The organism is Neisseria sp. HMSC055H02 (genome assembly GCF_001813335.1).
Classification (GTDB): domain Bacteria; phylum Pseudomonadota; class Gammaproteobacteria; order Burkholderiales; family Neisseriaceae; genus Neisseria; species Neisseria sicca_C.
Genome location: NZ_KV812076.1, coordinates 1 through 47357, shown reverse-complemented (window position 1 = coordinate 47357; position 47357 = coordinate 1). Strand labels below are relative to the sequence as shown.

Sequence of the window (47357 nt, the reverse complement as noted above, 5' to 3'; positions counted from 1 at the left end):
AATGTCTTGATGGGAATTTAGGGGATTTTGAGGAATTTTGCAAAGGTCTCAATTCGTTTTAAGTGGTATAATATAAATAAAAAAGGAGGTTGCACTATGACTGCACATGATATTTTAAACAATCCTTTCCTTAATAAGGGAACTGCCTTTACCTTAGAGGAGCGAAAGGAACTAGGCCTTATTGGTTTACTGCCACCTTATGTTCAAACGATTGAGGAACAAGCAGCACAAACCTATGCACAAATGCAAACAAAGGTCAATGATCTGGAAAAACGTTTGTTCTTAATGGAAATCTTTAACACAAACCGGACTCTTTTCTATTACCTCTTTTCTCAACATTTGGAAGAATTTAATCCAATTGTGTATGACCCAACCATTGCAGATACCATTGAAGGCTATAGTGACCTTTTTGTAGATCCACAATATGCGGGATATCTTGATATTAATCATCCTGAAAATATTGAAGCCACTTTGAAAAATGCTGCTGGGGACCGTGAGATTCGACTCATTGTAGTGACAGATGCAGAAGGTATTCTTGGTATTGGAGACTGGGGGACAAATGGTGTCGATATTTCTGTTGGGAAATTGATGGTCTATACGGGTGCTGCAGGAATCGATCCTTCTATGGTTCTTCCTTTAGTCATTGATGCAGGAACTAACCGTGAAGAACTTCGTAACAATCCTAATTACTTAGGAAATCGTCACGAACGGGTCCGAGGGGATCGTTACTACGACTTCATTGACCAATTTGTTCAAACAGCAGAACGACTCTTTCCTAAACTCTACCTTCACTGGGAAGACTTTGGTCGCTTGAATGCTGCCAATATTCTTGAAAAATACCGGAAACAAATTCCGACCTTTAATGATGATATTCAAGGTACAGGAATCGTTACCTTAGGTGGAATCTTTGGTTCGCTGGATATTAGTGGTGAAAAATTAACCGATCAAGTTTATCTCTGCTATGGTGGTGGTACTGCGGGTGCAGGAATTGCCTCTCGTGTTCTCCGTGAAATGGTGAGTAAAGGTCTTTCCGAAGAAGAAGCCTATAAACGTTTCTTTATGGTTGATAAACAAGGTCTTCTCTTTGATGATATGGATGACTTGACACCAGAGCAAAAACCATTTGCTAAGAAACGTGCTGATTTTAGCAACGCAGACAAGTTGACTGACCTACTTGAAGTAGTGAAGACTGTGAAACCAACCATTCTTGTAGGAACTTCAACTCAACCTAATACCTTCACTAAAGAAATTGTAGAAGCTATGTGCGAAAATACTGAACGTCCAATGATCTTCCCATTATCAAATCCAACCGAGCTAGCCGAAGCTAGTGCTAAAGATTTGATCGAATGGTCAGATGGCAAGGCTTTTGTCGCAACAGGAATTCCTGCTGATACGGTTTCTTATAAAGGTGTAGACTATGTGATTGGTCAAGCCAATAATGCCTTGATTTACCCAGGTCTTGGTTTAGGTATGCTGGCTTCTGAAGCAAGTCTTTTGACAGATGAAATGATTGGAGCAGCGGCTCATTCATTGAGTGGTATTGTCAATCCAGGCCAACCAGGAGCTCCTGTCTTGCCACCATTCAAGTATGTAGCAGATGTTTCTATTAAGGTAGCAGAAGCAGTCGCTAAAAAAGCGCAAGAACAAGGTCTTGCCCGTGCTAAAGAAACTGATATGGCTAAAGCAGTTCGTGATTTGAAATGGTATCCAACCTATAAATAAGTAAATGGAAATGGGGTGTACGAGTGCGACTGGATGCTTCGTACGCCCTAAACTATACGCTATGACATATAAAAAGGGAGACTATGGAAATCTTTTTAACTTCAATTCAGAGTATTGTACCTATTATTGTCATTATCATTTTAGGTTACTTCTTACAAGTCCGTGGTTGGTTTCAAGAGAGTTTTGGAAATGATTTATCAAAACTCATTATGAATGTGGCCATGCCAGTGGCAATTTTTACCTCTGTTCTTAAATATTTAACGTTAGATAAATTGATTAGCTTGTCTGGCGGCTTATTGTATACGTTTATCGCCTTCGTTCTCGGTTACCTAATGGCCTTTATAGCAGTGAAACTTTTTAGAGTGCGCCCGGGCCGTCGAGGAACCATGATTAATACCTTCGTGAATGCCAATACCATTTTTATTGGTTTGCCTTTAAACATAGCTCTGTTTGGAGATCAAGCCCTTCCCTACTTCTTGGTGTATTATATTACAAATACGGTATCTACTTGGACATTAGGTGTCTACCTAATGACCTCGGATAGCAAAGAAGGGGCTTCAAAACAAGCTCAAAAATTCAATTGGAAGAAGCTCTTCCCAGCCCCTTTATTGGGATTTCTCGTAGCCCTCGTATTTTTAGTGCTCCGTCTTCCTGTTCCAAGTTTTGCAGAAAGCACCTTGACTTATATTGGTAGTTTAACAACGCCACTATCTCTTGTCTATATCGGTATTGTTCTTGCTAAGGCTGGCTTGAATACGATTACTTTTGATAAAGATACAATTGTCACTTTGGTTGGACGCTTTATCCTAGCTCCTCTGACCATGCTTCTTGTATTGAAATTTTTTGCCCCAAATATGGCGACAGTAGAATTGAAGACCTTTATGATTCAGTCCGCTACACCAGCTCTAGCGGTTCTCCCAATCCTTGCTAATCAAGGAAAAGGAGATGTGGAATTTTCGACGAATGTGGTGACTCTAAGTACGGTTCTATTTATCGTTGTTATTCCAATATTAGAAACTTTGTTAAGATAAGAAGGAAGAGAATAGGATTGAGACCTTTGCAAAATTCCCCAAAATCCCCTAAATGTCTTGGATGGGAATTTAGGGGATTTTGGGGAATTTTGCAAAGGTCTCAAACAGATAAAAAAGGTCGTCTGAAACTTTTCAAACGACCTTTTTCAACTTTAAAACCCTTGTTTTACAAAACAGCCAAAGCCGCGTCGTAATCAGGCTCGTTGGCGATTTCGGCAACCAGTTCGCTGTGCAGGACTTTGTCGTTTTCGTCCAAAACCACAACGGCACGCGCAGTCAGTCCGCGCAACGGGCTATCGGTCAGGGCGACGCCGTAATCGGCGGCAAAGCTGCTGCGGAACGTAGACAGGTTGATAACATTGTCCAAACCTTCCGCGCCGCAGAAACGTGCTTGGGCAAACGGCAGGTCGGCTGAAATGCACAGAACGACCGCGTTATCCAAAGAAGACGCGCGTTGGTTAAACGTACGTACGGATTGGGCGCATACGCCGGTATCGACGCTTGGGAAAATGTTCAACACTTTGCGTTTGCCCGCAAAATCCGCCAAAGTTTTGTCGGATAGATCGCCAGCGGTCAGGCTGAATGCAGGCGCGGTTTGACCGACGGCTGGCAGGTCGCCGGAAGTGTGGACAGGGTTGTCGTGGAAGGTAATTTGAGCCATAAGAGTTTCCTTTTTTAGGTTGACGAAAAATATTGACGAGGATAGAAGGTTTTTATCTATTTGCCAAGTGATACATAATTAAGGGCAATATGCTCAAATCAGGTCGTCTGAAAAATTTCAGACGACCTGTTTTATATGCGCCTTATGCCCGCTCACACCCACAGCCAAGCCCAAACGCTGCGTCCTTCACCTTGCAGCAACACCAGCGTTCGGCAGGCGGAGGCTGTGTTCATACATTCCAACCCGATGCCGTGTGCGGCAAGTTCGGCGGCGATTTTCGGATGGAGGAACTGCTGCTTCTCCCCTGTGCCGATAATGATGACTTCGGGCAAGCCGTCCGACTCGGAGGTCGTCTGAAACAGGTCGGCGGCGGTCAGTTCGGACGGCGTTTGCACGTTCATTGCTTCGATTTTACCGTTGCGCCAGATGATGGGCGCGGTGTAGGTTTTGCCGCCTGCCTCGATTGCGCCCGCCCGATAAGCGGTCAGGCTTAGGGTTTCATCGGTTTTGTTTTCTTCTATCAGCATTTTTCTTCCGTTTCCTTCTCGGCTTCATCCATCTATTGCAAACAGGCTTGCCGCCCTTTCGCCGCGTTCCGTAAAAAAGGTGCAAAATCAGGCAATTTCAGGTAGGATGGGCGACTTTAGCCTGCGTCTTCCGCCCTTGCAAAATCAGCATTATAGTGGATTAAACTTTAAACCAGTACGGCGTTGCCTCGCCTTGCCGTACTATCTGTACTGTCTTCGGCTTCGTCGCCTTGTCCTGATTTAAATTTAATCCACTATATCAATCCCCTGCGGCGGCGTCACGTTTCGGGCTTTCTGAATTTCTGTTTTTACTTTTTGATTTAAGAGAATCGGCTCACAAGGAGGCACAATGAAGCCAGTAAACATCGGTCTTTTAGGTTTAGGTACGGTCGGCGGCGGTACGGCTGCCGTGTTGCAGGACAATGCGGCGGAAATCAGCCGCCGTTTGGGACGCGAAGTGCGCATCAGTGCCGTATGCGACTTGAGCGAAGAAAAAGCCCGCCAAATCTGCCCGTCCGCAGCCTTCGTCAAAGACCCGTTCGAACTGGTCGCGCGTGAAGACGTCGATGTCGTCGTCGAATTGTTCGGCGGTACCGGCATCGCCAAAGATGCGGTATTGAAAGCCATTGAAAACGGCAAACACATCGTTACCGCCAACAAAAAACTGCTCGCCGAATACGGCAACGAAATCTTCCCGCTGGCGGAAGAAAAAAATGTCATGGTGCAATTTGAAGCGGCTGTGGCGGGTGGCATCCCGATTATCAAAGCCCTGCGCGAAGGCCTCGCCGCCAACCGCATCCGCAGCATCGCCGGCATCATCAACGGCACCAGCAACTTCATCCTCTCCGAAATGCGCGAAAAAGGCAGCGCTTTTGCCGACGTATTGAAAGAAGCACAAGCATTGGGCTATGCCGAAGCCGACCCGACCTTCGACATCGAAGGCAACGATGCAGGCCATAAAATCACCATCATGAGCGCGCTGGCATTCGGTACGCCGATGAACTTCCCCGCCTGCTACCTCGAAGGCATCAGCAAACTCGACAGCCGCGACATCAAATACGCCGAAGAACTCGGCTACCGCATCAAACTTCTGGGCATCACCCGCAAAACCGACAAAGGCATCGAATTGCGCGTCCACCCGACCCTGATTCCCGAAAGCCGTCTCTTGGCAAACGTCAACGGCGTGATGAATGCCGTGCGCGTCAATGCCGATATGGTTGGCGAAACCTTATATTACGGCGCGGGCGCAGGCGCATTGCCGACTGCTTCCGCCGTGGTTGCCGACATCATCGACATCGCCCGCCTGATTGAAGCGAATACCGACCACCGCGTACCGCATCTGGCGTTCCAACCCGCGCAAGTCCAAGCGCAAACCATCCTGCCTATGGACGAAATCACCAGCAGCTACTACCTGCGCGTCCAAGCCAAAGACGAACCGGGTACGCTGGGACAAATCGCCGCGCTTTTGGCAAAAGAAAACGTGTCCATCGAGGCCTTAATCCAAAAAGGTGTAATCGACCAAACCACCGCCGAAATCGTGATTCTGACCCACAGCACAGTCGAGAAACACATCAAACGCGCGATTGCCGCCATTGAAGCATTAAACTGCGTGGAAAAACCGATCACCATGATCCGTATGGAAAGCCTGCATGACTGAGCCGAAAAACGAAATGTCCGCTGAAGAGCAAGCCGCGGCGCGTAAAAAAGCGAAAGCCAAAATCCGCACCATCCGCATTTGGGCGTGGGTCATTTTGGCACTGCTCGCCGCGACTGCCCTGCTCTCGCAATGCGCCATGTCCAAACCGCAGGCTAAGCAGAACATCTTTGAATCTTGCGTGAAAAACATCCCCTTTGCCGAAAAATGGCAAAACGATTTGAAAGCAAGAGGCTTGGATTCAAACAACAGCAAACTCGCCGCCGATTACTGCACCTGTATGTGGGACAAGCCTTTGGACAAACTTTCCGAAGAGCAAATCCGTTCATTGGGCAAACTCAGCTCGCAAGAGCAGCTCGACCTGCTCGGCGGCGCGCAAGCGTTTGAAGATCGCGACAGGCAGTGTGTGGCAGGTTTGAAGGCGGAATAATCCGGTTTTGACATGGCAAAAAGGTTGTCTGAAAAAACTCCGTTTGGTGTTTTCAGACGACCTTTTCTCATATAGGCGGACATCACTCTACCGCTTCACGGTATAATCCGCCCCATATCACTTCACAACAAGGAACACACAAGATGGATTGGAAAGGACGCGAACAGAGTCAAAACGTAGAAGACCGACGCGGCAACGGCGGCGGCGGCGGCGGTAGAACGCCCGGCATCCTCGGCATCATCGTCGTTTTGATCGGCGCTTATTACGGCGTCGATTTGAGCGGCTTGGTCGGCACGCCTTCCATGGGTACGGGTTCAACCCAAACCTCCCAACTCAAACCTCAGGAAGAAGCCGAGCTGAACGAACTCGCCCGCGTCGTCCTCGCCGATACGGAAAAAGCTTGGGGCAGCTATTTCAAACAAATCGGACGGACCTACACCCCGACCACGCTGGTGTTATACAACGGAGGTACATCCACCGCCTGCGGCATGGGCCAATCGGCAATGGGGCCGTTTTACTGCCCGGGCGACAAAAAAGTCTATCTCGACTTAGATTTTTATAGGGATATGCAGACCAAACTCAATTCCGCCAGCGATGCCGCGTTTGCCTACGTTATCGCACACGAAGTCGGGCACCACGTCCAAAACCTGCTCGGTATCCTGCCCAAAGTCCACAGAATGCAGCAGCAGGTCGGCAAAAAAGAAGCCAATGCCCTTTCCGTCAAACTCGAATTGCAGGCAGACTGCTACGCGGGCATTTGGGGGCATTACGCCGTCAACAATAATATCTTCAAACCCGAAGACATCCCCAAAGCCATGCTGGCTGCCGAATCCGTCGGCGACGACCGCCTGCAGAAAGACGGGCAGGGCTACGTCGTTCCCGACAGCTTTACACACGGCTCGTCCGAACAGCGCATGGCATGGCTCAAACGCGGTTTGGACAGCGGCGACATCAATCAATGCAACACATTCGGCAATTGATTGAAACCGCAGTAAATGGTTATTTGATATAACCCCCAAAGGTCGTCTGAAAGCCTTCAGACGACCTTTGCCTATGTTAGAATAAGCCCGTTTTCCATTCACAATCACAAAGGAAACCATCATGGCAAACATTGCCCGCGACATCTTCAAAGCCTACGACATCCGAGGCATTGTCGGCAAAACCCTGACCAACGAAGCCGCCTACCTCATCGGCAAAGCCATCGCCACCCGAGCCGCCGAAAAAGGCATTACCCGCATCGCACTCGGACGCGACGGACGCTTGAGCGGTCCCGAACTGATGGAACACATCCAGCGCGGCTTTACCGACAGCGGCATCGACGTCCTCAATGTCGGCATGGTCGCCACCCCCATGCTTTATTTCGCCGCCATCAACGAATGCGGCGGCAGCGGCGTGATGATTACCGGCAGCCACAACCCCCCCGATTACAACGGCTTCAAAATGATGCTCGGCGGCGACACCCTCGCAGGCGAAGCCATCCAAGGACTGCTCGCCCTGATCGAAGCCGACAAACTGACCGCTTCCGACAAAAAAGGCAGCGTAACCGAAAAAGACATCTCCGGCGAATACCACAACCACATCGTCGGCCACGTCAAACTCAAACGCCCCATGAAAATCGCCATCGACGCGGGCAACGGCGTAGGCGGCGCATTCGCAGGCAAACTCTACAGAGGTTTGGGCAACGAAGTGACCGAACTTTTCTGCGAAGTGGACGGCAATTTCCCCAACCACCATCCCGACCCTTCCAAACCGAAAAACCTGCAAGATTTGATTGCCGCACTGAAAAACAGCGATGCCGAAATCGGCTTGGCTTTTGACGGCGATGCCGACCGCTTGGGCGTCGTCACCAAAGACGGCAACATCATCTATCCCGACCGCCAGCTCATGCTGTTCGCCCAAGACGTTTTGAGCCGCAACCCCGGCGCGAAAGTCATCTTCGACGTCAAATCCACCCGCCTGCTCGCACCGTGGATTAAAGAACACGGCGGCGAAGCCGTCATGGAGAAAACCGGCCACAGCTTCATCAAGTCCACCATGAAAAAAACCGGCGCGCTGGTTGCCGGCGAAATGAGCGGACACATCTTCTTCAAAGAACGCTGGTTCGGCTTCGACGACGGCATGTACGCCGGCGCGCGCCTCTTGGAAATCCTGTCTGCCTTCGACAATCCGTCCGAAGTGTTGAACAGCCTACCGCAAAGCATTTCCACGCCCGAACTCAACATCGACCTGCCCGAAGGCAGCAACGGCCATCAGGTTATCGACGAACTTGCCGCCAAAGCCAAATTCGAAGGCGCGACCGAAATCATCACCATCGACGGTCTGCGCGTGGAATTCCCCGACGGCTTCGGCCTGATGCGCGCTTCCAATACCACGCCGATTTTGGTGTTGCGCTTCGAGGCAGATTCCGACGAAGCCATCGAGCGGATTCAAAATCAGTTTAAAGCCGTCATCGAAAGCAATCCCGCGCTGAAATGGCCGCTGTAAACGGTTAACGCTTTAAAGCTCGAAAGGTCGTCTGAAAACAGAAATGCAGATACTGCCAAACTGTTTTCAGACGACCTTTTGCTGTTTTCTGAATTTAATATCCCTTCCCCTAGAGACGAATTCAATTTCATGTCAGTCATGGCTGGCACTTATTACAATCGCAACTCTTCAAAATGGTTACTTACCGTAACATTTGAAACAGTAGGAAAATCCATCAGTTCTGGGTTGATTATGTAATTTGTCAAACTATCAGAAGGATTCAAATGGTAAATAGTCGTCAAAACATTAACAAAAAACCTTTCCCCTTTTACCATTATTTTTTCATCGACATCCGTTATAAAATAAATTTCCCTATCTTTCAGATATATGATTTGATTTCTCTTCAAATCTACCGTCCATTCCTCAATCGATTTATTCATGCGTGCATTTTGAATATACAGTTCAAACTGATGGCCATAAGAAAAATCTATTCCTACTTTAATAAATAAATCATCTCCAAAAAATTTGGATTCAAAATCAGCCCATAGCTCATCTTGAAATTTTTTATTTACTTCTTTTATGAAATCATTAAATTCAATCATCTGATTACCTCCGACGGCAGCTTTATATAAGCTGCTTGATTAGTTGTCCGATGGACATCTGCGCTTTTGCTGCCCCTTAAAAATCTCAAAAGATTATAGTCGGGTCGTCTGAAAACCGATATCAACCCTCTCCCCCTCTCCCAATCCAGAATATAACGAAATCGCATTAAATTAAAACCAAGCATTCTTTCCGTTTTTCAGACGACCTGTTTACAGTATCGCCACTGTTTTCAGAAAAATCACCATTCAACCAAACAATTAAAGCCGCGCAGGCAAACGCTCTGCCTCAAGCAGCCGTCCGCACAAAGGAACCGACATGACTCCAGCCAATCCGCTTCCCGCCGAACTTTCCGCACAACTCGCCGCCCTCTCGCCTACACAGCTCGCTTGGCTTTCCGGCTACTGCTGGGCGCAAAGTCAGGGGGCGGAGGGCGGTTTGGGTGTTTCCGTAGCCCCTGCCGTTGTCGCCCCCGCGCGACGCGTGTTGGTCTTATCCGCCTCGCAAACGGGCAATGCGCGCGGCGTTGCCGAATCTTTACATGCCAAACTCAAAAACGCCGGCGTAGAAGCCGTATTGAGCAGCACGGGGGACTTCAAAAGCAAAACCCTGCCCGATGAAGACATCGTGTTATTGGTAACATCCACGCAAGGCGAGGGCGAGCCGCCCGAAGAAGCCCTGCCGCTGTATAAATTCGTCTTCGGCAAAAAAGCCCCCGATTTGGGCAAACTCACTTTTGCCGTCTTGGGTTTGGGCGATTCTTCCTATCCCAATTTCTGCCAAGCGGGCAAAGACTTTGACGCCAAATTTGCCGAACTGGGCGCACGTCGTCTGAACGACTTGGGCATCTGCGATTTAGAGTTCCAAAGCGCCGCCGATGCTTGGATAGAAGCTGTCGTCCCCCAAGTTGCCGAGCTTGCCGCGCAAACCGCCGCAGCATCCGTTGCAACCCCTGTCGCCCCTCAAACCGCAGGTACTGTCTATACCAAAGACAAACCCTATACCGCCACCCTGTCCGTCCGCCAAAAAATCACGTCCCGCTCCGCCGAGAAAGACGTAGAACACATCGAAATCGACCTGTCCGGTTCCGGACTGCACTATCAGGCAGGCGACGCATTGGGTGTACTCCCGCTCAACGATTCGGCTTTGGTTCAAGAAATCCTCGATTTGCACCAATTAAGCGGCGAAGAAAAAATCCGCCTTTCAGACGACCTCGAAACCGACATCCGCACCGCCCTGACCGAGTCCGCCGACATCACGCAAAACACGCCGGCACTCGTGCAGCAATACGCCGAATTGTCCGGTAGCGAAGAACTCAAAACCACAGCCGCCGACAAAACCCGATTGGACGCCTACCTCGCCGCTACCCCGCCCGTCGGCGTCTTCGCCGCCCACCCCCATCCGCTGGACGCGCAAACCTTGTTCCAACTGTTCCGCCCCCAAACCCCGCGCCTTTACTCCATCGCCTCCGCGCAAGACGAAGTCGGCGAAGAAGTCCACCTGACCGTCGGCGTCGTCCGCTTCGAACACCACGGCAACACCTACACCGGCGCAGCCTCAGGCTATCTGGGCGAACGCCTTGAAGAAGGCGGCGAAGTACGCGTCTTCGTCGAACCCAACCCCAATTTCCGCCTGCCCGCCGACGGCAACACCCCCGTCATCATGATAGGCGCAGGCACAGGCATCGCTCCCTTCCGCGCCTTCATGCAGCAACGCGCCGCCAACGGCGACAACGGCAAAAACTGGCTCATCTTCGGCAACCAACGCCTCGCCGACGACTTCCTGTACCAGCTTGAATGGAGCGATTACCGCAAAGACGGCATCCTTACCCGTGCCGACTTGGCATGGAGCAGGCAGGGCGAACACAAAGTCTATGTCCAACACAAAATTGCCGAACACGCCGCCGAAGTTTGGAACTGGCTGCAACAAGGCGCACACCTCTACGTCTGCGGCGACGCCACCCGCATGGCGCGCGACGTAGAAACCGCCCTGATCGACGTCATCGAAACCCAAGGCAAACTCAGCCGCGACGATGCCGAAGACTATCTCAACGAAATGCGCGAAGACAAACGCTACCAACGCGACGTCTATTGATACCGCTCCAAACAAAAGGTCGTCTGAAAAGCCCAAATCGGGTTTTCAGACGACGGCGAATTCGTATTTGAAGTACATCAATTACAGAAACGGCAGCATACGGTCTTTCCTGCAAGAAAGATTGATATGGGCTCTACACACAACTGACCTAGACGATAAAATTAAAAGTCAGAACAGTTGAGGAATATTGCAGGACATGTCATCCAAAACACAAAACCATTTTCAGACGACTTTTTATGTTGAGAAATATGAACAGACACACGATAAATTCCGCCTTCTGCGCAATCTATGAGCTACCCTACCAGTTGCGGGAAAATGGATTTCAATCCGGCAACGATGATTTCTACGGAGACGGCGGCAAGCATCATGCCCATGATACGGTTAAGGATGGTCAGTCCTGTTGTACCCAGTTTTTTGCTGATTCGTCCTGCAACAACGAGAATAGCGTAGCAAATCAGGCTGACGAGGAAGCCTGCGGCGAGGATCAAAGCAATATCGCTGTAATTTTTGGCAGCTGAGGCATAGATAATGACGGTAGAAATACCGCCCGGTCCGATGGTGATGGGAATAGCGACGGGAACGACGGCGATGGCTTTGGCGTTTTTTTGGATGTGTGGTACAACACCCTCTTCCTTGTCGCCACCGATATTTTGTTTGGCGGGGTTATCGTTGCCGTTCATCATGGAGATGGCGATAAGCAATACCAAAATACCGCCGCCGACTTGGAAAGAGCCGACGCTGATGCCTAAGATTTTCAACAACATCCCGCCCGTCAAGGTGAAGACGGCAATGACGATGAAGACGGCGAGCGCGGCGGTGCGGGCGATGCGGCGTTTTTCTTTGGTGCTGTGATCCTGCGTCAAATCGAGGTAAATCGAAAGCGCGCTGAACGGGTTGATCAGTACAAGGAAGGCAACCAAAAGTTTGCCGATTTCTACACCTAATTCCATTTTTTATTCCCTTATTGGTTTTTTGTAGAGACGTTTACGTCCGCTTTGTCATTGAATTCGTAGCGGCGTTTGGTTTTGTGCTCGCTGGAAATACCCATGAGCAGCGCAAGTACGGTCATGATGGAGAGCGTTGCAGTGCCGCCATAGCTGACCAACGGCAGGGGAACACCAACAACGGGCAAAATGCCGCTCACCATACCCATGTTCACAAAGGCGTAGCAGAAAAAGGTCATGGTCAATGCGCCGGCAAGCGTGCGGCTGTAAAGCGATTGGGCTTTGGCGGCAATCAGCAGTCCGCGCGTCAGGATAACGAGGTAAACCAGCAGCAGCAAGATGTTGCCGATCAAACCGAATTCTTCGCCATATACGGCAAAAATGAAGTCGGTCGTGGACTCTGGAATGTAATCCAAATGCGTTTGTGTGCCGTTGAGCCAGCCTTTCCCCCAGACACCGCCCGAACCGATGGCAATCATGGACTGGATGATGTGGTAGCCTGCGCCCAAAGGGTCCTGCGTCGGGTCAAACAGTGTCAGGACGCGGGTTTTCTGATAGTCGTGCATCCCGTAGTTCCATAAAAGCGGCAATGCGGCAACGAAGGCGACGATGGCGGCAAAGATGACTTTCCACGGCAGACCTGCGAAAAAGACGATGAAAATACCCGATGCCATAATCAAAACCGCCGTACCCAAGTCGGGCTGTTTCAAAATCAGCGCAACGGGGATGAGGATTAAAAGCATGGCGATGACGTAGTGAAACCATTTCAGACGACCTTCGTGCCGCTGGAAGTACCAAGCGACGGTCATGGGCAGGACGATTTTCATGATTTCGGACGGCTGGATGCGCGTGAAACCCAGCTCTAGCCAGCGTGTAGAGCCATTGACGGTCACGCCTGCGACTTCGACGGCGACAAGCAGCAACACGCCAATCAGGTACATCGGCAGCGCAACCTTTGCGGCATCACGCGGCTTGAACGAGGCGACAAACCACAGCAGTGCAAAGCCGACGACCGTATGCAGGGTTTTGTGTTCAAGCTGGCCGAAATCCTGCCCGTCCGCCGAATAGAGCAAAAACAGGCTCATGATGTAGATGGCGAGCATGGGGAAAAACAGCCACGGGTCTATCGGAGCAGATACGGTGCGTTTGATTTTTGCCCACATTCCGACCGTTTCATTCATGATTTGCTTCCTCCTGTTTCAGACCGTAGGCTTTTTGGAATATGGTCGGCGGTTGGGGTTGTGTGCGGTGTTGTTGCGGTTCGGGCATTCCGCCTGCGTCGGGGTCGTCTGAAAATTGCTGCGGCTTGACATTGAGCATATAAAAATCGGTCAGGCTGCGGGCAAGCGGTGCGGCGTAGGCACCCCAGCCGCCGTTTTCCAGAATTACGGCAATGGCGATTTCAGGCTTCTCCAAGGGGGCGAACGAAATAAACCACGCATGGTCGCGGTGTTGCTCGCGCAAAGCTGCGGCGTTGTAACGACCGCCCTGCTTGATTTGCACAACCTGCGCCGTGCCCGTTTTGCCGCCCATGCTGTAAGCCAATCCGCCGCCGATGCGGTGTGCCGTACCGCCCGGTTTCAAGACTTTCTCCATCGCCTGTTTGACGTATTCGAAGTTATCTTGTTTGAACGGGATTTTGTATTCAGGATTGGGATTGATACGCGTGATTTTGCGTTTGTCGAAATCCAACAATTCTTTCACCAAATGCGGCTGATAAACCACGCCGTTATTGGCGAGCGAAGCGGTGGCGTGTGCCATTTGCAGCGGGGTGTAAGCGTTGTAACCCTGCCCGATGCTGACCGAGACCATCTCGCCTGCGCGCCATTCTTTGGCGGTAGGATCGGACGATTTGGCAAAGCGTTTCGCCTTCCATTCGCGGCTAGGCAAAACACCCGTATATTCGCTGGGCAGGTCGATGCCGGTTTTTTTGCCGAAACCGAATTGCGCTAAATACGGCGATGCTTTGTCTATGCCCATTTCGTAGCCCAAGCGGTAGAAAAAGGTATCAGACGACACCTGTATCGCCTTGCTCAAATTCGCCGAGCCGTGACCGCTGCGTACGGAATCTCGGAAGACGTGGCGGCTGCCGGGAATGCTCCATGCGCCGGGCGCGGGAACGACCGTCGTTTGGGTAATTTTGCCGCTTTCCAGCAAAGCCATGCCCATAAACGGCTTAAACGTCGAGCCCGGCGGATACAGACCTTGCGTTACGCGGTTGACCAACGGTTTTTTCCAGTCATCATTCAAGGCTTTCCAAGTTTCGCTGTCGATGCCGTCGATAAAGAGGTTGGGATCGAAAGAAGGCTTGGAAACGAAAGCCAACACCGTACCGTCTTGCGGATTGATGGCGACAATCGCCCCGCGCCTGTCTCCCAATATTTTATCCGCCTCTTGTTGCATCCGGATGTCCATGCCCAAGCGCAAAGTTTGCCCCATGCGCGACGGCACGTTTTTCAAGACGCGCACAATATTGCCGTAAGCGTCTTTTTCCACTTCTTGATAGCCGGGCGCGCCATGAAGCTGCGGTTCGTAATATTTTTCCAGCCCCGATTTGCCGATGTGCGTGCTGCCGCGATAGAGTGCAGTCAAGCCCTCTTCTTCCAAAATTTCCTGATCTTTGTCGCTGATGCGACCGATGTAGCCTAAAAAGTGTGAAGTCAGTTTGCCATAAGGATACTCGCGGAAAGTGCGCGAATTGACTTCTACACCTTTAAATTCATTAAGATGCACGGACAATTTCGCCGCTTCTTCATCTGTCAGGCGCAGCTTGAGCGGGATGTTTTCAAATTTGCGGTAGCTTTCGCGGTATTTGTGGAAACGCTTCAAATCAGTAGGCGTAATATCGACATACTTCCGCAGGGCTTCGATCACATCCTCCATCTTACCCTCAATGCGGCTGGGGATGACTTCCAACGAAAATACAGGATAGTTTTTTGCCAACGGTACGCCGTTGACATCTACGATTTCGCCGCGGACAGGCGGAGTCGGAATTAATGTGATGCGGTTGCTGGATGCCTGCCCGGAAAAATCGTCATGCCGGAACACTTGCAAATAGACAAACCGCGCCACCAATGCGGCAAACAAAACCACAATCAGGATAAACGCTACCAGCAGACGCAATAAAGAATCGGCTTGCGCCGCCTTTGCAGTCTGTGTTTTACCGCTACCGCCATTTTTCAGACGACGTTTCATAGTATTCAGTATGGACATGGTTTCACGTTATCTGTTGGCGCGATAGAAATTGGTCAGCATCAGCATCAACTGGCTCAAGAAAGGCCAAAGCAGCGCGCCTGCCAAAGGCGCGATGAAACTTTGCCAAGTAATGATTTGGTTGTTGAGGAACAGGCGCGCCGCCACCAAGACCGCCTGATGGCAGAACAATGCTGCCAATACCGCCCCGATCTGCATGATGTGGCCGTAGAGCATGATTTGACGGCGCGTGTTCAAGACGAAATACACCATGACCATATAAGACAATGCGTGCAGCCCCAAAGTTGCTGCTGTTGCGGCATCGACTATCAAGCCAAGCAAAAATGCAATGCCCATGCCGACGCGTTGGGGATGGTGCATAGACCAATAAAGCAGCATCAGCGCGGTCAGTTCGGGCAGCCAAAAAAACGCATCAAAGGGGAAAGGCATGAAATCGACAAGCATGGTTACGGCAAAACTTGCCGCAATCACACCGACGGGCATGGCACGGTAGGAATCGTCAAAATCGTTCATGAATGATTTATTGGGAAGAATGGGAAGAAGACAGAACCAAAACAAAGCGGCTGCGGCGCAAGGCGGCAAACGGGGTCAGTTCTGTGTCGTAATAAGGCGTACCGGAAGCGCGGACGACTTTATCCACACGGGCTACGGGAATACCTGCCGGATAAATGCCGTCCAAACCGGAGGTAATCAAAACATCCTGCGGCTTCAAATCCGATCCTGTCGGAAAATAGCGTAAATCCAAACCCACACCGTTGCCGTAGGCGAGATTGCGTTCGCCCGTACGCTCAACGGCAACAGGGACGATACTTTGCGCAGCCGCCATCAGCTCGACTTCCGCGCTGTTTGCGTGAACCAATGTAATCCGCCCGATTAAGCCGTTTTGGTCGATAACGGCATCGCCTGCCACCACTCCTTCGCCACTGCCTTTATTGATAATCAAACGTTCGGATAGCGGGTCTTTGCCACTGGACAATACCTCAGCGCCTATGACATTGCTTATGCCTTTTTGCTGCAAGCCGTATAGCTTTTTCAGCTCCTGCAATTCGCTCAGGTTGACCTTATCGCGTTGAAGCTGGATTTTCAGACGACCGTTTTCCTCCAAAAGGAGACGGTTTTGTTCCAACAGCTCGGTTTGTGATTGAGATTGGTTGGAAAAATATTGATAGAGACGGACCGGCTGGTTTGCCAGCCATTGCACCGGATAAAGAATCTCCGCCGCCGCAGTGCGCACGGGCTGCATCAGGTTGAAACGGCCGTCCGCCACCATAATGCCTGCACCCAGTAACAAATACGCAATAAAACGAGGCAACAGCTTTTGACCCTTTGCCTCGTCAAACCGTAAAGAAGAATGTTCCATTTCAGCCTGCCTTATGGGTTATCCACAAAGACGGCATTCCATTTGCCGATATAATCCAAAGCTTTGCCCGCACCATAAGCCACACAGTTCAAAGGCTGGTCGGCAATACCTACAGGCAGCCCCGTCGCATCCGCCAAAACCGTATCCATGCCGTGCAACAGTGCGCCGCCGCCTGTCAACATAATTCCCCTGTCGGCAATATCGCCTGCCAACTCAGGCGGAGCCTGTTCCAACGCAAGGAGAACGGCGCGGATAATCTGATTAACCGTTTCGCTCAAAGCCTCGCGCACCTCTTCTGAAGTAATGGCAAGCGACTTGGGCGTACCTTCCGCCAAATCGCGACCTTTAATCCGCATGGCGGTTTCGGTTGCAAAACCGGAGGCAGAACCGATTGTTTTCTTCAATTCTTCAGCCGTTGCTTCACCAATCAACACGCCGCGATGACGGCGAAGATAATGCACGATGCTCTTATCAAACTCGTCGCCCGCCGCACGGACGGAGGCGGAATAAGCCATACCGCCCAACGACAAAATGCCGATTTCCGTTGTGCCGCCGCCGATATCCACCACCATCGAACCGGCAGTGTCCTCAATCGGCAGCCCCGCACCCAAAGCAGCCGCCATCGGCTCCTCAATCAAATGTACGGAAGATGCACCTGCGGCAAACGCAGAATCCAAAATTGCCTTGCGTTCCACTTGGGTTGCCCCGCCCGGCACGCAAATCACTACACGCGGCGGTACGACCGAATTACCTTGTGTTGCCTTTTTAATCAACATACCCAGCATACGCTCGGCAATCGTAAAATCAGCAATCACCCCGTCCCGCATAGGACGGACGATTTCAATATTGCGCGGCGCGCGCCCCTGCATTTTCTTGGCTTCCGTACCCACGGCAACAATCTTGCTTTTACCGCCCGTACCCGATTGAACCGCCACCACAGACGGCTCGTCCAAAACAATGCCTTTACCGCGCACATAAATCAACGTGTTTGCCGTACCCAAATCAATGGCGATATCGTTGGAGAAAAAACGGGATAAAAAACGAAACATAAAATACCTGAATATCGGCCCAGCACCGATTTTATTTAATTGTTATTCAAAATATTAAAAACATGGAAACAACGCCTTTTCAGACGACCTCCCCACTCCCCGTATGAAACGCATGGCGAAATCACACGCCGTTTGAGTAGTTTTCGGTTATAATTCCTCGTTTCATCGAAGAAGAACGCAATGATACCCCAATAAAGGGGCGTTTGCTATCAGACAAGGATTTTTTATGGCTTTAAGCTTAACCGATGTGGAAAAAATTGCCAAACTCTCACGCCTTTCGCTGACCGAGGAAGAAAAAGGCAAAACCCTCTCAGAATTGAACGACATTTTCGCCATGGTCGAAAAGATGCAGAGCGTGAATACAGACGGTATCGAGCCGATGGCACACCCCCACGAAGCCGCCCTGCGCCTGCGCGAAGATACAGTTACCGAAACCGACCATGCCGCCGAATATCAAGCCGTCGCGCCTGAAGTGCGCAACCGCCTGTATATCGTGCCTCAGGTAATTGAAGAATAAAAGCAGCCTGCGCCCTACTTTAAAAGCATACTTTCATTTACTCCCAAAACGTCCCGTACCATCTACCTGTGAAGTCTGAGGAATACATTATGTGAATCAACAACCCAAACATAACGATAAACATAAAAGCAAGCCATTTGACCCAATTGCCGAACTTGTTGCGCCCGATTTGGCTAAATTATCACAAGAACAACGCGATATTTCGTATATTTTCGTATATTTATGCCATATATGCATTATTTGCACTAGGCATATTCGGCCTTGTACCTGCGATAGGCGGCGTCATCATGGCCTATGTCAAACGCAACGAAATACGCGGCACGATTTATTTCGACCATATCCAGTTTTTGCTAAAAACCTTCTGGATCACACTGATTTTCGGCATTATCGGCTCTTGCACCTTGTTTTTACTAATTGGTTTCCTGATTATTCCACTAACTTGGGGGTGGTATGTCTTCCGCGTTGTGTCTGGCTTCTTGCGCCTGCGTGAAAACCGCGCCATCACGCCCAATGGCTTGTAGATATAGACCTTTTTTCATCCAAGCACTGAGCAATTACCCGTAGGAATCGACAACCATAGTATTACGTTGCAAATAATTTTTAGCCATCCGAAGCGGCTTACGATATCAAGCAGCCGCAAATCAAATGCAGCAGTCGAAAAATTGCCGTTACCGCATTGAAAATTATCCACAGAGAAATCAGGTAGATTCTCTAATGAGCAGTGCAGGCTGTCAAAACATGGGTTGAATACCGGTATCAAAACTGAACGGACGCACAATATTCGTTTTCAGGCAGCCCAAAAAACAAAAAGTAGTCTATACCATTAAACTAAACTTTTTTACATTCCACTTATTTTATTTTCGAGTAAAAGACTTCATGACCCAATACACCCTCAAACAAGCCAGCCAACTGCTGCAATCCAAACAAATCTCCGCCGTCGAACTGGCAACCGAATACCTCGCCGCCATTGCAGCGCAGAACCCAGCTATCAACGGCTACATCACCCTCAACCAAGACAAAACTCTCGCCGAAGCCCGTGCCGCCGACGCGCGCATCGCACAAGGTAACGCTACCGCGCTTACCGGCGTACCCATCGCCTACAAAGATATTTTCTGTCAAACAGGCTGGCGCAGCGCGTGCAGCTCCAAAATGCTGGATAACTTTGTCTCCCCTTACACTGCCACCGTCGTCCAAAACCTGCTCGACGAAGGCATGGTAACGCTCGGTCGTACCAACATGGACGAATTTGCCATGGGTTCGACTAACGAAACCTCGTTCTACGGCGCAACCAAAAATCCGTGGAATCCCGAACACGTTCCAGGCGGTTCGTCCGGCGGTTCCGCAGCAGTCGTTGCCGCACGCCTTGCCCCTGCCGCACTCGGTTCGGACACCGGCGGCTCTATCCGCCAGCCTTCTTCACACTGCGGCATCACCGGCATCAAACCTACCTACGGCACGGTTTCCCGCTTCGGCATGGTTGCCTACGCTTCCAGTTTCGACCAAGCAGGTCCGATGGCGCAAACTGCCGAAGACTGCGCGATTTTGCTCAATGCGATGGCGAGTTTCGACGAGCGTGATTCCACCAGTTTGGAACGCAGCAAAGAAGACTACACCCGCGATTTGGACAAACCGCTTAAAGGCATGAAAATCGGTCTGCCTAAAGAATATTTCGGCGAAGGCGCGGATGCCGATGTGCAGGCTGCTTTGCAAAGCGTCATCGACCTTTTTAAAGCGCAAGGTGCGGAAACCATTGAAGTTTCCCTGCCGCAAACCGCCCTGTCCATCCCCGCTTACTACGTCCTCGCTTCCGCCGAAGCCAGCACCAACCTTTCCCGCTACGACGGCGTGCGCTACGGCCACCGCGCCGCCCAATTCGGCGACCTTGAAGAAATGTACAGCAACACCCGCGCCGAAGGTTTTGGCAGCGAAGTCAAACGCCGCATCATGATCGGTACTTATGTGTTGTCGCACGGCTACTACGATGCCTATTACCTGAAAGCCCAAAAACTGCGCCGCCTCGTTGCCAACGATTTTCAGACGGCCTTTGCGCAATGTGATTTCATCCTCGCGCCAACTGCGCCCACCGCTGCCCCGAAACTCGGCAGCGACATCCACGATCCCGTGCAGATGTACCTTTCCGATATCTACACCATCGCCGTAAATCTGGCAGGATTACCCGCCCTGACCCTGCCCGCAGGTTTCAGCAGCAGCGGACTGCCCATCGGCGTGCAATTTATCGGCAACCACTTCTCCGAAGCCAAAATCCTTGGCGCAGCGCATCAAATACAGTTGGCGAGTGATTGGCATACAAAAAACCCTAATGGAAAAGCATGATGCCGGAGCAGTTCGTTTTTCCTGACTTCAAAACCGTGTATAAAAACGCGCCAAAATTTCAAATCCAACATTTGAAGTTTACCTTGCGCAAGTTGTTTGCACGAAGGCAGATTACGAAGGCAGATTAAGGATTTTGAAACCTTTGTCAACACTTCCGCACTACGTCGTGTTTTTTTCCAAAAGCTGCCACAAGATGCCTATCCTTTGATTCATGCCTTTATTGATAAGCGTTTTGACAGGCAGCGCAGACTGCAAGCTATGAAAGAAGACCTGTTGGCAGCCGAAAAACTGTTCGGACAGGAAACACTTACCGGTATGGAGACTCGCGAATTCCATATCGTCTTAGCACATCTTTCAGACGACCTGACTTTGTGGTTGAACCGGAACGATAATTGCGTGGATGAAGGAATGTGGTCGCTATCCTTGCGCGACAACGAAGGAAAACGTCTCTACATGGCGACCTTCGCTCTAGTTGACGGTAAACTGCTGGCCGCTTCCATCCAGGGCCCCGCAGGGGAAGAAGCTAAAGACCTTGTACGCAGCCTGACCAAACAACTCCACGGTCTGCGCCCGCAGCAACTGATGGTAACCGCCCTGCAATATTTTTCGGCATCACTCAAGTTGAGTGGCGTTATCGGCATTGCCCAAGAGCATCAGGTCAAACTGCGCTGGCGGCTGAAAAAACGGGTCAAAATGAATTACGACCTGTTTTGGCAGGAGAACGGCGCAACGCTCGAAAGCGACGGCTACTGGCATCTGCCGCAAACCTCGCCGCGAAAAGACTTGGCGGAAATCGAAAGCAAAAAACGATCGATGTACCGCAAACGTTACCAAATGCTGGATAACATGGCCGCTGAGATGCAGGCTTGCTTTCAGAAGACTTGATACTGGGCTTTCAGACGACCTGTTGTCTCTACAAACCAAAACAGGTCGTCTGAAAACAGCTGACCACTTTATATTATTGACATCAAAAGAAAGAACCTCTTATGACTTGGGAAACTGTAATCGGCTTGGAAATCCACGTCCAGCTCAACACCCAATCCAAAATCTTCAGCGGCGCATCGACTGCGTTTGGTGCGGAACCCAACGCGCACGCCAGCGTAGTGGAATGCGCGCTGCCGGGCGTACTGCCGGTAATGAACCGCGAAGTCGTTGAAAAAGCCATCAAATTAGGCTTGGCTTTGGATGCGAAAATCAATCAGAAAAACGTGTTCGACCGCAAAAACTACTTTTACCCCGACTTGCCCAAAGGCTATCAAATCAGCCAGTTGGATTTACCGATTGTCGAACACGGCAAATTGGAAATCGTGGTAGGCGACGATGTGAAAACCATCAACGTAACCCGCGCGCACATGGAAGAAGACGCGGGCAAATCCGTGCATGAAGGCTTGAACGGTGCAACCGGCATCGACCTGAACCGCGCAGGCACGCCGCTGTTGGAAGTGGTATCCGAACCTGAAATGCGTTCCGCCGCCGAAGCCGTTGCCTACGCCAAAGCCTTACATAGCTTGGTAACATGGCTGGACATCTGTGACGGTAATATGGCGGAAGGTTCGTTCCGCGTCGATGCCAACGTATCCGTGCGTCCGAAAGGCCAAGCGGAATTCGGCACGCGCCGCGAGATTAAAAACCTCAATTCCTTCCGCTTCTTGGAGCAGGCGATTAATTACGAAGTGGAAGTGCAAATCGAGATTTTGGAAGACGGCGGCAAAGTGCAACAGGCAACCATGCTGTTTGACCCTGAAAAAGGCGAAACCCGCGTGATGCGCTTGAAAGAAGACGCGCACGACTACCGCTACTTCCCCGATCCAGATTTGCTGCCCGTCATCATTTCAGACGACCGGTTGCAAAAAGCCAAAGCAGAAATGCCAGAGCTGCCAAAAGAAATGGCGGTACGTTTCGTGGCGGATTACGGCGTGTCCGAATACGACGCGCGCCTGCTCACCGCCAGCCGCGTGCAGGCTGCCTATTTTGAAGAAGCTGCCAAAGCCAGCGGACAAGGCAAGCTGACTGCCAACTGGATGAACGGCGAACTTGCCGCCACGCTGAACAAAGAAGGCATGGAACTTGCCGACAGCCCGATTACCGCCCCACGCCTCGCTGCGTTGGTGGGCAAAATCGCCGACGGCACTTTAAGCAGCAAACTGGCGAAAAAAGCCTTAGAAGCCATGTGGGCAGAACCCGAAGCCACCATTGCCGAAATCATCGAAAAACACGGCTTGCAGCAGATGACCGATACCGGCGCGATTGAAGCCATGGTGGACGAAGTGCTGGCCAACAACGCCAAAGCCGTGGAACAATTTAAATCCGGTAACGAAAAAGCCCTGAATGCGATTGTGGGACAAGTGATGAAAGCCAGCAAAGGCAAAGCGAATCCCGCGCAGGTTCAAGAACTGATTAAAGCCAAACTGGCTTAATCCGTTATCACACAGGTCGTCTGAAAGCAAAGTTCCAACGAAGGTAAAACGGGAAACAAGCTTTCAGACGACCGTAGATTCCGCTTTCAATACATACTTCCCGAGATATAGTAAACTTACCGTCGGTTTTCCTTTCTCTTTGCCTTCATGTTCCCCATTATCCCCACCGACCGCGCCGCTGCCGAATGGCGCAACGAAAGCACGCAGAAGCCGCCCAAGCAGGCGGTTTATGTGCATGAAAGCAATGCCGCCGATATTCTGAAAAACGCCCACGCCCACACGGCAACCGTTTGGACGGGCGATTTCCACAACGCCAAGCAAGTATTGGCTGCGATGAAAAAGCGCGTCCGCAGGTCGTCTGAAAAAACGAAAAACGCGCCTGCCGATATCCAGATGGCCTTCCACACCCACCGTATGAAACAGGCGCAGCAAAGCCGCGTGTTGAACATGCTTGCCGTCGAAATCGGCGCGGGTTTTCAGTTAAGCAACCCGCGCTCGCCCGACGTCCGCGCCGCCCTTGCCGATGTGTACGCCGAGCCGAACGACGCGCCGTTTTTGCTGCCGCTCAATCAGCTTTTGGGTTTTATCGGCGCACACGAATGGCACAAAAAAGGCATAGACATTCCGCAGCTTGACGGCAAAATCCACGTTCCCTTCGGCGTGTTCTCGCCCCTGCGCGGCGAATATTTGGACTTAATCGCCCAAGCGCCGTTAAATCCGAATATTCAGACGGCGTTCGACATCGGTACAGGCTCCGGCGTCATCGCCGCCATCCTCGCCAAACGCGGTATTCCCGACATCACCGCCACCGACACCAACCCCAAAGCCATCGCCTGCGCAACCGCCAACCTCGCCCGCTTGTGGCTGGACAAACAAGTCGCCGTCCAAGCCGTCGACTTGTTTCCCGAAGGACGCGCCGACCTGATCGTCTGCAACCCGCCGTGGCTGCCCGCCAAACCGACTTCCGCCGTCGAAACCGCCCTCTACGACCCCGACAACGCCATGCTGACCGCCTTCTTAAACGGCGTGCGGCAACATTTAAACCCGCAAGGCGAAGCGTGGTTGATCATTTCCGACTTGGCGGAACATCTGCACCTGCGCGACCGCGATTTTCTGGAACAATGCTTTCAGACGACCTCTTTAGAAGTGGCTGATATTCTGAAAACCAAACCGCGCCACCGCAAAGCCGCCGACGAATCCGACCCGCTCGCCTTCGCCCGCAATCGGGAAACCACTTATCTCTATCGTTTGAAAGCAAAGTCCTGATATACAATTAGGTCGTCTGAAACCCGCTCCCGCCATTCCCATGCAACTGATCAAATACCTCCAATCCCAAGGCATAGGCAGCCGCAAACAATGCCAGTGGCTGATTCAAAACGACTGTGTCGAAATCAACGATACGGTCTGCAACGACGCCAAAGCTGACATCGATCCCGCCGAAGTCCAAACGCTGCGCATAGACGGCGAAGACATCGTCGTCGTACCCATGCCTTATTTTTATATCCTGCTCAACAAACCTGCCGATTACGAAACCTCGCACAAACCGCAGCAATACCCCAGCGTCTTCAGCCTTTTCCCCGACCATATGCGCAATATCGACATGCAGGCGGTCGGCAGGCTGGATGCAGATACGACGGGCGTTTTGCTGATTACCAACGACGGGCAGTTCAACCACCGCGTTACCTCGCCGAAACACAAAGTGCCCAAAATCTACCGTGTTACTCTGAAGCATCCTGCCGACGACAGCCTGTGTGAAACGCTGAAAAACGGCGTCCTGCTGCACGACGACAACGAAACCGTCCGCGCAGCCGAAGCCGTTTTGGAAAATCCGACCACCCTGCTGATGGCCATTACCGAAGGTAAATATCATCAAGTCAAACGCATGGTCGCCGCCGCCGGCAACCGCGTCGAACACCTTCATCGGGACGAATTTAACGGACGAACGGTAGAAAATTTAGCCTCAGGGGAGTGGAAATTCATCACTGTTTGAAAATTTTGAAGTTTTTTCAAAAAAATTTTAACCATTATGATTTTTTTATTTGTTTAAAAACATGATGATATGATTGTTAAGATATCATTAACCAAACTTAACGTCATCATTCGTGAACTATTATATAATTCGCGTGTCTGAGTAACACTTGCTTCGAGAGAAGTGAGTAAGTGAGTAAGACGTTTTCCCCGTAATGTGTTTGGCCATCTATACTTTTCCCCTTAGTATAGATGGTTTTTTTTATCTTTGATTTCAATTCTTTCAGTCAAGTTCTTTCATTCAATCCTACAAACAGGAGATCGTCATGTTACTCAAAAAAGGCTTGCTTTCTACTTTGTCCATTGCACTGATACTGGGTTTTTCCGCCCAAACTGCCGATGCAGACACCCATAAACGCCACCATCCGCGAACTCAAGCCGAACATGGCAAACTGCATCCCGCCTGCAAAAAGTACCTCGACCGCCGCGCTGCATGGTACAAATACAAAGGCAACCGTGCCGAATTGAAAGAAAACCGAAAAGCCCGCAAAGCTTTCCGTCAGCTACCCTATAAAGAACAACGCATCCAATGCCGCGCCGCTTACGAAGCATTTGATGATTTCGATCAAGGCAAATTCCGCCGTTAACAATCATATCGGTAAAGGTCGTCTGAAAACGGGTTTCTATTTGAGAAAACCTGTTTTCAGACGACCTTTTGTTATATTCCTGAAATATAGTTTCCCCTATAATTCCGACTTTCCAGCCCCTATACTACCACCCGCCCCATGACCACGGACTTCGACATCCCCCTATTCCTCAAAAACCTGCCCAACCTGCCCGGCGTATACCGTTTTTCGACGAAGGCGGCAACGTTTTATACGTCGGCAAAGCCGTCAACCTCAAGCGGCGCGTGTCCGGTTATTTCCAGAAAAACGACCATTCCCCGCGCATCGCATTGATGGTGAAACAGGTTCACCACATTGAAACCACCATTACCCGTTCCGAAGCCGAAGCCCTGATTCTCGAAAACAATTTCATCAAAGCCCTGTCGCCCAAATACAATATCCTTTTCCGCGACGACAAAAGCTATCCCTACCTCATGCTCAGCGGACATCAATATCCGCAGATGGCGTATTACCGCGGCACGCTGAAAAAGCCCAACCAATACTTCGGTCCCTATCCCAACAGCAACGCCGTGCGCGACAGCATACAAATCCTGCAAAAAGACTTCATGCTGCGTACCTGCGAAGACAGCGTGTTCGAACACCGCGACCGCCCTTGCCTGCTGTATCAAATCAAGCGCTGCACCGCGCCCTGCGTCGGCCACATCAGCGAAGAAGACTACCGCGACAGCGTGCGCCAAGCGGCCACTTTTCTCAACGGCAAAACCGACGAACTGACCCGCACCCTGCAACACAAAATGCAAACTGCCGCCGCGAATCTGCAATTTGAAGAAGCCGCCCGCTACCGCGACCAAATCCAAGCGCTCGGCATCATGCAGAGCAACCAGTTCATCGACAGCAAAAACCCCAACAACCCCAACGACATCGACCTGCTCGCGCTCGCCGTTTCAGACGGCCTCGTCTGCGTACACTGGGTCAGCATACGCGGCGGGCGGCACGTCGGCGACAAAAGCTTTTTCCCCGACACTAAAAACGACCCCGAACCAAACGGACAAGATTACGCCGAAGCCTTCGTCGCCCAACACTATCTGGGCAAAAGCAAACCCGACATCATCATCAGCAACTTCCCCGTCCCTAACGCATTGAAAGAAGCCTTAGAGGGCGAACACGGCAAACAAATGCAGTTCGTGACCAAAACCATAGGCGAACGCAAAGTCTGGCTGAAAATGGCGGAACAAAACGCACAGATGGCAGTAGCCCAACGCCGCCTGCAACAAAGCAGCCAGCAACACCGCATCGACGAGCTGGCAAAAATCCTGAACATGAATTCAGACGACCTCAACCGCCTCGAATGCTTCGACATCAGCCACACCCAAGGCGAAGCCACCATCGCCTCCTGCGTCGTATACGACGAACAAAACATCCAACCCTCGCAATACCGCCGCTACAACATCACCACCGCCAAACCCGGCGACGACTACGCCGCCATGCGCGAAGTCCTCACCCGCCGCTACGGCAAAATGCAGGAAGCCGAAGCCAACGGCGAGGCCGTCAAATGGCCCGATGTCGTATTGATTGACGGCGGCAAAGGACAAATCGGCGTCGCCGTATCCGTATGGGAAGAACTCGGGCTGCACATCCCCTTGGTCGGCATCGCCAAAGGCCCCGAACGCAAAGCCGGCATGGAAGAACTCATCCTCCCGTTCACCGGCGAAACCTTCCGCCTGCCGCCCAACAGCCCCGCCCTACACCTCCTGCAAACCGTGCGCGACGAATCACACCGCTTCGCCATCACCGGCCACCGCAAAAAACGCGACAAAGCCCGCGTTACCTCTTCCCTCAGCGACATCCCCGGCGTAGGCAGCAAACGCCGCCAAGCCCTGCTCACCCGCTTCGGCGGCCTGCGCGGCGTCGTTGCCGCCAGCAAAGAAGATTTGGAACAAGTCGAAGGCATCAGCAAGGCATTGGCGGAAACCATTTACGAGCATCTGCATTGAAAGATGCACTTCAAATGCGAATCCGCCGACCTTTCTTCTTTCAAAACCTTATTTAAACCACGACTTAATCCTTGCAAACAAAGACATACTCTGTTTCTCAAAATTCTCCGCCTGTGCGGGTACGGGCAGCGTATTGCGGATGACTTTCATACAGGCAAAGGTTTGGGCGACAGGCATGATTTCGATGGAGTTGACGTTCATGTGCGCCGGACGCTGATAGAGCCACAAAGCCGTATCCGCAATGTCTTGCGGCCGGATGGATTCGACGTTCTCATAAACCTTTTCCGCCCGCTCGTCATCGCCCTTAAATCGGACGTTGGAAAACTCGGTACCGCCGCACAAACCCGGCTCGATGTTGGTGACGCGGATGTTTTTATCCGCCAATTCCGCGCGCAGGTTCATGCTGAACTGGCGCACAAACGCCTTGGTCGCGCCGTACACGTTGCTGCCCTCGTAAGCATAGCTGCCGGCAATCGAACCCAGATTCATGATATAGCCTTGTTTGCGCTCCGCCATTTGTGGCAGGATTTGGCGCGTCAGGAAAGTCAGACCGATAATGTTCGTTTGAATCATGGTTTCCCAATCGCCGAAATCTGCTTTGTCCGCCGTTTCCAAACCCAACGCCAATCCGGCGTTGTTGATCAGGCAATCGATTTCGGCAAAATTTTCAGGCAGGCTGTCGAGCGCGTTGCGTATCGACTCGGTACGCGAAACGTCCATTTCCAAAGGATAAAACCGCTCGCCCAATTCGGCCGCCAATGCCTGCAGTTTCTCGCCGCGCCGCGCCGCGCCGATAACGGAATAACCGGCCTGTACAAACGTGCGGCACATCGCCTCGCCGAAACCGGCTGACGCGCCGGTAACCAAAATCGCCATAACTATTTCCTTTCTTTTCTCGTTTTGTAAACCCATTTCAGGTATGATTACGACTTTTCAGACGACCTCTTCGGATGTCGTCTGAAAAATATGAATAACAAAATACTATCACAGGACACAAAAGCCATGAATACCAAACTCTTCTCAGCGGCGCTGCTCGCTGCCCTGACCCTTGCCGCCTGCGGTGGCGGCGCACCCGCGCAACCCAAAGGCCCGATCTCCGAAGACCGTACCACCGCGTTCAAATCCATGATGCCCGAATTCTCCGGCATGGGCAAAATGGTAAAAGGCGAAGAACCTTACGACGTGGAAAAATTCAAGCAGGCTGCGGCAACTTTTGCCGAAACCAGCAAAAAACCTTTCACCTTCTTCCAATCTGACGACAAAGGCAACGGCCGCGCCCTGCCTGCGGTTTGGTCTGATGCGGCCAAATTCAAAGCCGAAGAGGACAAATTCGCTGCTGCCGTTGAGAAACTGAACGCCGCCGCGCAAACCGGCAAGCTGGAAGAAATCAAAGCCGCTTACGGCGAAACCGGCGCAAGCTGCAAATCCTGCCACGACACCTTCCGCGCTCCGGAAGAATAAGCCGCTGCGCAGAAATACAAAAAGGTCGTCTGAAATCCGGTTTCAGACGACCTTTTGATTTTCGATGAACAGGAAAAAAGTCATATCCGAACATTGCGGACAAGTATCCCAAACCGGCTTTTTGTATCGCTGTCATTTCCTTTTTCGCGCAGACGCAAGTTGATATGACGGCATCTATTCCCGATAAGGCGCGCTTATCCCGATTTTTGCGATTTGGCGCGGCGCACGGTAATGCTTTCACCACCGATACCCCAGTTATCCATGTCCACTTCATCAATGACGACGACCGTGGTCTGCGGATTTTTATTCAACACACGGGCAAGCAGCTCGGTAACACCGCGGATAAGCTCGGCTTTCTGTTCGGCACTCGGAGCCTCGCTGCCGCCCGTTACCTTGATATTGACGTAAGGCATCATTGTCCTTTCTGAAAATGTAGTAAATTCAAATAAACCGATTCATAGCGTTTTTCTTGCTCCCGCCTGCGCAGGAAGAGGAATAACGGCTTAGAAACATCCTGTTTTTATTTTATTCCGCCTTAGGCGATGGGTTTAAAGGTCGTCTGAAAACTTTCAGACGACCTCATCATTATCGGGCATTCATCTTGTCTTCAAACGCAGCCAAAATCCGCGCGACTTCTTCCGCGTCTTTGACCGCCCTTACCGCGTCAAACAATTCCTGAGCTTCTCCAAATTCTTTCTTCATCATGCCCAGCCATTGTTTCAGGCGGGCGACGGGGTATTTGTTGTTCGCTTCTTTGGCGAGACACAAATGGAAAAATTGGTTTATCCACACCGAAACTTCGGCGAAATCGGTATCGCGGACGGTTCCGCCGTTTTCGTATTGTTTGATTTGGCGCGCCAAATCGGGGCGGATGACGGCGCCGCGGCCGAGCATGACGCTGTTGCAGCCCGTCATTTCTTTAATACCGATATAGTCTTTGAGGCTGAACACGTCGCCGTTGGCGGTTACGGGAATAGCGACGTGTTCGCGGATTTTGCGTATCCATTCCCAATGCACGGGCGGTTCGTAGCCTTCGACTTTGGTGCGCGCGTGTACGGTCAGGGCGCAGGCTCCGCCTTCGGCAATGGCGGCGGCACATTCGAGCGCAAGGCTTTTGTCTTCGTAACCGAGCCGCATTTTGCCGGTGAGCGGGATATGTTCGGGCAGGCGTTGGCGCAGGGTTTTGACGATATGGTGGATGAGGTCGGGCTCTTTGAGCAGGACGGCGCCGCCTTTGTGTTTGTTGACTGTGGGGGCGGGACAGCCGAAATTGAGGTCGATTTTGTCCGCACCGAAGCGGACGGCTTCCAAGGCGTTGACCGCCATATTTTCGGCATCGCTGCCCAAAAGCTGGACGGTACAGGGCGTGCCGGCGGGGGTCTTGTTGCCGTTGGCGATTTCGGGGGCGTATTTGAGCCAGGTGGAACGGGAATGGATGGTGTGGGTAATGCGGACGAACTCGCTGACGCATTCGTCGTAGCCGCCGATACAGGTCAGCAAATCGCGCATCACATCGTCCACCAGCCCCTGCATGGGCGCAAGGATAAGCTGCATATCGGAGGAGGTCGTCTGAAAAAAGGAAATGCGTATTGTAGCGGTATATCGGTTAAAATACACGCTTTCCACATAGACGGCGCAAGCGATGACGATGAACGAAAAAATCCGTTTGATTATCGATACCGACCCCGGACAGGACGATGCCGCAGCCATTTTGGCGGCACACGGTCTGGCACGGCGCGGCTTGGTCGATTTTTTGGGCATGACCGTCGTCGCCGGCAATGTCGGCATGGCGTTGACGGCAAAAAACGCGCGCATCGTCTGCGATTGGGCGGGCGAGGAAGATTTCCCCGTTTACGCCGGCGCAGCCAAGCCTTTATTGCGCGAGCTGGAGACGGCGGAAGCGGTACACGGCAAAACGGGCTTGGACGGTACGGCGTTGCACGAGCCGCGCTGTCCTTTGCAAAAGCAGCACGCGGTTGCATATTTGGTGGAAACTTTGAGCCGCGCCGAAGACGCTTCGATGACTTTGTGCCCGATAGGTCCGCTGACCAATATCGCGCTGGCGTTGAGCATCGCGCCGGAAGCCGTCCGCGCCATCAAACGCATTGTCTTGATGGGCGGCAATTATTTTGAAGCGGGCAACATGACGCCTGCCGCCGAATTCAATTTCTTCACCGACCCGCACGCGGCGCAAATCGTGCTGCAAAGCGGTGCACCGATTACGGTTTTGCCGCTGGACGTTACCCACAAGGCGCAAATCACTTCCGAACGCATGAACCGCCTACGTCGTCTGAAAAACGCCAACGGCAGCCGTTTGGCGGATATTTTGCAAAGTTACGAACGCTTCGACATTCAACAGTTCGGCTTGGAGGGCGGCCCGCTGCACGACCCTTGCGCCGTTATCTGTGCCGTGTTCCCCGAATTGTTTTCAGGCAGGATGTGCCGCGTGGATGTGGAGACGCAAAGCGGACTGTCCACCGGCGCGTGTGCCGTCGATTGGCACGGCACGACCGGCAAAACGCCCAACGCGCTTTGGATAACCGAAGTCGATGCCGACCGTATGTTTGAAGAACTGACCGCCGCCATTGCCGAACTGCCTTGATTTCCCGATTTTGATTTTTCAGACGACCCCTTTTCAGACGACCTCATCATGAACCCGAAAATTCCCGCCACAGCAGCCATGTTGGTCAAAAACTCGGAACGTTATCTGACCGAAGTATTGACCGCGCTTCAAGACTTCGACGAAGTTTTGCTGCTCGACAACGGCTCGACCGACCGCACCTTTGAAATCGCCGAACGCTTCACCAACGTCAGTTATTACAAATACGACTTCATCGGCTTCGGTCCGATGAAAAACCTCGCCGCCCGCCTCGCGCAAAACAATTGGATATTCAGCATAGACAGCGACGAAGTGGCAGATAGCGAACTGATTGCCGCCATCCGCAAAGCCGTGGCGGAAAACAAAGAACAAAACATCTTCTCGCTCTCGCGCCTGAACCACTACAACGGCCGCCTGATCAAAGCCTGCGGCTGGTATCCCGACATTATCCCGCGCCTTTACCACCGCCGTTTTACCCGTTTTTCCGACCGTCAGGTACATGAATCGCTGATTTTGCCGCCCGATGCAAACGTCCGTCCGCTCGAAGGTCGTCTGAAACACTATTCCTTCGAAAACGCCGAAGGGCTGATTCAAAAAATGCAGCAATACAGCTCGCTCTACGCCGAAGAAAACCGCTACAAAAAAGACAGCTCACCCTTCAAAGCCCTGTTGCACGGCAGCGTATCGTTTGTCAAAAACTACCTGCTCAAACGCGGTTTCGCCTACGGCGCGGACGGCTTGACCATTTCCATCGCCAATGCCCAAGGTTCGTATTACAAATATGTCAAACTTTACGAGCGCAACCGCAATATCAGCGTCGCCCTGATTGTAACCACCTACAACCGTCCCGACGCGCTGGAGCTGGTTTTGAAATCCGCGCTCGCGCAAACCCGCCTGCCCGACGAAATCATCGTCGCGGACGACGGTTCGCGCCAAGACACTGCCGAAGTCGTTGAGTTCATCCGCAGCCACACCGACATCCCCGTCAAACATTCTTGGCGGCCGGACGACGGCTTCCGCGCCGCCGAATCGCGCAACCGCGCGCTGGCGCAGGCAAAAAGCGACTACATCATCCTTATCGACGGCGACATGATACTCGACCCTTCCTTCATCGCCGACCACCTCAAGCTCGCACGCAAAGGCAGGCTGATACAGGGTTCGCGCGTTATCCTGACCCAAAGCCGCACCCAAGAAATTTTAGATTCCGGCGAATTGCCCGATTTGTCCGCGTTCAGCCAAGGCATAGAAAAACGCCTCTCCGCCCTGCGCTGCCGCAGCCTGTCCGCCCTGATCGGCAGACAAAGCAGCCGCAAACACAAAGGCATCAAAACCTGCAATATGGGCTTTTTCCGCAGCGATGCACTGGCCGTCAACGGCTTCGACAACCGCTTTGTCGGCTGGGGGCGCGAAGACAGCGAGTTCGTCGCCCGCCTCTTCCATAACGGCATGAAACGCCACAACCTCAAATTCGCCGGTATCGCCTACCACCTCTGGCACCACGAAGCCGAACGCGACGCCCTGCCGCAAAACGACGCCCTGCTCAAAGCCACGCTGTCCGAACAAAAAATCCGCTGCGAAGACGGCATGGACGAGTTCATAAAATAAACCGTTTTGCGCTTGTCCCCCCTCAAACGTCGTCTGAAACCTTTCAGACGACGTTTTACCTTCAAGCAGCCGTTCAACCATCAAATCTTTACTGAAACCAAACACTTGCAGTGTTATACTATTAATACAACGACAAACTACTCACACACTACGGTTACACATCATGTCCCCCCGCCCGATTACCATCACCTCATACAACATGCACAAAGGCATGTCCGCGCTCAACCGCAAAGTCCAAGTGGACAGCATGGCGGAAGAGCTTCGCGGCATAGGCTCGGATGTCCTGTTTTTACAGGAAGTGCAAGGTCAACACCTGACCCGCAGCAGCAGGCTGCCCGATTTTCCCGAAAAACCGCATTACGATATCCTCGGCGACCGCCTTTCCTACAACCGCAGCTACGGCAAAAACGCCGTATACCCGCAGCGCCACCACGGCAACGCCATCCTCAGCCGCCTGCCGCTGGAAACCCGCCACAACCTCAACATCAGCGTCAACAAACTCGAACAGCGCGGCGTACTCCATTGCGAAGTCCTGCCCGAAGGCTGGGAAACCCCGCTCGTCTGCCTCTGCGCCCACCTCAACCTGCGAGAACCCGACCGCGCCAAACAATATCGCGCCATCTTCGAATACGTCGTGCATCACATCGACCCGCAAAGCCCGCTGATTCTCGCCGGCGATTTCAACGACTGGCGGCAAAAATCCGCCCTGTCCTTAGGCAACGCCTTGAACCTGAACGAAGTATTCGTGGACAGCAACGGCAAACGCCCCAAAACCTTCCCCGCCCGCCTGCCCGTCCTCAGCCTCGACCGCGTCTATACCCGCAACTTGGAAATCCTAGACTCCCAAATCCACAACGGCAAAAACTGGCAACGCCTCTCCGACCACTTGCCCTTGAGCGTCAAAGTCAGACCCAAACTGCCTTGAACGTTCCAATACCAAAGGTCGTCTGAAAACCTGAAATCGGGATTTTCAGACGACCTTCCATATCCACGTTCCTGCCCGCCACACCGTATGAGGTTCAAATACAGGATACTTATAACATCATTCACATTCCTACTTGAATTTGCTGCAAAACGATAGAAGAATCTCTTTTATTTTCAAACCCTTTATTCCCCTATACCTCGTTTCCCGATAAAATACGCCTTTTCGATTTTGACTCTATCCGCCATGCTGACCGACCTTCAAGCCATCAACCGCCTGCTGCCGCAAACTCAGTGCCGAGAATGCGGCTATCAAGGCTGCCTGCCTTATGCACAAGCTTTGTTGCACGAGGATGCGCCTGTTAATCTGTGCGCACCCGGAGGAGAGGCGGTGATGGTCGATATTGCTGCCTTATTAGGCAAGCCGCGCGTTGCGCCGGTCAAAACGCAGCCCAAAGCCGTCGCCTTGATAGACGAAGCCGCCTGTATCGGCTGTACCGCCTGCATCCGCGCTTGCCCTGTCGATGCGATTATGGGCGCAAGCAAGTTTATGCACACTGTCATCAGCGACGAATGCACAGGCTGCGGACTCTGTCTCCCGCCTTGTCCGGTGGATTGTATCGACATGATACCTTCCGAACAGGAATACCTCCCCGCCGCACGCAGCCTGAGCCGTTCTTCCGAAGCGCGTTTCGCCGCCGCCGAACACGCGCAAAGCCGCTTTGATTGGCACACCGAACGCAAAGCGCGCGACGAGGCGGAACGCAAAGCCATGCTTGCCGAGCGCGAAGCCGCTGTTAAAGCCAAGCAGGCGCAAATTCAAGCCGAAACCAAAGCTGCGTCCAAACCTGCTTTCAATCCTATGGATTTGATTGCCAAAGCCATGGCGAAAGCACAATCCCAACAAGACAAGCTGGTTGCATCCGACAACCGTGAAGCATTCAAAAACCGGCAAATCGAAGAAGCCAAAGAGCGCGCCGAATTGCGCCGTGCCCAACGCGATGTCAAATATGGCAACGAAGAAGAAAAAGCTGCTGCGCTTGCCTACCTGCGCCGTTATAAAGCGGAGCAGGAAGCAGCCAAAGAAATACGGTGATTTGGGTGGAGAAACTTTAAAGGTCGTCTGAAATAGGTTTTCAGACGACCATCTATAGTGGATTAAATTTAAATCAGGACAAGGCGACGAAGCCGCAGACAGTACAGATAGTACGGTAAGGGCGAGGCAACGCCGTACTGGTTTAAAGTTAATCCACTATAAAAAAGATTCCGTCATTCCGGTGCAAATGAAAATCCTTATTTAATAATCGGAAATTTCCAATTACATCACTCCTACTGAGAATATTGAGAAAAACAAGCTTCCGCTTCAACAAAAAGAAGGTCGTCTGAAAACACAACATAGACAATCCCGGCGTTTTCAGACGACCTTTTTCAATCCTTCCTTATTTCTGCCAATACGTTTTCACGTTCACAAATTCATACAACCCGAATTCAGACAGTTCCCGTCCGTAACCGGAAGCCTTGACGCCGCCAAAGGGTAGGCGCAGGTCGCTGCTGGTGTGGCGGTTGATAAACACCGAGCCTGCTTGGATTTTTTCGGCAAAAGCCCAAGCGCGGCGGGTATCGGCGGTATAAATACTGGCGCCCAATCCGTAGGGCGTATCGTTGGCAAGGGCGACGGCGTGTTCCTCGTCCTTCGCCCGCAAAATCATGGCAACCGGCCCGAAAACCTCTTCATTCCAAACGCGGCAGTCGGGATTCACTTTGTCCAACACGGTGGCGGGGTAAAACCAGCCTTTTCCTTCGGGAATGAAACCGCCCGTCAAAACCTCTGCGCCGTTTGCGACTGCATCCTGTACTTGGGCGTGTACGTTTGCGCGCAAGTCTTCGCGGTGCAGCGGGGCAAGCGTGGTCGCAGTTTTTTTGGGATCGCCCGTTTGCAATTTGGCGCATTCGGCAAGAAACAGGGGGATGAAGCGGTCGGCAACGGCTTCGGTTACGACGATTCGTTTGGCTGCGTTGCAAGACTGACCCGCGTCGCGGAAACGCGAATAACAGGCTTCGACGGCGGCGCGTTCGAGATCCGCATCGGGCATGACGATGAAGGGGTTGCTGCCGCCAAGTTCGAGGACGGTTTTTTTGAGGTACATTCCCGCATGGGCGGCGAGCAGGCGGCCGGTCTGTGTCGAGCCGGTAAACGCCATCGCATCGGTGTCTTCAATGGCTTTCAACGTATCGTCGTTGTCCAACCATGCGCCAATCAACGGGAGGTCGTCTGAAACCAGTTCCAGCAGCGCAGCACTGACCCGCGCAACACTGGGCGCAGGTTTGACGGCACAAGCGTTTCCCGCGCACAGGGCTGGAATGGCAAAACGCAAAACCTGCCAGACAGGATAGTTCCACGGCATGACGGCAAGCACAACACCCAACGGCTCAAAACGCACCTGACTAAGGCTCGCCTGCGTGGCAATGGTCTTATGCGCCAGCAACTCAGGGGCAAGGCGGACGTAATATCGGATGAGCTCGACGGATTTATCCAGTTCGGCACGGCATTCATGCAGGCAGCGTCCGACTTCTTCGCAAACCATCTCCGCAAGCCGCTCCTTGTTTTGCGCCAAACGCTCGGCAAAAGCTTGCAGCAAAGCAGTCCGCCCGGTAACGCCCAACCGCGCAAACGCCTGCTGGCGTACCTTCAACGCTGCCAATTCTTGTGCAAACTCTGCATAACCCTGCGCAGGACGGCGGCAAAGCGTTTCGCCGGTATCGGCATTGATGCTGTGAAACATGGTTCGGCTCCTTTGTATGTCGGTTTTATTTTAGGTCGTCTGAAAATAAAGATGTTCTTTCAGACGACGTTTGTGCATCATCAAAGAAACGCGATTATATAGCAAACTCAGATATAACATCTCTACACAGTTCTTTTCCTTTTAATTCAGCCTGCTGTTATCTATTTAAAATAATCATAAGTTAGAATCCTAAAATAAAATTACTTGATAAAACTTTTAATTAATTTCTCTATTTTTAGATGATATTCAATCAACTCTTGTTGAGAAGGCTGCTTAGAAAAATTTCCATATTCATGTGCACTGATGCTAGGATAATAATCTACTGACAAACCATTTATGCATGAGTCAACTGCGATTGAAAAATGCGGTTCATTAAGTCTTTTTCCATTTTTTCTACCATCATCCCTTACTTGTATTCTTACTGGATTTTCATCATCCCTAATATAATTAAATTCATGATAGAATGGTTCTTCATTAAATCTTTCATATGCTTTATAGTCTTTAGAAGAAGTTATTTCTTTTGAACCGTACCTCAAAATCATTTTTTTAAGATACTTAGGATCTAAAAGGCATTCAGAATTTTTCTGAATCGAAATAGTGTCTATCATCGGCAGACCATCCTTCAATGCCTTAACAAATTTATCTTTATTCTTCCGATTAAAAGGCTCTAAAATCCAAGAATCTCCTTTGCGTTTGGCATGGACGTAAATATCAAACCTACCGCCCTTATAGATTTTTTCCTCATCCGACATCCATCTTGTTGCCGAATTTCGGGACGAACCTGCCAAATAACCGTAAGGTACGCTCAGCAACGTCCCATCCAAATCAATTTTAATATTTCTTTCAAAGCCTGTTATGGGTATCTGATTGTCCATTTCTACTTCTTCCTTATTTTCTGAAGATGGATAACAAGCTGCCAAAGCGAATGAACCCAAAACTGCTATTAGAACTGATAGCTTCTTCAATACCCTATCTTTTCCACATTCCACTTTTACTCCTTCCTGTAATAGATTTCTGATTAATCAGGCCAGCTGAAATAAAATCCATTATCAATTTCTGATTCCTGTAAAAATACCATATTCTCATAAACCAGCAATTCATTTCAAATAAACGGTATTTAATTCAAACAAACGTATCATTACAACTGTAAACATAACAAAAAAATCGCCTGAATATTTTTCAGACGACCTTTTTATATTTGATAAAATTTCTTAATACATTGTTTTATTTGTTTAAATATAATTATTGATTGTATATAAAACTATTATTTTAATTATAATTTCATTCTTGTATGATATTTTAATACTACCATCTATAACCTAATTTTGATAAATTTTGTAAATTTGATAACCGTTGATAGCATTTAAGACGATGTACAGATTTCTGCTTCCATTTTAATAATGGCATACAGAAATAAATACATAATTAGGACAAGTTTCAGTCTGCCATTTCATCGCATACAGTGATTGCTGACTTAAAACCATTCTCGCTGCGCATCGATTTTTTCGTGTATCAACTATAAGCAGGGTGGTTATATATTAAGTAAAGAATGGTGCTGCAAAATCGGATATTTCCATTTATCAATCTGTTTTTTATCCTGAATCCGCGTTAAATTAATGTTCATCCGGCTGCCTAGACAGTATAATTCCCGCCGTTTGAATCGAATATACGAGGTTTCGGATGAATCAGCTTAAATTGGCGGTTTCGGGTGCGCAGATTTTGTTTGTGGCGTTCGGTGCGATGGTGCTTGTACCGCTTCTGACGGGGTTGAACCCTGCTCTGGCATTGTTGGGCGCGGGGATTGGGACATTGTTGTTCCAATTGGTTACTCGGCGTAAGGTGCCGATTTTTTTGGGTTCTTCATTTGCTTTTATTGCACCGATTATTTACTCGATTGGTGAATGGGGTCTGCCTTCAACGATGTTTGGCCTGTTTGCGGCCGGCTTTATGTATTTTGTATTCGCAAGCTTAATCAGGTGGCGCGGGCTGGCGGCGGTTCACCGCTTGCTGCCGCCGGTAGTCATCGGACCGGTGATTATGGTGATCGGTTTGTCGGTAGCCGCTGCGGCAAGCAGTATGGCTATGGGGCAGGCTGACGGCAAACAGGTAATTGATTATGCAGACTCGTTGATTTTGTCGGGCTTTACTTTTGCGGTAACGGTCGTGGTGTCGGTTTTTGGCAGCCGCATGATGAAACTGGTGCCGATTTTGATCGGTGTGGCCTCGGGCTACACATTGGCTTTGATAATGGGCTTGGTAGATACTGCCGCCATCGTCAATGCGCCTTGGTTTGCAGTGCCTCATTTTGAAACGCCGCAAGTCAACTGGCAGGCTGCGCTGTTTATGCTGCCGGTGGCGATTGCACCTGCCATCGAGCATATCGGCGGTATTATGGCTATTGGCAATGTTACCGGTCAAAACTATACGAAAGATCCGGGTTTGGATAAGACGCTGGCGGGCGACGGCTTGGGCGTATGCGTAGCCGGTTTGATCGGTGGACCGCCGGTAACGACTTACGGCGAGGTTACAGGCGCGGTGATGATTACGAAAAACAGCAATCCTATCATCATGACTTGGGCGGCGATTTTTGCCATTGCAATGGCGTTTTTCGGTAAATTCAATGCGTTTTTAGCTTCCATCCCAATGCCTGTCATGGGCGGCATTATGCTGCTTTTGTTCGGTACGATTGCATCTTTGGGTGTTAAAACTCTGATTGATTCGAAGGTTGATTTGATGCTGCCTAAAAATCTGGTTATCGTCAGCTCTGTGTTGACAACAGGTATCGGCGGCATGGTCATCAAAATCGGTACGTTGAGCTTTGCCGGAGTGGGCTTGTGCGCAATATTGGCCATTATTTTGAATATACTGTTGCCGGATAGAGAACAATAGTCATCAGCTTGAAAAGGTCGTCTGAAATTTTTCAGACGACCTTTTTGCTTCTTTATTTCGACCAGCCTCCGCCCAATGCCTTATACAGCGATACCAGCATCTGCACCCTTGCCAGCCGCGCCGCAATCAGGTTTTCCTGCATTTGGCCTTCGGCGATATGGGCTTTGAGGGCGACATCCAGCGTTTTGTAGCCGTTGCGGAACATTTTTTCCGTATCGGCCGCGTGACGTGCCGCCTGATTATGGGCGGTTTGCAGCAGTTCGGTTTGGCGGCTTAGCGATTCCACGCCTTGATATGCGCTGTCGACTTCGCCCAACGCGGTCAGGAGCCGTTTGTCGTATTCCAGCAATGCCGTCTGAAGGCGCGCGTCGGTGGCTTTGATATTGGCTTTGATGCGGCCGTTGGTGAACAGCGGCGTCTGTATGCCCACCGACAGCAAACTTGCCCAGCCGGTCAGCGAACGGTCGCCATCCACACCGATGCGCCCGCCCTGCCCCATAAAGCTGATGGTGAAGCGCGGCAGCAAATCGGCTTTGGCACTGGCGAATTTGGCGGCATAGGCATTGACTTGAGCCACCTGCGCGCGCAGGTCGGGACGGCGTTCCAGCAAGCCTTGCGGCGTCTGCCCGCCCGGCGCGGAGGGTTGGCGCGCCAACGCATCGACAGACGATTCGGGCAGCGTAAACGTCTGCGGCACGTTACCGGTCAAAACGGCGATACTGCGCACATAAGCGGCGTATTCCGCCCCTATCGTGGCGCGTTTGGCTTCCGCTGCGGTCAGTTGCACTTTCGCCTCGTTCACTTCATAACCGCTGACATGTCCCGCCTTAAATCGCCCTTCGATATAACGCACCATCCGCCGCAAGGTGGCAACGGTTTGGTCGGCGGTTTTCAGACGACCTTGAGCCGCACGTGCTTTGAAATAATTGTCGGCAATATCACCCGCCACCAACATTTGTGCGCCATACGCCAACTCTTGTTGTCCGAGTGCGGCATAACGGGCGGCATCGGCATCGCTGCGTTTCTTGCCGAAAATATCCGGCTCCCACGAAGCGGTCAGTCCGCCGTATAGGCTGGTGCTTTGGGAATCGATGGTGTCGTCGTTTAAAGACGCAGTCTGCGGATAACGCGAGAGCAACGCTCTGGCATTGCTGTCAAGCGGGCTATCCATTTTGCTGTAATTCGCCCCCGCCTTGCCGCTCAGTCCGACGGTCGGCCCCAAATCGGCACGCGCCGCCCCCGCCACGGCACGGGCTTCGTTCAGACGGCTGACGGCGATTTTCACATCATGCCCCTGCGCCAAACCCTGCGCGATTAATCCGCTTAACACCGGATCGTTCCACTGCTGCCACCACGCCCCGATGTCCGCATCGCCCTTCGCCGCCGCATCCTGCGTAAACGTTTCGGGCAACTCAACCTGACTGTTTAACGGAACTTCTGTGTTTTTGCAGGCAGCAAGCGCCAAGACTGCGGCAATACACAATAAATGGATTTGATTGAATTTCATCGTATTTTCCTTTTTGAAAAGGTTTTAGCGTTCCGTTTTGGCGAAATTTGCTTCGCTCGTTTTCAGCGTGCGCCGCCTCTTGACAGGACGACCTTTCAGAAGATTTTTTGCGAAACCTAAATGTAAGCCTGCGGCTTACTGCCCTCTCCCTAACCCTCTCCCGCGGGGAGAGGGGACAAATTAGTCGAAACCCTAAAAACGGTTTTGTTTCACTATCCTCAATCTTCTCTCCCCGTGGGAGAGGGTTAGGGAGAGGGCAGCAAACCGTCAGGTTTGCTTTTTAGCGATCCCCAGTTTTGCAGAAGCTCTATCCGAAAAAGCCTTAACTTGTTCAAGAACGGCAAAAGGTTGTCCCGCCAGAAGGCGAACTCGGCAAGATACTTATCCAAGGCCGTCTGAACGGCATCCAATGCTTGTTTGGGTAATTTCTCACGGAAGTTCCTTTTTCGGTTTTAGTGAAACTCGCTTCGCTCGTTTTCAGAGTTCGCAGCCTCCTGGCGGGACAGCCTATCTAACCCTGCCGTTCCAACATCCCTTGAAACCGCAACAATGCCAGCCACAAGAATCCTACGCCGATACAGCCCATGATCAGCATATGCCCCCACACGATTTCAATCCCCGCGCCGCGGAACAGGATGTCTTGCGAAAATTTGACGAACTGCGTCAGCGGCCAATATTCGCTGATCAGTTGCGCCGCGTGCGGCATGTTGCTGCGCGGGGATGCGCCGCCGGCAAACAGGTTCATCACGATATACACCGGCAGCATCAGCATACCGAACTGTCCCATCGTCGATGCGAACGTGGCAATCATGATGCCCAGCGACGCCACCGAAAACAGGAACAACGCCAACCCTACCGCATAAAGCGGCACCGAACCGATGAGCGGCACGCCTATGCTCAAATGCACGATAAACCACAGCGACGACAGTGCCGCCACCCAAATCACGGCGGCATTTGCCAGCACTTTGCCCATCATCAGTTCGAACGCATTGACCGGCATCACCAGCAAATGCTCGATTGTACCGCGTTCGCGTTCGCGGATAACCGCTGCCCCCGTCAATAAAATCAGCAACATACACGACATCGATCCGATTTGCGAAGTCGGCATGAACCACGCGCTTTCGCCGTTGGGATTGTAATAAGTATTGATGACGGGGCTGATTAACTCCGGCCGCGTCACGCCGGTGAATTCGTAAATTTCGCGGTTGATAATTTGCGAAAGATACGAAGCGCCCACCCCCGCCTGCGTCATCGACGTCGCATCAACCAAAAGCTGCAAATCAGGATTGCGCCCCGCCGCCATGTCGCGCTGAAAATTGGGCGGCACTTCCAAAATAAAGGTGAACTCGCCCTTATCCATCAATTCGTCCGAATCCTCGCGCCGCACGTCCTCTACCAGTTTGAAAAACGGATGTTGCACGGCATCGCGGATACGCATGGACAAAACCGAACGGTCTTGGTCGATGATGCCGACGGTGGCATTTTTCAAATCCGCGCCCACCTGCGCCATCTGATAAATCGTGGCTGTAAAGATATACCCAATCAGCACCATCAGCACCGGATCAGTCAGCACGCTGCGGAACTCTTTGAGCATCAGGGTCAGAATGTTTTTCAGGGTACGCATGGGGATTCCTGTTTAAACGCTATGGATGAAGGTCGTCTGAAAACCTTATCTGTTCTTCAGACGACCTTTGTACAGTACATCGCCTACTATCTGGTTCTTTATGGGAATCACCAAACTTACCGCAACAGTACCGCCATACTGCAAAAATTTTCACAGGCAACATTTTCCGAAACGCAATTTTTTGTTTAAGCCCGCAACGTAAGTCAACTGCTTAATCACCAAGATATTCGTATAATCTTCAAGCGCACGGATACTGTGTGTCTCGCCGGGTTCGATCCGGACGATTTGCAGGCCTTCGGTATGTAAAGTTTCAGACGACGTCGAGATTTGCGCACTACCGTTCAACACAATCAACAAAATAATCGCTTCGGCTTCATAGGGCGGAATTTCATTGTCTTTCTGCAAAGAAAGCTGGACGATTTCCTGATCAGTATCACTGCTGATCACCCCGCCCAACAAGGCTTTGGGATCTAAGGTATATTGTTTCATCATCGCTCCTTTTCTATTTTTACATTTTCAAAAATTAAGAACATACATATGGCCGTTTTCACAGTATATATTCTTGAAAACCAATATTTAGGGCAGCATATCGGTATAAAGTTCTACTCAAACAGCCCCTTTGATAAATTACCAGTACAGGTACAATCATTGTTGAAACAGGGAGACCTAACGGATTTAATTTAAAAGGCCGCCCGAATAATCGGGCGGCCTTCAATTTGTTCATCAGAATGCAATATAAGTGGCAGGATTGACCGGTTTGCCGTTTTGACGGACTTCGAAGTGAAGTTGAGTACGGTTGGCATCGGTATTACCCATTTGTGCAATGGTTTGTCCGCGTTTGACATTTTGTCCTTCATTGACGAGCAGACGTTGATTGTGTCCGTATGCGCTCAAGAATGAGGAGTTGTGTTGGATGATGACAAGGTTGCCATAACCGCGCAAACCCGAGCCTGCATAAACCACTTTACCGTCTGCGGCAGCTACGACGGGCTGACCCGCATTACCGCCGATGTCCACGCCTTTATTGCTGCCGCCAAAGTTGGCAAGAACGTTACCGTTGGTCGGACGTTGCCATGTAATGCCGCTGACTGTACGGGTTGCACCGGTAGCAACTGTCGGCGTATTAAGAGGTGCAGGAGCAGGCTTGGCAACGGGTGCAGGTGCAGAATATGACGGTTTGGCTGCCGCAGTCGAAGCAGGGGCAGTATAACCGGCCGGTTTGACGCGCAGATTTTGTCCGATGCTGATGTTGTTGTCAGTCAAACCATTCCATTCACGCAGATTGTCTTGGGTAATATGGTAGCGTTTGGAAATATTGTAAACGGTATCGCCACGGACAACAGTATGCGTCGCCGCATTGATGTCAACCGGCGCATAGGACGGAATATAGGCACCGCCGGAAACAGGTGGCGTATAGCTACTGTTGGCAGCCGGAGCAGAAGGAGGAGTATAAGGGGCATCGTTGGCTGCCGGCGCATTTGTGCCGTAAGGGGTCGCACCATAAGGATTGGAAGAAGTACCGGAACCGGCATTACCGACGACGACGGGGGCGGGTTGCTGGCTGGTACATGCGCCCAATGTCAGGGCGAAAGCGGCATAAAATGCGGTTTTTTTCAACATAATCGATGACCTTTATATCGGGGTTATTGTCTTGATTGGTGCATATCATAATAAAAATAAGCCCGCCCCTCAAGTATCGGGGCGGTTAGGGACTGTTAAAATCGGCTTGCCGCGCCTGTTTCAGAACAAAAAGATCGTCTGAAAACACTCGGCAAAAAAAACAGAAATCTGTGTGCTTATCCCTCTTTACCGTCCTGCCAAAATCCGCTGACTGCATCCATATGGCGGTAGGAAGTCAAATCGATTTGCAGCGGTGTAACCGTGATAAAGCCCGCCTCACACTCCCCGAAATCCGTACCTTGCTCCCGATCAGAAATATCGCCGACGGGACCTATCCAATAAATAGACTCACCGCGGGGATTCTTCATCGGGATAACGCTTTGCTCATGATGCCGCCGCCCCAACCGCGTTGTTTTGATACCTTGTACCGCATCCGGCGGTACGGCGGGAATATTGATGTTCCAAAGGACAGGCGTTTTAGGAGGATTTTTCAACAACCGCTCCAATATCATCCAAGCGGCCTGTTCTGCCGTCTGCCAATAACGCCCCCGCGTATCGTTCAAAGACAACGCAACGGCAGGAATGCCCATCAGGAAGGCTTCGGTCGCTGCGGCAACCGTTCCCGAATAAAGCGTATCGTCTCCCATGTTCGCACCATTATTGATGCCTGAAAGAACCAAATCGGGTTTAAAATCCGAAAGCACATGGCAACCCACATGAATACAGTCGGTGGGTGTACCGTCAACATAATAAAACCCGTTTGCCGCCTGCTTCATTTGCAAAGGGCGGTCGAGCGTCAAAGAATTGCTGACGCCGCTTCGGTCGCGTTCTGGGGCAACGATGCGGACATTGGCAAACTCCGCCGCTACCCTCGCCAAAATGGCTATGCCCTGCGAAGAGTACCCGTCGTCATTGGAAATCAAGATATTCATTGTTATAGCTCTCTGAAAAGGGATGCTATTGTATCGCCCCCATACTGCGGCCGTCTATCCGAAACACTCATGAAAAAGGTCGTCTGAAACCAAATTTAGTTTCAGACGACCTTTTGTTTTTTCGCATTACAGATTTTTCAAGCGCGCAATGCGGTTATCCAACGAAGGGTGCGTACTCAGCAGGGAATCTTTGGCATCGCTGGCAATACCCATCGCATTCATCTGCTCGGGCAAATCACTCGTGCTGCCTTTCAAACGTTGCAGCGCGGCAATCATTTTATGCGCACCAACCAACTTGGCGGCACCCGCATCCGCACGGTATTCGCGCTGACGGCTGAACCACATGACGACGATGCTTGCCAAAAAGCCGAACACAATCTGCAACACCATGCTCACCATAAAATATGTGCCTTGCGAAGTGCTGCCGTCGTTATTGCGGGCAATCATGCCGGAAACGACGCGTGCCAAGAAAACCACAAACGTATTGACGACACCCTGTATCAGCGTCAACGTAACCATATCACCGTTGCCGACGTGCGCCATCTCGTGCGCCAAAACCGCTTCGACTTCGTCCCGGGTCATATGATCGAGAAGGCCGGTACTGACGGCGACTAAGGAGCTGTTGCGTGTCGCGCCGGTTGCAAAAGCATTCGGCTCAGGAGAATGATAAATCGCTACCTCAGGAGTTTTGAGACTCCATTGACGGGCCTGCGCTTCAACAGTTGCCAAAAGCCATGCTTCTTCTTCGCTGCGCGGTTGAACGATAACTTCCGCACCCACCGAGTTTTTAGCGATGGTTTTGGACATGAGCAAAGAAATAATCGAACCGGTAAAGCCGACGACGGCAGAATACGCCAGCAGGCTGCCGACTTGGTCCGTACTGTTGATACCGAGGACTGCCAAAACAATCCGGATGACGACTAAAACCGCGATATTGGTTACGAGAAACAGAAAGACACGTTTCACCAGTGTTCCTTTAAATTTGTTTGTTATGTAAAAAATGAATTCTTCAAATACCTTGCAAAAGGCAATGTATTTTCTCAAAAAGTCTCGCCTACCGAAACACCTTATTGGGAAAAGGTATGCAAATCCAAATACACTTTTGGTTACCCACTCGCAATATTATGCTGTCAAACGTCATCCAGCGTTCAGTTGCACTGCCCCACTGCCGCCGGATAAACCGATACCTGCGTCTGCGTCAGGGCAAACAGGTTTTCAAGCTGCGTTTGCGCCTGGCGGTTGGCGTGATCCAAAATTTGGGCTTTGCACGCGCTGGCGAGAACTTGTTTTTTGGCTTCGTCCTGCACGGTTTTGAACACTGCCTTATCCACGGGCAAAAGGTTGAACGAGCCGGTTTGGATGTCGTACACCTCGATATTTTCCAAATCGACGCTGAGGATTTCTACGGGCGGCAGGCTGATGAGGACTTTTCCGTCCACGATATTGACGTTGTCGGCGTGAAGTTTGTCCAAATCCAAGCCCGCCAACACTTTGCCGCGCACGATAAACAGACCGCTTTGCGAGTCCTGCCACAATCTGCGCCAGTCGCCTTTTTTCTCGGTGCGGATGATGGTGTCGATGTAAAAAGCCGTGCTTTCCAAGCGGTTCATCTGCTTAATCTGCATCAAAACGCCTTCGCGCGAAATCGCTTCATGGGCGTTGTCGTTGCGGTGCTGGGCATAAAACCAGCCGCCCGCTGCTGCGACTGCGCAAAAAATAGATATTAAAATCAATCGGTAAACCATTTTCATCAGGTTAGACCCTTTTCGGTTGCGTTAAACTTATAGTGGATTAAAATTGCAATGATACGGC

At 51.2% G+C, this 47357-nt stretch carries 41 protein-coding genes and 3 pseudogenes; 23 read left to right on the top strand and 21 right to left on the bottom strand.

Features of this window, described 5'->3' with window-relative positions; all coding sequences use genetic code 11:
* The first annotated feature begins 96 nt into the window (after positions 1 to 96).
* Together HMPREF2907_RS02960 and HMPREF2907_RS02955 are read left to right on the top strand one after the other, a co-directional pair.
* Positions 97 to 1722, top strand: coding sequence for a malolactic enzyme (locus HMPREF2907_RS02960; RefSeq protein WP_070679902.1), 1626 nt, complete (start codon positions 97 to 99; stop codon positions 1720 to 1722).
* Positions 1723 to 1805: 83 nt separating this feature from the next.
* On the top strand, positions 1806 to 2753 hold the full coding sequence (locus HMPREF2907_RS02955) for an AEC family transporter (protein ID WP_070679899.1): 948 nt from the start codon (positions 1806 to 1808) through the stop codon (positions 2751 to 2753).
* A gap of 166 nt (positions 2754 to 2919) precedes the next feature.
* Here HMPREF2907_RS02955 and tpx read toward each other — a convergent pair whose 3' ends face one another.
* Entirely contained in the window at positions 2920 to 3414 is a 495-nt protein-coding gene (tpx, locus tag HMPREF2907_RS02950) for a thiol peroxidase (RefSeq protein ID WP_039404698.1), read from the bottom strand.
* Positions 3415 to 3566: 152 nt separating this feature from the next.
* Complete coding sequence (locus HMPREF2907_RS02945; RefSeq protein ID WP_070679896.1) at positions 3567 to 3941, bottom strand: Mth938-like domain-containing protein; 375 nt, start codon at positions 3939 to 3941, stop codon at positions 3567 to 3569.
* 349 nt (positions 3942 to 4290) lie between these two features.
* Between HMPREF2907_RS02945 and HMPREF2907_RS02940 the strand changes: the two genes are divergently transcribed.
* The 4 genes from HMPREF2907_RS02940 (at position 4291) to HMPREF2907_RS02925 (ending at position 8509) form a co-directional block, all read left to right on the top strand.
* Positions 4291 to 5598: a homoserine dehydrogenase gene (locus HMPREF2907_RS02940; RefSeq protein WP_070679893.1), complete on the top strand. Its 1308-nt coding sequence runs from the start codon at positions 4291 to 4293 to the stop codon at positions 5596 to 5598.
* Positions 5591 to 6025: a hypothetical protein gene (locus HMPREF2907_RS02935; RefSeq protein ID WP_070679890.1), complete on the top strand. Its 435-nt coding sequence runs from the start codon at positions 5591 to 5593 to the stop codon at positions 6023 to 6025. Before HMPREF2907_RS02940 ends, HMPREF2907_RS02935 begins: the two co-directional genes overlap by 8 nt.
* Positions 6026 to 6168: 143 nt before the next feature.
* A complete protein-coding gene (gene ypfJ / locus HMPREF2907_RS02930) occupies positions 6169 to 7005 on the top strand; it encodes a KPN_02809 family neutral zinc metallopeptidase (RefSeq protein WP_070679887.1) in 837 nt (278 codons plus the stop codon).
* A gap of 121 nt (positions 7006 to 7126) precedes the next feature.
* Positions 7127 to 8509, top strand: a complete 1383-nt coding sequence (locus tag HMPREF2907_RS02925) for a phosphomannomutase/phosphoglucomutase (protein WP_070679884.1) — start codon at positions 7127 to 7129, stop codon at positions 8507 to 8509.
* 152 nt (positions 8510 to 8661) lie between these two features.
* Here HMPREF2907_RS02925 and HMPREF2907_RS02920 read toward each other — a convergent pair whose 3' ends face one another.
* The gene (locus tag HMPREF2907_RS02920) at positions 8662 to 9090 is read right to left on the bottom strand and encodes a hypothetical protein (protein WP_070679881.1); all 429 of its coding nucleotides are present in this window, start codon (positions 9088 to 9090) and stop codon (positions 8662 to 8664) included.
* A 316-nt stretch (positions 9091 to 9406) separates the two neighbouring features.
* Between HMPREF2907_RS02920 and HMPREF2907_RS02915 the strand changes: the two genes are divergently transcribed.
* Positions 9407 to 11182 (top strand): assimilatory sulfite reductase (NADPH) flavoprotein subunit, encoded by a 1776-nt coding sequence (locus HMPREF2907_RS02915; RefSeq protein ID WP_070679878.1) that lies wholly within the window; start codon positions 9407 to 9409, stop codon positions 11180 to 11182.
* A gap of 293 nt (positions 11183 to 11475) precedes the next feature.
* Here the strand turns inward: HMPREF2907_RS02915 and HMPREF2907_RS02910 are convergent, their stop codons facing one another.
* From HMPREF2907_RS02910 to mreB, 6 genes are read right to left on the bottom strand one after another with little or no spacing between them, the layout of a single operon-like run.
* Positions 11476 to 12132, bottom strand: a complete 657-nt coding sequence (locus tag HMPREF2907_RS02910) for a MarC family protein (protein WP_070679875.1) — start codon at positions 12130 to 12132, stop codon at positions 11476 to 11478.
* 11 nt (positions 12133 to 12143) lie between these two features.
* Positions 12144 to 13307: a rod shape-determining protein RodA gene (rodA, locus tag HMPREF2907_RS02905; protein ID WP_070679872.1), complete on the bottom strand. Its 1164-nt coding sequence runs from the start codon at positions 13305 to 13307 to the stop codon at positions 12144 to 12146.
* Positions 13300 to 15321, bottom strand: a complete 2022-nt coding sequence (gene mrdA, locus HMPREF2907_RS02900; RefSeq protein ID WP_070441926.1) for a penicillin-binding protein 2 — start codon at positions 15319 to 15321, stop codon at positions 13300 to 13302. The genes rodA and mrdA overlap by 8 nt, the downstream gene beginning before the upstream one ends.
* A 27-nt stretch (positions 15322 to 15348) precedes the next feature.
* Positions 15349 to 15852 carry a rod shape-determining protein MreD gene (mreD, locus tag HMPREF2907_RS02895; protein ID WP_070679869.1) on the bottom strand — a complete coding sequence of 168 codons (504 nt, stop codon included), beginning with the start codon at positions 15850 to 15852 and terminating at the stop codon, positions 15349 to 15351.
* A 7-nt stretch (positions 15853 to 15859) separates the two neighbouring features.
* The gene (gene mreC / locus HMPREF2907_RS02890; RefSeq protein WP_003763657.1) at positions 15860 to 16699 is read right to left on the bottom strand and encodes a rod shape-determining protein MreC; all 840 of its coding nucleotides are present in this window, start codon (positions 16697 to 16699) and stop codon (positions 15860 to 15862) included.
* Between the two features lie 11 nt (positions 16700 to 16710).
* Entirely contained in the window at positions 16711 to 17748 is a 1038-nt protein-coding gene (mreB, locus tag HMPREF2907_RS02885; protein ID WP_070679866.1) for a rod shape-determining protein, read from the bottom strand.
* Positions 17749 to 17974: 226 nt separating this feature from the next.
* Here mreB and gatC point away from each other — a divergent pair, with 226 nt between their 5' ends.
* The 9 genes and pseudogenes from gatC (at position 17975) to uvrC (ending at position 27604) form a co-directional block, all read left to right on the top strand.
* Positions 17975 to 18265: an Asp-tRNA(Asn)/Glu-tRNA(Gln) amidotransferase subunit GatC gene (gatC, locus tag HMPREF2907_RS02880; protein ID WP_070679863.1), complete on the top strand. Its 291-nt coding sequence runs from the start codon at positions 17975 to 17977 to the stop codon at positions 18263 to 18265.
* Positions 18266 to 18552: 287 nt separating this feature from the next.
* Positions 18553 to 18786 carry a DUF4870 family protein gene (locus tag HMPREF2907_RS02875; RefSeq protein ID WP_083310658.1) on the top strand — a complete coding sequence of 78 codons (234 nt, stop codon included), beginning with the start codon at positions 18553 to 18555 and terminating at the stop codon, positions 18784 to 18786.
* A gap of 355 nt (positions 18787 to 19141) precedes the next feature.
* Complete coding sequence (gene gatA / locus HMPREF2907_RS02870) at positions 19142 to 20599, top strand: Asp-tRNA(Asn)/Glu-tRNA(Gln) amidotransferase subunit GatA (RefSeq protein WP_070679860.1); 1458 nt, start codon at positions 19142 to 19144, stop codon at positions 20597 to 20599.
* Positions 20596 to 21463, top strand: a pseudogene (locus HMPREF2907_RS02865) (VirK/YbjX family protein); the annotation flags it as partial. The gene gatA and the pseudogene HMPREF2907_RS02865, both read left to right, overlap by 4 nt.
* Positions 21464 to 21585: 122 nt before the next feature.
* Positions 21586 to 23016, top strand: coding sequence for an Asp-tRNA(Asn)/Glu-tRNA(Gln) amidotransferase subunit GatB (gene gatB, locus HMPREF2907_RS02860; protein ID WP_070679857.1), 1431 nt, complete (start codon positions 21586 to 21588; stop codon positions 23014 to 23016).
* A gap of 147 nt (positions 23017 to 23163) precedes the next feature.
* Complete coding sequence (locus tag HMPREF2907_RS02855; protein ID WP_070679854.1) at positions 23164 to 24282, top strand: methyltransferase; 1119 nt, start codon at positions 23164 to 23166, stop codon at positions 24280 to 24282.
* 40 nt (positions 24283 to 24322) lie between these two features.
* A complete protein-coding gene (locus HMPREF2907_RS02850; RefSeq protein WP_070679851.1) occupies positions 24323 to 25006 on the top strand; it encodes a 16S rRNA pseudouridine(516) synthase in 684 nt (227 codons plus the stop codon).
* A gap of 304 nt (positions 25007 to 25310) precedes the next feature.
* The gene (locus HMPREF2907_RS02845; protein ID WP_049227409.1) at positions 25311 to 25631 is read left to right on the top strand and encodes a hypothetical protein; all 321 of its coding nucleotides are present in this window, start codon (positions 25311 to 25313) and stop codon (positions 25629 to 25631) included.
* A gap of 138 nt (positions 25632 to 25769) precedes the next feature.
* Positions 25770 to 27604 (top strand): annotated as a pseudogene (gene uvrC, locus HMPREF2907_RS02840) (excinuclease ABC subunit UvrC).
* Between the two features lie 48 nt (positions 27605 to 27652).
* Here the strand turns inward: uvrC and HMPREF2907_RS02835 are convergent.
* Positions 27653 to 28480 (bottom strand): SDR family oxidoreductase, encoded by an 828-nt coding sequence (locus HMPREF2907_RS02835; RefSeq protein WP_070679848.1) that lies wholly within the window; start codon positions 28478 to 28480, stop codon positions 27653 to 27655.
* A 126-nt stretch (positions 28481 to 28606) separates the two neighbouring features.
* Here HMPREF2907_RS02835 and HMPREF2907_RS02830 point away from each other — a divergent pair, with 126 nt between their 5' ends.
* Positions 28607 to 29065: a c-type cytochrome gene (locus HMPREF2907_RS02830; RefSeq protein WP_070679845.1), complete on the top strand. Its 459-nt coding sequence runs from the start codon at positions 28607 to 28609 to the stop codon at positions 29063 to 29065.
* 194 nt (positions 29066 to 29259) lie between these two features.
* Here HMPREF2907_RS02830 and HMPREF2907_RS02825 read toward each other — a convergent pair whose 3' ends face one another.
* Both HMPREF2907_RS02825 and HMPREF2907_RS02820 read right to left on the bottom strand, forming a co-directional pair.
* Positions 29260 to 29478: a tautomerase family protein gene (locus tag HMPREF2907_RS02825; protein WP_070679842.1), complete on the bottom strand. Its 219-nt coding sequence runs from the start codon at positions 29476 to 29478 to the stop codon at positions 29260 to 29262.
* A gap of 172 nt (positions 29479 to 29650) precedes the next feature.
* Positions 29651 to 30619, bottom strand: a complete 969-nt coding sequence (locus HMPREF2907_RS02820) for a tRNA dihydrouridine synthase (RefSeq protein WP_070679839.1) — start codon at positions 30617 to 30619, stop codon at positions 29651 to 29653.
* An 88-nt stretch (positions 30620 to 30707) separates the two neighbouring features.
* Between HMPREF2907_RS02820 and HMPREF2907_RS02815 the strand changes: the two genes are divergently transcribed.
* From HMPREF2907_RS02815 to HMPREF2907_RS13470, 5 genes and pseudogenes are all read left to right on the top strand, one after another.
* The gene (locus tag HMPREF2907_RS02815) at positions 30708 to 31667 is read left to right on the top strand and encodes a nucleoside hydrolase (RefSeq protein ID WP_083310657.1); all 960 of its coding nucleotides are present in this window, start codon (positions 30708 to 30710) and stop codon (positions 31665 to 31667) included.
* 48 nt (positions 31668 to 31715) lie between these two features.
* Complete coding sequence (locus HMPREF2907_RS02810; protein ID WP_070679836.1) at positions 31716 to 33269, top strand: glycosyltransferase family 2 protein; 1554 nt, start codon at positions 31716 to 31718, stop codon at positions 33267 to 33269.
* 163 nt (positions 33270 to 33432) lie between these two features.
* Entirely contained in the window at positions 33433 to 34194 is a 762-nt protein-coding gene (locus tag HMPREF2907_RS02805) for an endonuclease/exonuclease/phosphatase family protein (RefSeq protein ID WP_070679833.1), read from the top strand.
* A gap of 243 nt (positions 34195 to 34437) precedes the next feature.
* The gene (locus tag HMPREF2907_RS02800; RefSeq protein WP_070442508.1) at positions 34438 to 35286 is read left to right on the top strand and encodes an RnfABCDGE type electron transport complex subunit B; all 849 of its coding nucleotides are present in this window, start codon (positions 34438 to 34440) and stop codon (positions 35284 to 35286) included.
* A gap of 47 nt (positions 35287 to 35333) precedes the next feature.
* Positions 35334 to 35445: pseudogene (locus tag HMPREF2907_RS13470) on the top strand (IS5/IS1182 family transposase); the annotation flags it as partial.
* Between the two features lie 184 nt (positions 35446 to 35629).
* On the opposite strand, the gene HMPREF2907_RS02795 reads toward HMPREF2907_RS13470, so the two are convergent.
* Positions 35630 to 36973: an aldehyde dehydrogenase family protein gene (locus tag HMPREF2907_RS02795; RefSeq protein WP_070679829.1), complete on the bottom strand. Its 1344-nt coding sequence runs from the start codon at positions 36971 to 36973 to the stop codon at positions 35630 to 35632.
* 200 nt (positions 36974 to 37173) lie between these two features.
* Positions 37174 to 37962, bottom strand: coding sequence for an RTX iron-regulated FrpC family protein (locus tag HMPREF2907_RS02790; protein ID WP_318258990.1), 789 nt, complete (start codon positions 37960 to 37962; stop codon positions 37174 to 37176).
* Positions 37963 to 38653: 691 nt separating this feature from the next.
* On the opposite strand from HMPREF2907_RS02790, the gene HMPREF2907_RS02785 reads away from it, so the two are divergent.
* The gene (locus tag HMPREF2907_RS02785; RefSeq protein ID WP_070679826.1) at positions 38654 to 39862 is read left to right on the top strand and encodes a uracil-xanthine permease family protein; all 1209 of its coding nucleotides are present in this window, start codon (positions 38654 to 38656) and stop codon (positions 39860 to 39862) included.
* 52 nt (positions 39863 to 39914) lie between these two features.
* Here HMPREF2907_RS02785 and HMPREF2907_RS02780 read toward each other — a convergent pair whose 3' ends face one another.
* The 7 genes from HMPREF2907_RS02780 to HMPREF2907_RS02750 form a co-directional block, all read right to left on the bottom strand.
* Complete coding sequence (locus tag HMPREF2907_RS02780; RefSeq protein WP_070679822.1) at positions 39915 to 41369, bottom strand: efflux transporter outer membrane subunit; 1455 nt, start codon at positions 41367 to 41369, stop codon at positions 39915 to 39917.
* Between the two features lie 511 nt (positions 41370 to 41880).
* Positions 41881 to 42993 (bottom strand): ABC transporter permease, encoded by a 1113-nt coding sequence (locus tag HMPREF2907_RS02775; protein WP_070679819.1) that lies wholly within the window; start codon positions 42991 to 42993, stop codon positions 41881 to 41883.
* Between the two features lie 150 nt (positions 42994 to 43143).
* Positions 43144 to 43482 carry a cupin domain-containing protein gene (locus HMPREF2907_RS02770; RefSeq protein ID WP_039405562.1) on the bottom strand — a complete coding sequence of 113 codons (339 nt, stop codon included), beginning with the start codon at positions 43480 to 43482 and terminating at the stop codon, positions 43144 to 43146.
* A gap of 234 nt (positions 43483 to 43716) precedes the next feature.
* The gene (locus tag HMPREF2907_RS02765) at positions 43717 to 44613 is read right to left on the bottom strand and encodes a peptidoglycan DD-metalloendopeptidase family protein (RefSeq protein WP_060974780.1); all 897 of its coding nucleotides are present in this window, start codon (positions 44611 to 44613) and stop codon (positions 43717 to 43719) included.
* Positions 44614 to 44789: 176 nt separating this feature from the next.
* A complete protein-coding gene (gene surE / locus HMPREF2907_RS02760; protein ID WP_039405567.1) occupies positions 44790 to 45545 on the bottom strand; it encodes a 5'/3'-nucleotidase SurE in 756 nt (251 codons plus the stop codon).
* A gap of 126 nt (positions 45546 to 45671) precedes the next feature.
* The gene (gene htpX / locus HMPREF2907_RS02755; protein ID WP_039405570.1) at positions 45672 to 46511 is read right to left on the bottom strand and encodes a protease HtpX; all 840 of its coding nucleotides are present in this window, start codon (positions 46509 to 46511) and stop codon (positions 45672 to 45674) included.
* Between the two features lie 182 nt (positions 46512 to 46693).
* Positions 46694 to 47296, bottom strand: a complete 603-nt coding sequence (locus tag HMPREF2907_RS02750; RefSeq protein ID WP_039405574.1) for a DUF4230 domain-containing protein — start codon at positions 47294 to 47296, stop codon at positions 46694 to 46696.
* Between the last annotated feature and the right edge of the window lie 61 nt (positions 47297 to 47357).

What these genes read in the sequence shown, in the direction of transcription:
- gatA (WP_070679860.1), top strand. Translation starts at nt 19,142, where the DNA reads ATGACCCAATACACCCTCAAACAAGCCAGCCAACTGCTGCAATCCAAA.
- HMPREF2907_RS02920 (WP_070679881.1), bottom strand. Translation starts at nt 9,090, where the DNA reads ATGATTGAATTTAATGATTTCATAAAAGAAGTAAATAAAAAATTTCAA.
- mreB (WP_070679866.1), bottom strand. Translation starts at nt 17,748, where the DNA reads ATGTTTCGTTTTTTATCCCGTTTTTTCTCCAACGATATCGCCATTGAT.
- rodA (WP_070679872.1), bottom strand. Translation starts at nt 13,307, where the DNA reads ATGAATGAAACGGTCGGAATGTGGGCAAAAATCAAACGCACCGTATCT.
- surE (WP_039405567.1), bottom strand. Translation starts at nt 45,545, where the DNA reads ATGAATATCTTGATTTCCAATGACGACGGGTACTCTTCGCAGGGCATA.
- HMPREF2907_RS02850 (WP_070679851.1), top strand. Translation starts at nt 24,323, where the DNA reads ATGCAACTGATCAAATACCTCCAATCCCAAGGCATAGGCAGCCGCAAA.
- HMPREF2907_RS02955 (WP_070679899.1), top strand. Translation starts at nt 1,806, where the DNA reads ATGGAAATCTTTTTAACTTCAATTCAGAGTATTGTACCTATTATTGTC.
- HMPREF2907_RS02945 (WP_070679896.1), bottom strand. Translation starts at nt 3,941, where the DNA reads ATGCTGATAGAAGAAAACAAAACCGATGAAACCCTAAGCCTGACCGCT.
- HMPREF2907_RS02940 (WP_070679893.1), top strand. Translation starts at nt 4,291, where the DNA reads ATGAAGCCAGTAAACATCGGTCTTTTAGGTTTAGGTACGGTCGGCGGC.
- HMPREF2907_RS02825 (WP_070679842.1), bottom strand. Translation starts at nt 29,478, where the DNA reads ATGCCTTACGTCAATATCAAGGTAACGGGCGGCAGCGAGGCTCCGAGT.
- HMPREF2907_RS02935 (WP_070679890.1), top strand. Translation starts at nt 5,591, where the DNA reads ATGACTGAGCCGAAAAACGAAATGTCCGCTGAAGAGCAAGCCGCGGCG.
- HMPREF2907_RS02875 (WP_083310658.1), top strand. Translation starts at nt 18,553, where the DNA reads ATGGCCTATGTCAAACGCAACGAAATACGCGGCACGATTTATTTCGAC.
- HMPREF2907_RS02800 (WP_070442508.1), top strand. Translation starts at nt 34,438, where the DNA reads ATGCTGACCGACCTTCAAGCCATCAACCGCCTGCTGCCGCAAACTCAG.
- gatB (WP_070679857.1), top strand. Translation starts at nt 21,586, where the DNA reads ATGACTTGGGAAACTGTAATCGGCTTGGAAATCCACGTCCAGCTCAAC.
- gatC (WP_070679863.1), top strand. Translation starts at nt 17,975, where the DNA reads ATGGCTTTAAGCTTAACCGATGTGGAAAAAATTGCCAAACTCTCACGC.
- HMPREF2907_RS02750 (WP_039405574.1), bottom strand. Translation starts at nt 47,296, where the DNA reads ATGAAAATGGTTTACCGATTGATTTTAATATCTATTTTTTGCGCAGTC.
- HMPREF2907_RS02795 (WP_070679829.1), bottom strand. Translation starts at nt 36,973, where the DNA reads ATGTTTCACAGCATCAATGCCGATACCGGCGAAACGCTTTGCCGCCGT.
- mreC (WP_003763657.1), bottom strand. Translation starts at nt 16,699, where the DNA reads ATGGAACATTCTTCTTTACGGTTTGACGAGGCAAAGGGTCAAAAGCTG.
- HMPREF2907_RS02915 (WP_070679878.1), top strand. Translation starts at nt 9,407, where the DNA reads ATGACTCCAGCCAATCCGCTTCCCGCCGAACTTTCCGCACAACTCGCC.
- HMPREF2907_RS02820 (WP_070679839.1), bottom strand. Translation starts at nt 30,619, where the DNA reads ATGCAGCTTATCCTTGCGCCCATGCAGGGGCTGGTGGACGATGTGATG.
- mreD (WP_070679869.1), bottom strand. Translation starts at nt 15,852, where the DNA reads ATGAACGATTTTGACGATTCCTACCGTGCCATGCCCGTCGGTGTGATT.
- HMPREF2907_RS02805 (WP_070679833.1), top strand. Translation starts at nt 33,433, where the DNA reads ATGTCCCCCCGCCCGATTACCATCACCTCATACAACATGCACAAAGGC.
- HMPREF2907_RS02810 (WP_070679836.1), top strand. Translation starts at nt 31,716, where the DNA reads ATGAACCCGAAAATTCCCGCCACAGCAGCCATGTTGGTCAAAAACTCG.
- HMPREF2907_RS02765 (WP_060974780.1), bottom strand. Translation starts at nt 44,613, where the DNA reads ATGTTGAAAAAAACCGCATTTTATGCCGCTTTCGCCCTGACATTGGGC.
- HMPREF2907_RS02815 (WP_083310657.1), top strand. Translation starts at nt 30,708, where the DNA reads ATGACGATGAACGAAAAAATCCGTTTGATTATCGATACCGACCCCGGA.
- ypfJ (WP_070679887.1), top strand. Translation starts at nt 6,169, where the DNA reads ATGGATTGGAAAGGACGCGAACAGAGTCAAAACGTAGAAGACCGACGC.
- HMPREF2907_RS02835 (WP_070679848.1), bottom strand. Translation starts at nt 28,480, where the DNA reads ATGGCGATTTTGGTTACCGGCGCGTCAGCCGGTTTCGGCGAGGCGATG.
- HMPREF2907_RS02770 (WP_039405562.1), bottom strand. Translation starts at nt 43,482, where the DNA reads ATGAAACAATATACCTTAGATCCCAAAGCCTTGTTGGGCGGGGTGATC.
- HMPREF2907_RS02785 (WP_070679826.1), top strand. Translation starts at nt 38,654, where the DNA reads ATGAATCAGCTTAAATTGGCGGTTTCGGGTGCGCAGATTTTGTTTGTG.
- HMPREF2907_RS02830 (WP_070679845.1), top strand. Translation starts at nt 28,607, where the DNA reads ATGAATACCAAACTCTTCTCAGCGGCGCTGCTCGCTGCCCTGACCCTT.
- HMPREF2907_RS02780 (WP_070679822.1), bottom strand. Translation starts at nt 41,369, where the DNA reads ATGAAATTCAATCAAATCCATTTATTGTGTATTGCCGCAGTCTTGGCG.
- mrdA (WP_070441926.1), bottom strand. Translation starts at nt 15,321, where the DNA reads ATGAAACGTCGTCTGAAAAATGGCGGTAGCGGTAAAACACAGACTGCA.
- tpx (WP_039404698.1), bottom strand. Translation starts at nt 3,414, where the DNA reads ATGGCTCAAATTACCTTCCACGACAACCCTGTCCACACTTCCGGCGAC.
- HMPREF2907_RS02855 (WP_070679854.1), top strand. Translation starts at nt 23,164, where the DNA reads ATGTTCCCCATTATCCCCACCGACCGCGCCGCTGCCGAATGGCGCAAC.
- HMPREF2907_RS02960 (WP_070679902.1), top strand. Translation starts at nt 97, where the DNA reads ATGACTGCACATGATATTTTAAACAATCCTTTCCTTAATAAGGGAACT.
- HMPREF2907_RS02925 (WP_070679884.1), top strand. Translation starts at nt 7,127, where the DNA reads ATGGCAAACATTGCCCGCGACATCTTCAAAGCCTACGACATCCGAGGC.
- HMPREF2907_RS02775 (WP_070679819.1), bottom strand. Translation starts at nt 42,993, where the DNA reads ATGCGTACCCTGAAAAACATTCTGACCCTGATGCTCAAAGAGTTCCGC.
- HMPREF2907_RS02910 (WP_070679875.1), bottom strand. Translation starts at nt 12,132, where the DNA reads ATGGAATTAGGTGTAGAAATCGGCAAACTTTTGGTTGCCTTCCTTGTA.
- HMPREF2907_RS02845 (WP_049227409.1), top strand. Translation starts at nt 25,311, where the DNA reads ATGTTACTCAAAAAAGGCTTGCTTTCTACTTTGTCCATTGCACTGATA.